Here is a 55,405-nt window from a genome sequence, read left to right as displayed (position 1 = left end):
CACGCGCAGCCCAGCAGCGCGCCGGTCTTGGCCTCGGCCATGGCGAGCACCTCGTCCAGCGTCACCGCGTCCGGAGCGCGCTGCTCCAGGTCGGTGTCCGCGTGCTGCCCCTCGCACAGCTCCACCACGCAGGCCGCGAGGCGGGCCGCGGCCGGGACGGAGGCGGGGTGCGGGTCCTCGGCGAGCAGCCGCAGGGCCAGCGCCTGGAGGGCGTCCCCGGCGAGGATCGCGTCGGTGTCCCCGAACACGGTCCAGGCCGTCGGCCGGTGCCGGCGGGTGGTGTCCCGGTCCATCACGTCGTCGTGCAACAACGTGAAGTTGTGGACCAGTTCGACCGCCGCCGCGGCCCGGACCGCCGCCGCCCGCGCCGCCGGGCCGCCGAGCGCCGCGGCCGCCGCCAGCACGAGCGCCGGCCGGATCGCCTTGCCCGCGTTGCCCGCCGCCGGTGTGCCGTCGGCGTGCTGCCAGCCGAAGTGGTAGAGCCCGATCCGGCGCATGGCACCGGGCAGCGACTCCACGGCCGCGCGCAGCTCCGGGTAGACCAGGGTCCGGGTGCGCTCCAGCTGCGCCAGGGCCTCCTGTCCGTCGAGCGGACCGGGCCCGGTCCCGGTGGTCTCCCGGGGCTCCCCCGCCGCGCCGGAATGCGGCACAGCGGGGGAACGCTCGTCGGTCTCCGTCATGTACTCGGCCATGCCTCCCCCTCGCCAGGTCCGGGCGGTCCGGTGCCACCGGACCGCCCGGACGCGTTCCCCGAGGGCCTACCCCTTGCGGCGGCCGGGAACACGGCCACTACGTGCGGAAACGTCACCTCCACCGGCCGATCTCGACGTTCTCCAGGACACCGAGCGCGTCGGGCACCAGCACGGCGGCCGAGTAGTAGGCCGTCACCAGGTATTTGATGATGGCCTGCTCGTTGATGCCCATGAACCGCACGGACAGGCTCGGTTCGATCTCGTCCGGGATGCCGGACTGCCGCAGACCGATGACGCCCTGCTCGGACTCGCCGGTACGCATGGCGATGATGGAGGTCGTACGGGCCTCGCTGATCGGGATCTTGTTGCAGGGGTAGATCGGCACCCCGCGCCAGGTGGGGATGCGGTTGCCGCCGATGTCGATGGTCTCCGGGACCAGGCCCCGCTTGTTCAGCTCGCGGCCGAACGCGGCGATCGCGCGCGGGTGGGCCAGGAAGAGCTTGGTGCCCCGGCGGCGGCTGAGCAGCTCGTCCATGTCGTCCGGGCTCGGCGCGCCGTCGTGCGGCTGGATCCGCTGGTCGTACTCGCAGTTGCTGAGCAGGCCGAACTCGGGGTTGTTGACCAGCTCGTGTTCCTGACGCTCCTTCAGCGCCTCGACCGTGAGCCGCAGCTGCTGCTCGGTCTGGTTCATCGGCTGGTTGTAGAGGTCGGCCACGCGCGTGTGAATGCGCAGGACGGTCTGGGCGATGCTCAGTTCGTACTCGCGGGGCCGCGGCTCGTAGTCCACGAAGGTGTGCGGGATGTCGGGCTCGCCGGAGTGGCCGGCCGCCAGCTCGACCTCCTTCTCGCCGTACTTGTTGGTCCGCTGCCGGGGGATCGAGCGCAGCCGTTCGAGGTGGGCGCGCAGCGAGTCGGAGCGCTCGGCGACCTGCTGGAAGTCCTGACGGCCGAGCACCAGCACCGTGGTCGCGGTGTCCGCGCGGACGGTGTACTCCCAGATCGCCTCCGGGTCGAGCAGCGCCTGGTCACCGAAGTAGGCGCCGTCGGCCAGGACCCCGAGGACGGCGTCGTCGCCGTAGGGACCCGTGCCGATCTTCTCCACCCGGCCGTGGGCGAGCAGGTACACCTCGTCGGTCCGGTGGCCGAAGTCGGCGATCACCTCGCCGGGCGCTACTTCGCGCTGGCGGCAGCGCCGGGCCAGTTCCGCCAGCACCTCCTCGTCCGCGTACGACCGCAGGGCCGGCAGCTCGCCCAGTTCGTTCGGGATGACCTCCACCTGGTCACCGGTCTTCACAAAGGTGATACGGCCGTCCCCGACGGCGTAGGTGAGCCGTCGGTTCACCCGGTAGGTGCCGCCCTGGACATCGACCCAGGGAAGCGTGCGCAGCAGCCAGCGGGAGCTGATCTCCTGCATCTGCGGAACGGACTTGGTGGTGGTGGCCAAATTGCGCGCCGCCGCCGTCCCGAGGGACTGCTGCGGCGTGTTCTGATCGGTACGGACCTCTTCGCCTACCGACATAAGGAAACGCCCTCCCATGTATGCCCGGTGCCGCAGTGCACCGGGCACCGGTCTCACGTCCGAGCCTCCCAGCACCGACTGTGTCCGCGCCATTACCCGAAAGAGCGGGAATGGATCATCGGATTAGTGGGCAGAGGAAGGGATTTTGTCCAGGTGTGCATGGCATCCGCCCGCTGTCCGGATCGGCTCGCACACCGTACGAACGATGTGTTCCAGGACGTCCGGTTTAGGTAGAAGCAGGCAGGACGTCCGGCCGGTTCGGTGGCCGGGCGGGCACGGCACGAAGGAGTCGGGCATGGCCCCACCCATGTCGGCGAGCGCATTCCTGGCAGCGCTCCGGGACGAGGGCGTCACGGTCGTCGAGGTCGGCGACTGGCAGGACCACAACCGCAATCACAAGGGCCCCTGGGGGCCTGTCCACGGCGTGATGATCCACCACACGGTGACCCGGGGCAGCGAGCGGACGGTGGACCTGTGCCGCGACGGCTACGCGGACCTGCCGGGCCCGCTGTGCCACGGCGTGATCACCAAGGACGGCCGGGTCCACCTGGTCGGCTACGGCCGTGCCAACCACGCCGGGCTCGGCGACGACGAGGTGCTGCGCGCGGTGATCGCCGAGAAGGGGCTGCCGCCGGACAACGAGGCGAACACCGACGGCAACCGGCACTTCTACGGCTTCGAGTGCGAGAACCTCGGCGACGGGGAGGATCCGTGGCCGGACGAGCAGCTGGAGGCGATCGTGCGGGCCGCCGCGGCGCTGTGCCGCCGTCACGGCTGGACGGAGCGATCGGTCATCGGCCACCTGGAGTGGCAGCCGGGGAAGGTGGATCCGCGAGGGGTCTCGATGCGTTCCCTGAGGGAGCGGGTGCGGGAGCGGCTGAAGGACTAGCGCCGGGGCGCGCCGGCCACGGCCCGCGCTGTGGCCGGTCATGCGGTTCCCCGCGTCGCGCTGTGGCTGGTCATGCGGTTCCCCGCGCGCCCCTGGCCGGTCGCGGTCACCGACCGGCCGACGGCCGTGCCCGGACACCCCACCCCGGGCGACAATGGAGCCGTGACCAGCCCCGGACCGCTCGCCCCGCGCCTCCCCTCGCCCCTCCAGGAAGCGCGGGACCCCCGGTTCGAGCGCCACGGGCTGAGGCTGCTGCTCAAGCGTGACGACCTCATCCACCCGCACCTCGTCGGCAACAAGTGGCGCAAGCTGGTGCCGAACATCGCGGCGGCCGGCGGCCGGCCCCTGGTCACCTTCGGCGGGGCCTACTCCAACCACCTGCGGGCCACCGCCGCAGCGGGCCGGCTGCTCGGCCTGCCCACCACGGGCGTGGTGCGCGGCCAGGAGCTGGCCGGCCGCCCGCTCAACCCGTCCCTGGCCCGCTGCGCGGCCGACGGCATGCGGCTGCACTTCGTCGACCGATCGACCTACCGCTACAAGGCCGAGCCGGAGACCCTGGCCCGGATCCTGCGGGCGGCCGGCGCCGAGGGCGCGTATGTCGTCCCGGAGGGCGGCAGCAACGCCGAGGCGGTGCGGGGCTGCCGGGCGCTGGGCGCGGAACTGCGTGGGCACGCCGAGGTCGTCGCGGTCGCCTGCGGAACCGGCGGCACCCTCGCCGGACTCGCCGCCGGTCTCCCGGCGGACGGGCGCGCGCTCGGCATACCGGTCCTGAAGGGCGACTTCCTGGAGGCCGGCATACAGACCCTGCAGGAACGTGCCTTCGGCGCCCGTACCGGCGTCTGGTCCCTGGACGACCGCTTCCACTTCGGCGGGTACGCCCGTACGACTCCCGAGCTGGAGGCGTTCGCACGCGACTTCGAGCAGCGGCACGCACTGCCGGTGGAACGTCTCTATGTCGCCAAGTTGCTCTACGGACTTGTCGCCCTCGCGGAAGAAGGCGCCTTCGCGCGCGGGAGCACGATCGCCGCCGTCGTCACCGGACGGCCGTTCCCGGAGTCCCCGCCGGCCGCCCCGGAGCGCTAACCGGCCTCCCTGAAGGCCGCCGCCTCCTCCAGGTCCAGGCGCCTGAGCAGGGCGCGCAGCATCTCGTCGTCGATGTAGCGGTGATCGCGGAGCCTGACGAAGACCTCGCGTTCGGCGCTGATCATCTCCCGGGACAGCCGGCGGTAGGTGTCGTCCACGGACTCGCCGGTGACCGGGTTGACCTGGCCGAGCCGTTCCCAGACGGCGTTGCGGCGGCGCTCCAGCACGGTGTGCAGCCGGTCGACGAGCGGCGGCGGCAGGGCGTTGCGCTCGTCGGAGAGCAGGTCGTCGAGCCGGGCCTCGGCGGCCCGCGAGGCCTGTGCCTGGGCGTTGGCCTCGGCGAGGGTCTCGGTCTGCCGGTCGCGGCCGGGGAAGCGCAGCAGCCGGATCAGCGGCGGAAGCGTCACGCCCTGCACGACGAGCGTGCCGATGACGGTGGTGAAGGTCAGGAAGAGGATCAGGTTGCGCGGGCCGTCGGCCATGGTCGACGGGATGGCGAAGGCGATGGCCAGGGAGACGACCCCGCGCATGCCGGCCCACGAGGTGACCATCGCGCCCCGCCAGGTGGGGTTCTCCTCGCGCGCGCGGATGCGCTCCGACAGCAGCCGGGGCAGGAAGGTGGCCGGGTAGACCCAGACGAACCGGGCCACCACGACGACCAGGAAGACGGCGGTCGCGTACCAGGCCGCGGCGGGGCCCTGGTACTCCCCGAGCCGTTTGAGGACGATCGGCAGTTGCAGCCCGATCAGGGCGAAGACCGCGGACTCCAGTACGAAGGCGACCATCTTCCACACCGCTTCCTCCTGGAGCCGGGTGGCGAAGTCGACCTCCCACGCGCGGTGGCCGAGGTAGAGGGCGACGACCACGACGGCGAGCACCCCGGAGGCGTGCGACTGCTCGGCGACCCCGTAGGCGACGAACGGGATCAGCAGCGAGAGCGTGTTCTGCAGCAGCGGCTCCTTCAGGTGGGTGCGCAGCCAGTGCAGGGGTGCCATGAGGACCAGGCCGATCCCGACCCCGCCGACCGCGGCGAGCGCGAACTCGCCGATGCCCCCGGCCCAGGTGGCGCCCTCGCCGACGGCGGCGCCGAGCGCCACCTTGTAGGCGGTGATCGCGGTGGCGTCGTTCAGCAGGGACTCGCCCTGGAGGACGGTGGTGATCCGGGCGGGCAGGCCGACCCGGCGCGCGACCGCCGTGGCGGCCACCGCGTCCGGCGGGGCCACGACCGCGCCGAGCACCAGCGCGGCGGGCAGCGGCAGCCCGGGGACGATCACATAGGCGGCCCAGCCGACTACGACGGTCGCGAAGAGGACGTACCCGACCGAGAGCAGCGCCACCGGCCGCAGTTGCGCGCGCAGGTCCAGGTAGGAGCTGTCGCTCGCCGAGGTGTACAGCAGCGGGGGCAGCAGCAGCGGCAGGACCACGTGCGGGTCGAGGGTGTACGACGGCACGCCGGGGATGTAGGAGACCGCCAGGCCCACCGCGACCAGCAGCAGGGGAGCCGGCGCGGGAGTGCGCCGGGCCGCCCCGGCCACCGCCGCACTGCCCGCCACCAGCAACAGCAGCGGCATCACGTCCAAGGTCCTCGCCCACCCTCTTGTTCCGCGCGGTCATCCGCACACCCGTCGTAATCTGGCAATCATGAAACAGTGCACGCACGCCGACGCGCTGCCGCACCCGGAACCGGAGCCGCTCGCCGCGACCTGCCCGGAGTGCCTGCGGGACGGCACGCACCCGGTACAGCTCCGGCTCTGCCTCACCTGCGGTCACGTCGGCTGCTGCGACTCCTCGCCGGGGCGGCACGCGACGGAGCATCACGCGCGGACGGGTCACCCGGTGATGCGGACCTTCGAGCCCGGCGAGGACTGGCGGTGGTGCTTCGTCGACCACGTGCTCGTCTGACTCACGTACGTTCGACCGGGACTTCTCATCCGACCACGTTCTCGTGTGACACTGCTTGTGGCGGCTTCCGCACGACGGTTCGAGCGTCTGACGTCTGGGTACGTCAATCCGGCGCGCGCTCTTCCCATTTGGGCCCGCCCACCCCCTAGACACGGAGCGTATCCGGAGCTTTACTGTGAGTGACGTCAGGGGGTTGGGGTCCCGGGGGACAGGAACGTTCGGGGCGCGATAGCGTCACCGCTTGAACCACGTACGCGTTACCCCGGGGGGCGACCCTCGGCCCCGTAAAGCTTGTACCACCATGGAGGTGAGGGTGTCCCAGATCGCAGGCGAGCCCGCGGCGAACCAGGACTTCGTGGAAGTCCGGCTGCCGGCTGCGGGTGCCTACCTGTCGGTGCTGCGGACGGCCACGGCCGGTCTGGCGGCTCGCTTGGACTTCACCCTGGACGAGATCGAGGATCTGCGCATCGCCGTGGACGAGGCATGCGCGATCCTGCTCCAGCAAGCCGTGCCCGGCTCGGTGCTCAGCTGTGTCTTCCGTCTGGTCGACGACTCGCTGGAAGTGACGGTGTCGGCCCCGACGACGGACGGCCACGCCCCCTCGCGGGACACCTTCGCCTGGACCGTGCTGTCGGCCCTCGCGGGCAAGGTCTCGTCCGCCGTGGACGAGGACAAGACGGTCTCGATCAGCCTCTACAAACAGCGTGGTGTCGGCCCAGGGCCGGCCTGAGGAACGGGGACGGGCCGGTGCGGGACGAAGAGCGCGGCACACGGGAGCTGCCGACCGGGGACGGGGGTGCCTCCTGGTCGGGTGACGCCGAGACCTCCGGGGCGGACCTCCGGGACAGTTCCCGGCGCATGGCGGACGGCATCGACGGCATCCCCGAGCAGGCCAGGCCGCACCCGGAGGACGGCTCCGCGCGGATCGACGGTGACGGTGCCGGACCGGGCACGCCGTCGACGGCGGGCGACGGCGCCGCGTCCGACGTCCGCGCGGGGGCCAGGGCTCGGGGAAGGGCTACGGGCGGGACGATGAGCGAGCACGGGCGAAACGCCGAGGACGACGCGCCGGACACGGAGGCCGCGCAGGCCGTACAGCACGACGTCCAGGACCGCAGCGGGGCGCGGGCGATGTTCGTCGAGCTGCGCTCGCTGCCCGACGGCAGCCCGCAGTACGCGGAGCTGCGCAACCAGCTCGTCCGCATGCATCTGCCGCTCGTGGAGCACCTGGCGCGCCGCTTCCGCAACCGCGGCGAGCCGCTGGACGACCTCACCCAGGTCGCCACGATCGGTCTGATCAAGTCCGTCGACCGGTTCGATCCCGAGCGCGGGGTGGAGTTCTCCACGTACGCCACCCCGACCGTCGTCGGCGAGATCAAGCGGCACTTCCGGGACAAGGGCTGGGCGGTCCGGGTGCCGCGCCGACTCCAGGAGCTGCGGCTCTCGCTGACCACCGCGACGGCCGAGCTGTCCCAGCTGCACGGCCGGTCGCCGACGGTCCACGAGCTGGCCGAGAAGCTGGCCATCTCGGAGGAGGAGGTCCTGGAGGGCCTGGAGTCGGCGAACGCGTACTCCACGCTGTCCCTGGACGTCCCCGACACCGACGACGAGTCGCCGGCGGTCGCCGACACCCTGGGTGCCGAGGACGAGGCACTGGAGGGGGTGGAGTACCGCGAGTCCCTCAAGCCGCTGCTGGAGGACCTGCCGCCGCGCGAGAAGCGGATCCTGCTGCTGCGCTTCTTCGGGAACATGACCCAGTCGCAGATCGCACAGGAGGTCGGCATCTCCCAGATGCACGTCTCCCGGCTGCTGGCCCGCACGCTGGCCCAGCTGCGGGAGAAGCTCCTCGTGGAGGAGTGACGCGCGCCCGCCCGGAGCGACGCGCCCTCCCCGGGCCGGGCGGACCGGACGAGCCACGCGACCGCGCGGGCGGGCGTCCTGCCCGCCGGGCGCTACTCGGCCCGGCCGGGTCCCTTGATGCCGAGGGCGCGGGTCGTCTCGCCGTTGACGAGGAGGACCAGGGTGGCGATGGCGATCGCGGCGAGGACGATGCCGGCCGGGATGGCCATGCTGTCGGCCTGGAGCAGGCTGTAGGCCACCGGCAGCGCCATGAGCTGGGTGATCACCGCGGGACCCCGGCTCCAGCCGCGCCGCAGCAGCAGCCCGCGCGCGGCGAGCAGCGGCAGCAGCGCGAGCACGATCAGCGTGATGCCGAGGGTCACGGCCTGCTGCCGGTCGTCCGGTTCACCGGTGACCCCGCGGACCAGCACCCACAGGCCGCCGGCCACCAGCGCGGCGCCCTCCAGCGCGGCCAGCACCGCCGCGTACGTCAGCCGGCGCGGACGGGGTTCCTCGGGCGTGGCTGTCCCGGCGGTCTCGGGGGCGGGGTTCTGCTGACTGCTCACCCCTGAAGGGTAGCCGTCGCACCCCGATGGCGGCCGGGCACCCGGGGACGCGTCGGCGGAGCGTGTTCAGGCTCACGCCCCCGCCTCTTACCGGATCCCTACCTCGGGCTGGGCCCGATACCCCCCAGTAGGTACGCTGCCATGCATGCGTGCACTTCTCGTGGTCAATCCGGCGGCTACCACCACAAGCGCACGCAGACGCGATGTGCTCATCCACGCGCTGGCGAGCGAGATGAAGCTGGAGGCGGTCACCACCGAGTACCGCGGCCACGCCCGCGACCTCGGCCGGCAGGCGGCGGAGAGCGACGACATCGACCTGGTGGTGGCGCTCGGCGGCGACGGCACGGTCAACGAGGTCGTCAACGGCCTCCTGCACGCCGGCCCGGACCCCGAACACCTCCCCGGTCTGGCCGTCGTCCCGGGTGGGTCCACGAACGTCTTCGCCCGGGCACTGGGCCTGCCCAACGATCCCGTCGAGGCCACCGGCGCGCTGCTGGACGCGTTGCGCGACGGCACCGAGCGGATCGTCGGCCTCGGTCTGACGTCGGGCCCGCCGGGCACCGAGGACGAGGCGGTGCCGGCCCGCTGGTTCACCTTCAACGCCGGGCTCGGCTTCGACGCGGGCGTGGTCGGCCGGGTCGAGCAGCAGCGCGAGCGCGGGAAGAAGTCGACCCACGCGCTCTACGTCCGGCAGGTGGTCCGGCAGTTCCTGGGCGAGCCGAACCGCCGCAACGGCACGATCACCCTGGAACGGCCCGGCGCGGACCCCGTCGAGGATCTTGTCGTCGCCATAGTCTCGAACACGTCCCCGTGGACGTACCTCGGCAATCGTCCCATGTACACGTCACCCAAGGCGTCGTTCGACACCGGCATCGACGTGCTGGGTCTCAGCCGTCTCTCGACGGCCGCGGTTGCCCGGTATGGCACCCAGTTGCTCACTTCGTCCCCCGAGCGCGGGCCGCACGGCAAGCACGCGGTCTCGCTCCATGATCTGGATCAGTTCACCTTGCATTCGAAGGTGCCGCTGCCCCTTCAGATGGACGGTGACCACCTCGGGCTGCGCACGAGCGTGACGTTCACAGGCGTACGCCGTGCACTGCGTGTGATTGTGTGAGCGGAACGGGCAAAAGTCCTTTCACTCGAACGTTTAGGCCAGGATCCACCCCATGGAAGTACGGCTGTGACCTAGTCGACACCGAGGAATCAAAAAAAACTTCCCGGAAGGGGTTGTATCCGCCGCCGAGGTTTGCGAGTCTCTACGTGGCGATCGGGACGGCCCGCAACACCGGCCTCCACTGATCACCGGAACCCCTCTTCAAACCAAGGACCACGCCGGGTGTGAACTCGGCAGTCGGCCCTTCACTTGTTGAGGGATTCGTGAAAGCGTTCACATTCACAAGCAACCTGCACGTAATACCAAGGAGAGGTAGCAGCCATGGACTGGCGTCACAACGCCGTTTGCCGCGAGGAAGACCCCGAGCTCTTCTTCCCCATCGGCAACACCGGTCCTGCGCTGCTGCAGATCGAGGAAGCCAAGGCCGTCTGCCGTCGCTGCCCGGTGATCGAGCAGTGTCTGCAGTGGGCGCTCGAGTCCGGTCAGGACTCCGGCGTCTGGGGTGGTCTCAGCGAGGACGAGCGCCGCGCCATGAAGCGCCGCGCCGCCCGCAACCGGGCCCGTCAGGCCTCCGCCTGACATACCCACCCCTGCTGACAGCCTGAGCTTGGCGGCGCGCACAGCACGTACGCATCTCCCGCCCCCGAGCCGCAGCGCGCAGTTCCCCCGGAGCGCTTAGCGATAAAGCAGAGCAGCAACGAGCATCAGCCTCGGACCAATGGCGGTCCGGGGCTTTTTGCTGTGCCCGAGCACATCGCGGACGGCGCCTTGGGGCGCCTTCTCCGCTAAGCACCCTGGCGGACAACCGAGTTGCCGCCTCCCCCAAGGCGCCACCGCAACGAAGGCGCCTACTTCTGGGCCCGCACCGGGATGTCGAGGATCACCCGGGTCCCGCGCCCGGACGCCGGCACCATGTCGAAGGATCCGCCCAGCTCACCCTCCACCAGCGTCCGTACGATCTGCAGACCGAGGTTGCCCGAGCGGTGCGGATCGAAGCCCTCGGGCAGGCCGATGCCGTCGTCCTGGACGGTGACCAGCAGCCGGGCCTCCTTGGTGGTGCCCCCGCGCACCGCGGAGACCTCGACCGTGCCGGTGTCGCCCTCGCGGAAGCCGTGTTCCAGGGCGTTCTGCAGGATCTCGGTGAGGACCATGGACAGCGGGGTGGCCACTTCGGCGTCGAGTATGCCGAACCGTCCGGTGCGCCGGCCGGTGACCTTGCCCGGCGAGATCTCGGCCACCATGGCCAGCACCCGGTCCGCGATGTCGTCGAACTCGACCCGCTCGTCCAGGTTCTGCGACAGCGTCTCGTGCACGATCGCGATGGAGCCGACCCGGCGGACCGCCTCCTCCAGCGCCTCCCGGCCGCGCTCGGACTCGATGCGCCGGGCCTGGAGCCGGAGCAGGGCCGCGACCGTCTGGAGGTTGTTCTTCACCCGGTGGTGGATCTCCCGGATGGTGGCGTCCTTGGTGATCAACTCCCGCTCCCGCCGCCGCAGTTCCGTCACGTCCCGGAGCAGCACCAGCGAACCGATGCGGGTGCCCTTGGGCTTGAGCGGGATGGCCCGGAACTGGATGACACCGTCGTGCGCCTCGATCTCGAACTCGCGCGGCGCCCAGCCGCTGGCCACCTTCGCCAGCGCCTCGTCCACGGGGCCCCGGGTGGGGGCGAGTTCGGCGGTGGTCTGCCCGAGGTGGTGGCCGACCAGGTCGGCGGCGAGGCCGAGCCGGTGGTAGGCGGACAGGGCGTTCGGGGAGGCGTACTGGACGACGCCGTCCGCGTCCAGCCGGATCAGGCCGTCACCGACGCGCGGGGAGGCGTCCATGTCGACCTGCTGGCCGGGGAACGGGAAGGAACCGGCGGCGATCATCTGGGCCAGGTCGGAGGCGCTCTGGAGGTAGGTCAGCTCCAGGCGGCTCGGGGTGCGCACGGTGAGCAGATTGGTGTTCCGGGCGATCACGCCGAGGACCCGGCCCTCACGCCGCACCGGGATGGACTCGACCCGTACGGGGACCTCTTCACGCCACTCCGGGTCGCCCTCGCGCACGATCCGGCCCTCGTCCAGCGCCACGTCCAGCATCGGCCGCCGGCCGCGCGGGACCAGGTGGCCGACCATGTCGTCCTGGTAGGAGGTCGGGCCGGTGTTGGGGCGCATCTGGGCGACCGAGACGTACCGGGTGCCGTCCCGGGTGGGCACCCAGAGCACCAGGTCGGCGAAGGAGAGGTCGGAGAGCAGCTGCCACTCCGAGACCAGCAGGTGGAGCCACTCGAGGTCGGAGTCGTCCAGGGCGGTGTGCTGGCGTACGAGTTCGTTCATGGAGGGCACGTGTGCGAGCGTACCCGGGGCCTGACGGTGGCCGGAAAAACACCCGCGGGCCGCGGCGCCTGGAAGGGACCCTCAACCCTCCCGGCACCGCAGCCCGGAGCATCAACGGCCGTGGGGTGTGCGGTCCCGGTCGGCCGAAGGTCGAGGAGCCGGAGCAGTCAGGGCAGAGAGCACCGGATCCTCGGTCCGTCCTCCTGTGCGGGGAAGACGGAGGCTTGTTGTTGTTCGATTCTGGACTAGACCACGTCGGCGTGTCCATGGTGCGGAAGCGTCCGCGCCGTGACAGGCACCGCCCCGCGATGCCACGCAGCCTAGCCCGCCCGGGTCAGTCGTGGGGCCAGATGGCCATGGCAATTTCCGCGAGTGCTTCCAGTTCCTCCCGGCGTGCGCCGTCCCGGGCCTGCTGGGACATGCCCTGGATCACGGCGCCGGTGTGCCGGGCGAGGGCGGCGGCGTCGGTGCCGGCCGGCAGCAGCCCGGCCGCGATGTCCGCCCGGATCCGGGCTTCGATACCGGCGATGTTGGCGTTGCGCCGGTCCCGCAGCAACGCCTCGACCTCGGGGTTGGTGCAGTTGATGGCGGCGTGGATGATCATGCAGCCCTGCGGGTGGGACCGGTCGGTGTACTCGGCGGCGGCCTCGCGGAGCATGCGGGCGATGCCCTCGCGGGCCGTGGGTTCCTCTTCCAGGGCGCGCGCGCCGAAGGCGCCGTGGGTGCCGCTGTAGACGCGGACGACCTCGTCGAAGAGGGACTGTTTGTCGCCGAAGGCCGCGTACAGACTGGGGGCGCCGATGCCCATGACGCGGGTCAGGTCGGAGACCGAGGTGGCCTCGTACCCGTGTTGCCAGAAGGCCAGCAGCGCCTTCTCCAGTGCCGTGGCGCGGTCGAAGGAGCGCGGCCTGCCCCGCGTCCGGCCCGCGCCGCCGCTCTTCCCCTGTGTGTCCTGCCCGGTGGCCATGGGCACCATTTTATAGCGACCCCTAGAAAATTGTCGGCAGGGTGGTGTACGGTCTTTCTGTAGCGACCGTTAGACAAATCAGAGGGGGCGGCCATGGGCGCGCTGACAGGGAAGACGGCACTGGTCACGGGTGCGAGCCGGGGCATCGGGCGGGGCATCGCCGAGCGGCTGGGGCGCGACGGCGCCCGCGTGGCGGTGCACTACGGCACCAACGAGAAGGCGGCCGAGGAGACGGTGGCCGCGATCGAGGCGGCGGGCGGCTCCGCGTTCGCGATCGGGGTGGAGCTGGGCACCCCGGGGGACGCCGAGCGGCTGTGGGCGGAGTTCGACCGTCACGCGGACGGCGTGGACATCCTGGTGAACAACGCGGGCATCGGCACCGCGCGGTCCTTCGAGGAGATCGGGCAGGAGGAGTACGACCGGCTGTTCGCGGTGAACGCGAAGGCGCCGTTCTTCGTGACCCGGCTCGGCGTGGACCGGCTGCGCGACGGCGGTCGGGTGGTGAACATATCGTCCGGCCTGGCGCGGACCGCCGTGATGCCCCACCTCCTGGCCTACTCCATGACCAAGGCGGCGCTGGACGTCCTCACCCGGGACCTGTCCAAGGTGCTCGGCCCCCGCGGGATCACGGTGAACTCGGTGGCGCCCGGCATCATCGACACCGACAACACCGCGGAGTTCCTGCACGGCACGGAGGACGGCCAGGCCCAGGCCGCCGCGATCTCCGCGCTGGGACGGGTGGGAACGCCGGCCGACGTCGCGGACGTCGTGGCCTTCCTGGCCTCGGACGACGGCCGCTGGGTGACCGGTCACTGGCTGGACGCGACGGGGGGCTCCCTCACCTGAGAATTTCCCGGGTCTTCCCCGCTTCTTCCCGCGCTCTCGAACGGGGGCTCTGTTAGATTGGTCTAAACCACATAGACGCACAGAGCCCACTTCAGAACGGCAGGCCCAGCGTGGAAGTTGTCATCGTTCCGGACGCCGCGGCGGGCGGCGAGCTCATCGCCGAGGCCATGGCGCAGCTGCTGCGACGCAAGCCCGACGCCCTGCTCGGCGTGGCCACCGGCTCCACCCCGCTGCCCATCTACCAGGCGCTGACCGCCAAGGTGCGCTCCGGCGCCGTGGACGCCTCCCGGGCGCGGATCGCGCAGCTCGACGAGTATGTGGGGCTGCCCGCGGACCACCCCGAGTCCTACCGCTCGGTGCTGCGCCGTGAGGTGCTGGAGCCGCTGGGCATAGGGATGGACGCGTTCATGGGTCCGGACGGCACGGCGCAGGACGTCCAGGCGGCGTGCGAGGCGTACGACCGGGCCCTCGCCGAGGCCGGCGGGGTGGACCTCCAGCTGCTCGGCATCGGCACCGACGGACACATCGGGTTCAACGAGCCGTGCTCCTCGCTCGCCTCGCGCACCCGGATCAAGACGCTGACCGAGCAGACCCGGGTCGACAACGCCCGTTTCTTCGACGGTGACATCGAGCAGGTCCCGCACCACGTCATCACCCAGGGCATCGGGACGATCCTGGAGGCCCGGCACCTGGTGCTGCTGGCGACGGGCGAGGGCAAGGCGGACGCGGTCGCCGCGACGGTCGAGGGCCCGGTGGCGGCGGTCTGCCCCGCCTCCGCGCTCCAGCTCCACCCCCACGCCACGGTGGTGGTCGACGAGGCCGCCGCGTCCAAGCTGAAGCTGGCCGACTACTTCCGCCACACCTACGCCAACAAGCCGCAGTGGCAGGGCCTCTGACGAAGCCCGCCGAGGGCGCCGGCGCCACCGACGGCGGGCCTCGGCACCGGCGGGGGTGACGGAGGCCCACCGCTCCGGCGGCGGTCACGATGGCTCGCCGCTTCGGCGAGGGGTGACGGAGGCCCACCGCTCCGGCGGCGGTCACGATGGCTCGCCGCTTCGGCGAGGGGTGACGGCGGCTCGCCGCACCGGCGGCGGTCACGGCGGCTCGCCGCTCCGCGGAGGCTGCCCGCCCCGGGCCCTCGGCTTGTGCTCTCCCCGGCCCGCTCACCCGCCCGATGGACTAGACCAACAGCGGGTGCGGCGGTATACAGAGGGGATCACGGAGCGTGCGGGTGGAGTGCCGGCACAGCAACCCGTGCCACGATGTGAGCCGTGGCCGATGGGATGTCGGTCGCTTTCGGCATTCGGAGCCGGGAAGGCAGAGCATGAGCACCGACGTCAGCAGTGCGGAGAACGAGGCAGGCACCACCCGTACCGCGCGCGTGCCCAAGTACTACCGCTTGAAGAAGCACCTGCTCGACATGACGGAGACGCAGGCGCCGGGTACGCCGGTCCCGCCCGAGCGCACGCTGGCCGCCGAGTTCGACACCTCCCGCACCACGGTGCGCCAGGCCCTGCAGGAGCTGGTCGTGGAGGGCCGGCTCGAACGCATCCAGGGCAAGGGCACCTTCGTGGCCAAGCCCAAGGTCTCCCAGGCGCTCCAGCTCACCTCCTACACCGAGGACATGCGGGCCCAGGGCCTGGAGCCGACCTCGCAGCTGCTGGACATCGGGTACATCACCGCCGACGACCGGCTCGCCGAGCTGCTCGACATCACCGCCGGGGGCCGGGTGCTGCGCATCGAGCGGCTGCGCATGGCCAACGGCGAGCCGATGGCGATCGAGACCACCCATCTGTCGGCCAAGCGCTTCCCCGCCCTGCGGCGCTCGCTGGTGAAGTACACCTCGCTGTACACCGCGCTCGCCGAGGTCTACGACGTCCACCTCGCCGAGGCCGAGGAGACCATCGAGACCTCCCTGGCCACCCCCCGCGAGGCCGGTCTGCTCGGCACCGACGTGGGCCTGCCGATGCTGATGCTCTCCCGCCACTCGCTGGACCGCGAGGGCAAGCCGGTGGAGTGGGTGCGCTCGGTCTACCGCGGGGACCGCTACAAGTTCGTCGCCCGGTTGAAGCGCCCGGTGGAGTAACGGCCGGATAACGGCTGGACACGTTCGCCGAATCGGCATACCGATATGCGGACGAGGGCTTCCGCTGTCCTGACGCGGTCACCTAGATTTCCTGCTCATTGCACAGGTGATCAGCGAGGGGACGGAGCCGTGGCATGTCCGAAACGCCTGAAGTGAGACCACCGGTGGTGACACCGGGCAGGGTGATCATCGCCCTGTGTCTCGTCGCGCCCTTCGTGGCGATGCTGTGGGTCGGCTCGTACGCCAAGACCGACCCGGCGCTCATCGGGATACCGTTCTTCTACTGGTACCAGATGCTCTGGGTGCCGATCTCCGCCGCGCTCACCATGCTGGCGTACAAGCTCTGGCAGCGTGACCAGCGCGCCCGCAAGGAAGCGAGCGGGGGTGCGGCGAAGTGAAGGACGGCGTCAACGGCGTCGCGCTCGGCGTCTTCATCTTCTTCTTCCTGGCCGTCACGGTCCTGGGCTTCATGGCCGCGCGCTGGCGCAGGGCCGAGAACGAGCACTCCCTGGACGAATGGGGCCTGGGCGGACGGTCCTTCGGCACCTGGATCACCTGGTTCCTGCTCGGCGGCGACCTGTACACGGCGTACACCTTCGTCGCCGTACCGGCGGCGGTCTACGCGGCGGGCGCGTCCGGCTTCTTCGCGGTGCCGTACACGATCCTGATGTACCCGCTGATCTTCACCTTCCTGCCCCGCCTGTGGTCGGTCTCGCACCGCCACGGATACGTCACCACCTCCGACTTCGTGCGCGGCCGGTTCGGTTCCAAGGGCCTGTCGCTGGCGGTGGCGCTGACCGGCATCCTGGCGACGATGCCGTACATCGCGCTCCAGCTGGTCGGCATCCAGGCGGTGCTGGACGTGATGGGCGTCGGCGGCGGCGAGAACACCAACTGGTTCGTCAAGGACCTGCCCCTGCTCATCGCCTTCGGCGTGCTGGCCGCCTACACGTACTCCTCCGGTCTGCGCGCCCCCGCGCTGATCGCGTTCGTCAAGGACACGCTGATCTACATCGTCATCGCGGTGGCGATCATCTACATCCCGATCAAGCTGGGCGGCTTCGACGACGTCTTCGCCAAGGCGGGCCAGGCCCTCGGCCAGGTCAACCCGGCCACCGGCAAACCACGCGGGGCGGTCACGCCACCGGAGGCGGGCCAGTGGACGTATGCCACGCTGGCGGTCGGCTCGGCGCTCGCGCTGTTCATGTACCCGCACTCGATCACCGCGACCCTGTCGTCCCGCAGCCGTGAGGTGATCCGCCGCAACACCACGATCCTGCCGCTGTACTCCCTGATGCTGGGTCTGCTGGCGCTGCTGGGCTTCATGGCGATCGCGGCCGGGGTGAAGGTCTCCAACGGCCAGCTGGCCATCCCGCAGCTGTTCGAGGACATGTTCCCGGACTGGTTCACCGGCGTGGCGTTCGCGGCGATCGGCATCGGCGCCCTGGTCCCGGCGGCGATCATGTCCATCGCGGCGGCCAACCTCTTCACCCGCAACATCTACAAGGACTTCATCAAGCCGGACGCGACGCCCGCGGAGGAGACCAAGGTCTCCAAGCTGGTGTCCCTGCTGGTGAAGGTCGGCGCCCTGGTCTTCGTCCTCACCATGGACAAGACCGTCGCCATCAACTTCCAGTTGCTGGGCGGCATCTGGATCATGCAGACCTTCCCGGCCCTGGTCGGCGGCCTGTTCACCCGCTGGTTCCACCGCTGGGCGCTGCTGGCCGGCTGGGCGGTCGGCATGGTCTACGGCACGGCCGCCGCGTACGGGGTGGCCTCGCCCACGCAGAAGCACTTCGGCGGCTCCGCGAAGGAGATCCCCGGCATCGGCGAGATCGGTTACATCGGCCTGACGGCGTTCGTGCTGAACGTCGTGGTCACCGTGGTCCTGACGGTCGTCCTGAAGGCCCTGAAGGCCCCCGAGGGAATCGACGAGACCAAGCCGGACGACTACACGGCGGACTCCGGCGACCCCGACGTCCAGGTGGAACTGCCGCCGGCCACCGCGGGCAGCGCGCACTGACCCACGCGACATCCGCAGCGGGCCGCCGACAGCAGACGCGTCGGCGGCCCGCTGCCTTCGCCGGTCCGGGCGGGTGACGAGCGGCCCTCCGCGACGGGCCCCGGGAAAACCCACGGCGCCTTGTCGTACCCGTACCGCACACTCGGCCCATGGACATCGTCATCCGGCCCGCCGCCCCTGCCGAGTACGCCGCCCTCGGCGAGATCACCGCCCAGGCCTACCTCGAAGACGGCCTCCTGGACTTCGGCGAGAGCGACGCGTACCTGGACGAGCTGAGGGACGTCGCCAAACGCGCCGCCGCCGCCGAGGTCCTCGTCGCCGTGGCGGACGACCGGCCGCTCGGCGGCGTCACCTTCGTCCCGTCCGGCGGCCCCATGGCGGACATCGCCCGTCCCGGCGAGGCGGAGATCCGCATGCTCGCGGTGGACCACGCGGCCCGCGGCCGGGGCACCGGCGAGGCGCTCGTCCGGGCCTGCGTCGAGCGCGCGAGGGCCACGGCGGGCTGCACGGCCATCGTCCTGTCCACCCAGCGCACCATGCACACCGCCCACCGCATCTACGAACGTCTGGGCTTCGTGCGCACTCCGGAACGGGACTGGAATCCCGTACCGGAGCTGGACGACATCACGCTGCTCACTTACGAGTTGACACTCTGACACCACCCGGACACAACATCTGGGGGTGACACGACAGCCCGGCACAAGATGTATGCTCATGCTCGCTGTCGTCGCAGGGGAATCCGGTGCGAATCCGGAACTGTCCCGCAACGGTGTACTTGTGCGTATCCGCGTACGAGCGTCAGTCCGAGGACCTGCCGACAGCGCACCCGGCCGTCCGGCCGGTGTGCCCGACGTCCGGGCCTCGTGGAGTGGGCCGGCGGACGCGACGCCGTGCGCGCTCGTGGTCGCCCCCTGCCCTCCGCCAGGCCCCGTGCCGAGCGAGGGAGACCCCCACGTGACCATCGCGCCAGCCGACCCGGCTTCGGTCAGCGGACCGGAGACCGACGGCCCCGGTACCGCGCTGCTGCGGACGCTGTCCGAGCTGACGGCCGACCTGCCCGACGCCGACCCCGGGCGGGTCGCCGCCGCCGCGCTGCGCGGCCGGTCCGCGCGGGCCGACGAGGCGGAGCTGCGCGAGCTGGCCACGGAGGCCGCCGCCGGCCTGATCGCCGAGGACCCCGCCTACTCCAAGCTGGCCGCCCGGCTGCTGACCCTCGCGATCCGGGCCGAGGCCGCCTCCCAGGGCGTGACCTCCTTCACCTGGTCGATCGAGGTGGGTCACCGTGAGGGCCTGGTCGCCGACCGCACCGCCGCGTTCGTGCGCACCCACGCCGGCCGGCTGGACGCGCTGGTGGACTCGGCCGTGGCGGAGGGCGCCGACGACCGCTTCGGCTACTTCGGCCTGCGCACCCTGCACAGCCGCTATCTGCTGCGCCACCCGATCACCCGCAAGGTCATCGAGACGCCCCAGCACTTCATGCTGCGCGTCGCGAGCGGCCTGGCCGAGGACGACACGACCCGCTCCCTGGACGAGGTCGCCTCGCTCTACGGCCTGATGAGCCGCCTGGACTACCTGCCCTCCTCCCCCACCCTGTTCAACTCCGGCACCCGCCACCCCCAGATGTCGTCCTGCTATCTGCTGGACTCCCCGCTGGACGAGCTGGACTCCATCTACGGCCGCTACCACCAGGTCGCCCGGCTCTCGAAGCACGCCGGCGGCATCGGGCTGTCGTACTCCCGCATCCGCTCGCGCGGTTCGCTGATCCGGGGGACGAACGGGCACTCCAACGGGATCGTGCCGTTCCTGAAGACCCTGGACGCCTCGGTCGCCGCCGTGAACCAGGGCGGGCGCCGCAAGGGCGCCGCCGCGGTCTACCTGGAGACCTGGCACTCCGACATCGAGGAGTTCCTGGAGCTGCGGGACAACACGGGTGAGGACGCCCGCCGTACGCACAACCTGAACCTCGCCCACTGGATCCCGGACGAGTTCATGCGCCGGGTCAACGCCGACGCCCAGTGGTCCCTGTTCTCCCCCGCCGACGTTCCCGAACTCGTCGACCTGTGGGGCGAGGACTTCGACACCGCCTACCGCGAGGCGGAAGCCGCCGGCCTGGCCAGGAAGACCCTCCCCGCGCGGGAACTGTACGGCCGGATGATGCGCACCCTGGCCCAGACCGGCAACGGCTGGATGACCTTCAAGGACGCCGCCAACCGCACCGCCAACCAGACCGCCGAGCCCGGCAACGTCATCCACTCCTCCAACCTCTGCACCGAGATCCTGGAGGTCACCAACGACGGCGAGACGGCCGTCTGCAACCTCGGCTCGGTCAACCTCGGCGCCTTCGTCCGGGACGGGGACATCGACTGGGACCGCCTGGACGCCACCGTCCGCACCGCAGTCACCTTCCTCGACCGCGTGGTGGACATCAACTTCTACCCCACCGAACAGGCGGGGCGTTCCAACGCCAAGTGGCGGCCGGTCGGCCTCGGGGTGATGGGCCTCCAGGACGTCTTCTTCAAGCTCCGCCTGCCGTTCGACTCGGCCGGGGCCAAGGCGCTGTCCACGCGGATCGCCGAGCGGATCATGCTCGCCGCGTACGAGACCTCCGCCGACCTCGCCGAGCGCAACGGCCCGCTGCCCGCCTGGGAGAAGACCCGTACGGCCCGGGGTGTGCTGCACCCCGACCACTACGACGCCGAGTTCACCTGGCCCGAGCGCTGGGCCGCGCTGCGCGCGCGCATCGCCGAGACGGGCATGCGCAACTCGCTGCTGCTGGCGATCGCGCCGACGGCCACCATCGCGTCGATCGCCGGTGTGTACGAGTGCGTCGAGCCGCAGGTGTCGAACCTGTTCAAGCGCGAGACCCTCTCCGGCGAGTTCCTCCAGGTCAACTCCTACCTGGTGCAGGACCTGAAGGACCTCGGCGTCTGGGACGCCCGCACCCGCGAGGCGCTGCGCGAGGCCAACGGCTCGGTGCAGGACTTCCGGTGGATCCCCGAGGACGTCCGCGCCCTGTACCGCACGGCCTGGGAGATCCCCCAGCGCGGCCTGATCGACATGGCCGCCGCCCGCACCCCGTTCCTGGACCAGGCGCAGTCGCTGAACCTGTTCATGGAGACACCGACCATCGGCAAGCTCTCCTCCATGTACGCCTACGCCTGGAAGTCCGGGCTGAAGACGACGTACTACCTGCGCTCGCGCCCCGCGACGCGCATCGCCCGCGCCGCCCAGGCGCAGCCCGCCGTCCCCGCACAGGTCGCCGCGGACCCCGAAGCGGTCGCCTGTTCCCTGGAAAACCCCGAGTCCTGCGAGGCCTGCCAGTAATGTCCCGTAACACCAACCTGCTCGACCCCGGCTTCGAGCTCACCCTGCGCCCCATGCGCTACCCGGACTTCTACGAACGCTACCGGGACGCCATCAAGAACACCTGGACCGTGGAGGAGGTCGACCTCCACTCCGACGTCGCCGACCTCGCCAAGCTCACCCCCGAGGAACAGCACCTCATCGGCCGGCTCGTCGCCTTCTTCGCGACCGGTGACTCGATCGTCGCGAACAACCTGGTGCTGACGCTGTACAAGCACATCAACTCCCCGGAGGCGCGCCTGTACTTGTCGCGCCAGCTGTTCGAGGAGGCCGTGCACGTCCAGTTCTATCTGACGCTGCTGGACACCTACCTCCCCGACCCGGAGGACAGGGCGGCGGCCTTCGCCGCGGTGGAGAACATCCCGTCCATCCGCGAGAAGGCGCAGTTCTGCTTCACGTGGATGGACTCGGTCGAGAAGCTCGACCGGCTGGAGTCCAAGGCCGACCGCCGCCGCTTCCTGCTCAACCTCATCTGCTTCGCCGCGTGCATCGAGGGCCTGTTCTTCTACGGCGCCTTCGCGTACGTCTACTGGTTCCGCAGCCGGGGTCTGCTGCACGGTCTGGCCACCGGCACCAACTGGGTCTTCCGCGACGAGACGATGCACATGTCGTTCGCCTTCGACGTGGTCGACACCGTCCGCAAGGAGGAGCCCGACCTCTTCGACGACCAGCTTCAGCAGCAGGTCACCGACATGCTCAAGGAGGCCGTCGAGGCCGAGCTGCAGTTCGCGCGCGACCTGTGCGGTGACGGCCTCCCGGGCATGAACACCGACTCGATGCGGCAGTACCTGGAGTGCGTGGCCGACCAGCGGCTGACGCGCCTCGGCTTCGCCCCGGTGTACGGCTCCGAGAACCCCTTCTCCTTCATGGAGCTCCAGGGCGTTCAGGAGCTGACGAACTTCTTCGAGCGCCGCCCCTCCGCGTACCAGGTCGCCGTCGAGGGCACCGTCGACCTCGACGAGGACTTCTGATCCCGCTCCCCGTCCAGGGCCTCCTGGGCCTCCCTGATCTGCCGGTCGATGCGCCTGTCGCGCAGGTGCCCGAGCAGGGAGGGGAGGGCCAGGAGGACCAGGATCCCGAGGGTCAGTCCGATTCCGATCAGGCCTTCGATCTCGTTCTCGTTCATGGACACCACTGTCGCGCCGGTGACTCCTGACCGGCAGGGGCAGGACTGCCGTAGACCCTCGAATTACTGCCACCGCCGAGGCACACTGGCAGCATGCTGAAGAACGTGGCGGCCGTACTGCTGGACGGCGTGCATCCTTTCGAACTGGGCGTCGTCTGCGAGGTGTTCGGCATGGACCGCAGTGATGACGGGCTGCCGGTGTACGACTTCGCCGTGGTGTCGGCGGAGGGGCCCGGCCTCGCCACCCACTGCGGGTTCACGGTGTCCACCCCGCACGGCCTGGAACGGCTGGAGGAGGCCGATCTGATCGCCGTGCCGGCGGGCGAGGCCTTCACCGCGCGGGAGTTCCCGCCGGAGCTGCTGGCGGCGCTGCGCCGGGCGGTCGACCGGGGCACCCGGGTGCTCAGCGTCTGCTCCGGGGTGTTCGTGCTGGCCGCGGCGGGGCTGCTGGACGGTCGGCGGTGCGCGGTGCACTGGCACCACGCCGAGCAGCTCGCCCGGCGCTATCCCCGGCTCATGGTCGAGCCGGACATGCTGTACGTGGACGAGGACCCCGTGATCACCTCCGCCGGCACCGCCGCCGGGATCGACGCCTGTCTGCACCTCGTGCGCAAGGAGCAGGGCCCGGAGGTGGCCAACAAGCTGGCCCGCCGGATGGTGGTGCCCCCGCACCGGGACGGCGGGCAGGCGCAGTTCATCGAGCGGCCCCTGCCCAAGGCTCCGGCCGACACCGTCGGGGAGGTGCTGGCGTGGATGGAGACCCACCTCGACCGGGAGGTCACCGTCGAGCAGCTCGCCGCCCGCGCCCATATGGCGCCGCGCACCTTCGCCCGGCGCTTCCGGCAGGAGACGGGGACCACGCCCTACCGCTGGCTGCTGCGGCAACGCGTGCTGCTGGCACAGGAGTTGCTGGAGGGCACGGACGAGACGATGGACGCGATCGCCTGGCGCACCGGGTTCGGTACGGCCGCCGCGCTGCGCCATCAGTTCCTCCGGGCGCTGGGCACCACCCCGAACGCCTACCGGCGCGCGTTCCGGGGCCCGCAGGCCGCCTGAGCGCGCGCCGGCTCCGGCGGTCTACCAGGGCCTCGCGCGCAGCAGCAGGTTGTGCGGGCGGAGCGTGATGCCCACGCGGGTGGTGTCGTCCGACCCGTCGGCCGGTTCGAAGCGGTACTTCGCCGAGACCGCCGCGGTGATCAGGCTCAGCTGGGTCATGGAGAAGTGGTCGCTGGGGCACTTGCGGTTGCCCACGCTGAACGGGCTCATGGCGTACTTGGGTACGGTCCCGGACCGCTCGGGCAGCCAGCGGTCGGGGTCGAAGTCGAGGTGGCGGTCGTAGGAGCGAGGGTCGCGCTGGATCGCGTACGGGCTGTAGACGATGTCCGCACCGGCCGGAATGCGATAGCCGCCGAGTGCGGTGTCGGTCACCGCGCGCCGCGTCAGAATCCACACGGCGGGCCGCAGCCGCATGGCTTCGACGACGACATTGTTGGTGTGCCTCAGTGAGCGGACATGCTCGAATCCGACCGGTCGGCCACCGGTCACGGATTCGACCTCGGTCCGTACCTTCTCCGCGTGTTCCGGGTGTTCGGCGAGGACCTGGAGCAGCCACATGACGGTGGAGGCCACTGTTTCGCTGCCGGGCGTGAGTATCGCCACGACTTGGTCGTGGATCTCCTGTTCCCCGATGGGGTCGCCATTGTCGTCCTTCGCCTCCAGCAATGCCGTCAGCAAATCGTCCGGCCTTTGCCCGGATGCCCTGCGCTCGGCGACGATCTCGTCCACCAGCAGATGCAAATCGGCCAGCGCCCGGTTGAATTCGCGGTTGGCCGGGAACGGCAGCCGGTACAGCGGCCCGAGCGGGATCACCATCCGGCGGTACATGCCACGGAAGACGGTGGCGAGGTCGGTGCTGAGGCGTTCCGCGCGCTCGTCCATGAAGTCGCCGCGCAGCAGGCAGCGGGCGGCGATGCGGACGGCGACCCGGAAGGACTCGGAGGTGCAGTCGATGGTCTCGCCGGGCCGCCAGCGCTCGGTCAGCGCGTGCGCCTCCTCCTCCATGACGGGGCCGTAGCCCGGGATCGCGTCGAGCCGGAACGCGGGCTGGATGGTGCGCCGCTGCCGGCGGTGCCGGGGCCCGTTCGCGGTGGCCACTCCCTCCTTGCCGAGCAGTCCCTCCAGCGACTCCCACAGCGGGCCGGCGATCGTGAAGCCCGGGTCGAGGGCCAGCGCGCCGGTCAGCTCCGGGGTGGTGACGGCGTACACCGTCTTGGGGCCGAGCCTCAGGCGGACGACATCGCCGTGGTCGCGCAGCGCGGACATGAAGGCGAGCGGGTCGCGGACCAGTCTCGGGCCGTGCCCGAGGACCGGCCACGCCCCTCGGGCCAGAGGCGGTTCGCGCAGTACGGACGTTCCGGGGGTGGCGGGGCTCTGGGGGCGCGCCGACTCGACGGTCATTTCTCACCTGCCGTTTCGTTCGTGACGTACGGGGGCGTGGCGCGGTCGTCCCAGCTGTCGACCCTGTACCGGCCGGACTCGTGGTGGAACCAGTAGACGGAGCTGAACCAGTTGCGCATATTGCCGACACAGGTCCGGACCGCGGCGCTCAGTTCCCGGCCGCGCGCCGTTCCGTCGTCGATCTGCCGGGCCAGTGCGAGGGCGTTGCGCTCGGCCTCGGGGAATTCGCTGACGCATCCCTCGACCCGCCGTCTGATTTCCTCCACCGCTTCTTCGAGGGTCAGCCCGGCATGGGTGATGAGGCTGATGCCGAGATTGTGCACCTCGTCGCCCGCGATTTCCTTCGGCAGCGAGCAGAGGTCGTTGTACCAGGCGGCGAATTCCTGGCTGAGCAGCGCCGCCCGGCGGTACGCGGGATTTCTCCGTACCGTGTCCGGGAGTTCACATCCGGCGCCGGGTTCCAGCAGATCCGTCCATATCCAGTGGGCGAAGGTGAGGCGGCGCAGGGCGAGGTATTCCCCGACGGTGGGAATGCGCCCCTCGGCGCGGTTGTGGAACTCGCGGTCGTACGCCTCGATCACGGCGTGGAAGTGCCGGGCGAACCGCTGGTTCCAGGTGTGCGGCAGGAAGCCGTACAGCCGCAGCACGCTCTCCGCGAAGCCCGCCACGAGGGGGTCGGGGTGGTGCAGGTGGGTCCGGGGTGCGTCCAGGGCCGTGTGCAGCCGGTTCCGCAGCCGCTGCCAGTCGGCGGCCCGGCCGTGCACGATGTCGCGGTCGTGGCGGTCGTCCCAGACGAAGAACCAGGCGCTGTAGTCGGCTATGGCCTGCAGGACCTCGTCCGGGGCGCCCAGGTAGTAGCCCGCCATGAGGTCGGTGTAGCACAGTCCATCGGCATATTCCGCGACCTTGTCCGCCGGCATCAGCCGCTTTTCCAGCAACCACAGCCGCGTCTTCTCCTGAAGCTTTGGCCAATACGGGTGCAGTCGCCGTGGAAAGGAGGACTCGATCACCGGGAGTGCCAGTGAAGGCGGGACTACGACCGCTGTCGCCGTCGCCGTGGTGCTGCGTGGGAAAGCTTGCACAGAACAAACCCCTCTCAGCCGCCAGGAGCGCACACCCCTCCCCTTGCGCGGGGTGTGCGCCGTATGTATCCCCGTACTTACATTCAGCACCACAAGTGACCGTTGTGGGAATGGATTTGCTCCCTTCACTACCCCAACATGTCTGGACACTCCTCTTGTCTGACTGGTTGTGGGTCACCACGGGCGTCGGAGGGGAGGGGCTGTACGGCGGACGGGACCGGTGCACCGGGACAACACGAAGGCGCCCGGCCGGGAGATTCCCGGCCGGGCGCCCCGGCGGACCATGTGGGTCAGTCGTTGGCGACCACGGGGTAGCGCGGCTCGTTCTCGGCCATCTGCCGCAGCGCGTCCTTGCGGTCCCGCTTGGAGAGCCGGTCGATGTACAGGTAGCCGTAGAGGTGGTCGGTCTCGTGCTGGAGGCAGCGCGCGAAGTAGCCGGTGCCCCGGACCTTGATCGGGTTGCCCCGCTCGTCCTGGCCGGTCACCTCGGCGTAGTCGGGGCGCGCGAGCGAGGCGTACGCCGTGGGGACGGACAGGCAGCCCTCGTTGCTGTCGTCGAGCCGGCGCCGGTCGGCGGGCAGGTCGACCAGCTTCGGGTTGCACACCACGCCGACGTGCCGGACGCCCTCGTCGTCCTGGCAGTCGTAGACGAAGACCTTCCGGTCGACACCGATCTGGTTGGCGGCCAGGCCCACGCCCTCGGCGGTGCGCTGGCTGGCGAACATGTCGGCGACCAGCTGCTGGAGCTCCTCGCCGAACTCGGTGACGTCCTGGCACTCCTGGTGCAGGACCGGGTTGCCGACGACCGTGATGGGCCGCGAGGTGCCGCGCTCACGCCAGGCATTCTCGCGCTCCTCGCAGTTCTCCGTGTCGACGACATAGCCCTCGTCGTCGACGGGGAGCACGCCCGCGTGCTGCTGATCGGTGTCCTGCTGCGCCATGACCGACGTACGCCTTCCTCAAAGAACAGGGGGAGATGTTGCGGGTACAGGTTACGTGTACGCGCTCTGAAGGGGCGCGGGGAACCGCACGGCCGGGCCCGGCCTCAGCACACCTCTTCGAGATCCCGCCAGTCCCGCGAATCCGGGCTGTCGGCGACCCAGCCGTCGAGCAGCCCCCGGACCAGCGAGGCCGGCGCCGCCACCCCGCACTCCCGCTCGGGCACCCACAGCTGCCCGTCCGTCCGGTGCCCCAGCGGCCCGGGATGCCCCGGCTCGCTGTGGTCGTGCGGGTCCAGGTGCACCCCCTCCCCCTCGTCGGAGGGCATCCGGGACTCGCTGCACATCCGGCACAGCAGCCGCACCGAGGACGACCAGTCCTCCGCGGCGAACCCCGCGTCGGCGGCCAGCTGCTCCAGCGCGTCCCGGTCGGCCTCGGTGGCCGCCTCCAGCAGGACCACCCAGGTCGGCACGGGGGACGGCGCCCACAACTCGATCTCGTCGAAGACCGGGTAGGAGTGCCCGGTGGAGGTGGTGCGCTCGCCGTGCGGGACGCCGTCGTGCAGCACGACCTCGCCCCAGCGCCGCCCGGACGAGGGAAGCGGGATGGACAGCACCTCCAGCCGGGCCGGGTCCAGCCGGCGGCCCCAGACCACCTCGGCCTCGCCCTCCGGGGAGAGCCGCACGGCCGCGCTGCCCAGCTCCATGCCGAGCGGTTCGGCGGTGGCCGCGGCTGCGCCGGGCACCTTCAGCCCGTACGCCTGCCAGGCGCGGCGGGCCAGCGGCCAGTCCTGGAGGGCGGTGGCGGCGATGCCGACGTTCCACCAGTCGGGCGCCCCGGTGTCCTTGTCGAGCAGGGCGACCGCGCGCAGTCCGGCCGCGCGGGCCTGCTCCCAGTCGTGCCGGAACTTGTGCAGCAGGGCGAGGTTGAACCAGGACTCCGACAGCCAGGGTTCGAGATCGGCGGCGCGTGTCAGCAGTTCGCCCGCGTCCTCGTACCGGCCGTCGCCGATGAGTGTGAACGCGCGGTCGGTGGCCTGCCGCCAGGAGGCGGAGGGCCGGTGCCGTCCCTTGCCGAAGATCCTCACGATTCCCGCCTGCCAGTTCCAGTTCCGCACAGTGGGCTGGCTTGTGCCCCCGGACACCCTCTCCCTCGCATCCAACCACGTACGGCGGGAAAGGCGCTCATTACCCATGGGTTACCCAGTCGGGCGCGGGATCAGACCATCCCGGCCGCCGCACCGGCACGCGTTCCCGCGCCGTCTGGGGCTGGGCCAGCACCCGGGCGAGCGACTCCAGCACCTCGGGGGCGTAGTCCCCGGCGCTGCCGAGCCGCAGTTCCTCCAGCGCGCGCCGGGCGCCCCGCGGGCCGGTGTCCCGGCTCTTCTCCTCGTAGGCGTTGACGGCCCGGACGATACGGGCGGCGAGCGGCTGCTCGGGGTAGGGGTCGGCCTGCCGCTCGACGACGACGGCGACGGCCGGGTCGACCCCGGTCTGCCGGACGACGGCCCCGCCGAGCAGGGCGATGCGCCGCTGCTCCGCCGCGGGCAGGGCGGCGGTGGCACCGGCCGGGACCGGGTCGACCAGGCTGAGCTGTCCGATGTCGTGCATCAGGGCCGCGTACTCCAGCACGGTCAGTTCCGGGCCGGTCAGCCTGAGGTCCCGGCCGACGGCGACGCTGAGCGCGGCCACCCGGCGGGCGTGCCCGGCGGGGGTGCAGCCGGCGATCTCGGTGGCGCGGGCCAGGGAGGCGATGGTCTGCCGGTAGGTGGCGCGGACCGCCGCGTACCGGCGCACGGACAGCTGGACGAGCAGCAGGGGCAGGCAGAAGACGGGCAGCGCCCACAGCCCGGCGACGGCGACCGCGAGCGCCATCACCGCGCCGGTCGCGACGACGGCGGAGCCGATGCCGAGCAGCCCGCGCACCTCCTCGCGCAGCAGCGGGCCGAACGGCCAGCCGGTGCGGCAGTGGGCCAGCGCGGCGGCCAGGACCGTGCCGCACAGGGAGGTCAGGGCGAGCAGGGTGAGCAGCAGCAGGGCGTAGGCGGGGCCGCCCCAGGCGGTGAAGACGCCCTCGTTGTACAGGGGTTGGAAGCACAGGGCGGCGAAGCCGACGGTGAGGATCCGGCGGGCCAGGTGGTCGGCGGTGGGGGCACGGCCGGACCAGATGTGCGGGACGGCGCCGAGCAGCGCGGCGACGAGCACGACGGTGACGACCTGGGCGGCGTCGTGCTGGCTGGGCCGGCCGGCGACGGCGCCCAGCAGGGCGTACGACAGCGAGCCGGCGGCGCCGAGCGGCGCGGCCTGACGGGCCCGGTCGTCGCTCCACCGGGTCAGCTCGCCGACGGTGATGAGCAGGCCGAAGGCGAGCGCGTCGCCCCGGTCGGCGAGGCCGGTCCACAGGGTCTCGGCGACGGCGCCGGCCGCGACGAGGGCGGCGGCGGTGTGGATGAGCCGCAGCACGGTCATCGGTGGGCCCCGGTACGCGGGGCCCGCTCGGCGGGCGCGGTGCCGTACGCGGGTTCGTCGGCGGTGACCGCCGGGCGCCAGCCCTCGCGGCGCAGGGCGCGGACCAGCGCGCGGACCATGCGCGGGTCGAAGTGCGCCCCGGCGGAGCGCTCCAGCTCGGCGATGGCGGCCTCGACCGGGCGGGCCCGGCTGTAGCAGCGGGTGGAGGTCATGGCGTCGAAGGCGTCCGCGACGGCGACGATCCGGGCGCACTCGGGGATCCGGTCGCCGGCCAGGCCGTAGGGGTAGCCGGAGCCGTCGAGCCGTTCGTGGTGGTGGAGGATGGCGGTGCGGGCCTCGCCGAGGAAGGAGATCCCGCGGACCATCTCGTGGCCGTACTCGGGGTGCAGTTCGATGATCCGCCGTTCCTCGGGGGTGAGCGGCCCGTCCTTGCGCAGCAGCCGGGTGGGCACGCCCAGCTTGCCGACGTCGTGCAGGATGCCCGCGAAGCGCAGCACCTCCACCCGGTCGTCGTCCAGGCCGAGTTCGCGGGCGATCAGCACCGAGGCCTGGCCGACGCGTTCGCTGTGGCCGCGGGTGTAGCCGTCCTTGATGTCGACGGCCTGGACGAGGGCTCGGATGGTGGCCTGGTGGGCGGCGCGCTCGCGGTGGTACTGGGCGAAGACCCACCAGGAGACGCACATCGGCAGCAGCACGAGCAGCGCGGACACCGGTCCGTAGGGGCTGCGCCACAGCACGGCCATCATCAGGCCGGCGAGTCCGTGCACCGCGACGGGGGCGAGCGAGCGAGCCAGCAGGCCGCGCCAGGTCCGGCACGGCGGCACCAGACCGGCCGCCGCGCGCAGACCGCCGTCGAGCGCGGTGAGCACCAGGCAGAAGGCGAGCACGGCCGCGCCGGCGGGCAGCAGGGCGTACGGGAAGTCGGCGCCGGCGACGGCGTCCCGGCCGCCGAGCGCCTCGTGCACCCGGGCGGCGGCCCAGACGGCGAGCGCGGGCCGGGCGGCCCGCCATACCCGGCGGGGCAGGGCGGGCCGGTGGCCGAGCGGGCAGAGCAGGGCGGCCGGGACGGGGACGAGCGCGGCGGCCGCCGGGGGCAGCAGGAACGCTCCGGCGAGCAGCACCGGGTAGAAGGTGCCGCCGAAGCGCCGGTGCACGGCGTGCTCACAGGCCGCGTAGAGTGCGGCGAGCAGGGTCGGTGCCAGCCAGGAGCCGGGGGTGCCCGGCGGCCGGGACAGGCACGGGACGGCCAGCAGGGCGACGGCGGCCACATAGCCGTGTGCCCTCGCCGGTACCACGTCCATCACGCCCCTCCCCGACCGCGTCTGTCCAGGCTCGGAGCCTAGGACGGCAATCGGGGGGTGTGGGGCTTATGACCTGAGGATTAGCACGTACGGGTGATTTGACCCGGCGTGTCAGGTCTCCTGGGGCGCGGTCGGCGCCCGGGTCACGTCGTGCTCCGGCACGGTCTGCCCGGAGCGGATCAGCTCGATCCGCCCCATGACCTTGGCCCGCAGGTCGGCCGGCACGTCGTCATGCCCGCAGCACCGCTTGACCAGCTTCTTCACGGCCTGCTCCAGCCCGTACTTCTCCAGGCACGGCGAGCATTCCTCGAAGTGGTGCTGGAACTTGTCGCGATCGATGTCCGGCATCTCGCTGTCGAGGAACTCGTACAGGTGGTCGAGGACCTCACTGCAGTCCGTCTCGTGCGGCTCTCCGCAGCTCATGAGCCCGAGCCTTTCGCTTCGTTCGACTCTCCGGCGCCCGCCGGGACCAGCCCGCGCTCCCGGGCGTAGTCCTCCAGCATGCCGCGCAGCTGACGGCGGCCCCGGTGCAGCCGGGACATCACCGTACCGATGGGTGTCCCCATGATGTCGGCGATCTCCTTGTAGGCAAAGCCCTCCACATCCGCCAGATAGACGGCGATGCGGAACTCCTCGGGGATCGCCTGCAGCGCTTCCTTCACGTCCGAGTCGGGCAGGTGGTCGAGCGCCTGCGACTCGGCGGAGCGCAGACCCGTCGACATGTGCGACTCGGCGCGCGCGAGCTGCCAGTCCTCGATCTCCTCGGCCGCGCTGCGCTGGGGTTCGCGCTGCTTCTTGCGGTACGAGTTGATGAAGGTGTTGGTGAGAATCCGGTACAGCCACGCCTTGAGGTTGGTGCCCTCGCGGAACTGGTGGAACGACGCGTACGCCTTGGCGTAGGTCTCCTGCACCAGATCCTCGGCGTCGGCCGGGTTGCGCGTCATGCGCAGCGCGGCCGAGTACATCTGGTCGAGGAACTCGAGCGCGTCCCGCTCGAAGCGCGCGCTGCGCTCCGCGCTCGTCTCGGACGCGCCGATGCCCTGGCCCTCGGGCAGCTCCGCCTGGCCGTTGTCGGTCCCTGCGTCGGTCCCAGTGACCGGACCCACCTCCTCAAGATCCCGGGCGGGACCGAAACCGATCCCACTCGTTTCGGAGGATAGAACACGACCCGTACCCGCCGCCGCTCGAATAGGAGCCGTCTTGGCCGCGTGCAGCACCGACCAGTCCAGGTCGGAGCGGCTGCTGCGGGCCGGGCAGATGGTCGAACCCATGCGGCGGACTTCCTCTCGTGCTACGACGTCGGTGCCGAAACCGTCGGCACTTCTGATGCCCTCAACAGCGGGCCGCCGCCCGGCATTCCCAAGGTCATCCGAGTGACGCGACCCACTCCCGCACCGCGCCGGTGACGATCTCCAGCGCCCGTTCCCCGGTGATCTTTGCCCGCTTGGGCACGGCGAGGCCGTGATCGGCCTCCGGCACCTCGACCAGAGCGAAATCGCCCGCGGGGAACTCGGCCGGCTTCCCGAAGGGGTCGTTGCCGCCCTGCACCACCAGCGTGGGCACCCCGGCGCCCAGCAGCTCCTCGGCGCGGGACTTCTCCGGCCTGCCCGGCGGGTGCAGCGGGAAGCCGAGAGCGAGCACGGCGTGCGCGCCCAGTCCGGCCGCCGTGCGGCAGGCGACCCGGGCGCCCGCGCTGCGGCCGCCGGAGATCACCGGCAGGCCGGGCCGGGTGAGCGCGGGCCACACCCCGCGCCACCCGGTGTCCAGGGTCTTCGGCGCGGGCGCGACCTTCTTGCCGGCCACCCGCCAGGGCTGCTCGACGAGGGCGACAGTCACGCCGTGCGCGGGCAGCGCGCCGGCGATCGCTTGGAGGTCGCGGGCCTCGATGCCGCCGCCCGCGCCATGGCTCACGGCCAGCACCAGCCGCGCCTTCGCCGCCGGGTGCCAGGTGATGCGGGCGTCCCCGGCCTCCGTACCGACCGTCTCGGTGGTCACGTCGGTCACGTGTGTCACATCCGTCACGTCAGAAGAGTGTGCCCTCTTCCGGCGCCTCCAGCTCCTTCAGCAGCTCCGGGCCGTTGTTGCGGACGTTGCTGACGGCCGTGGAGACCGGGTAGGCGCGCATCAGGCCGGGCGGGGGCGGGGCGAGCAGGTCGCGCAGGGCGTCGGGATCGGTGCGGGCGGGGTCGAGCCAGGCGTCCCAGCGGTCGGGGGTGAGCATCAGCGGCATCCGGGGGTGGATGTCGGCGAGGGAGCGGGGGCCCTCGGCGGGGGCGACGGCCAGCGGGGTCCGCTCGGCCTCGGTGGTGATCACCGAGCAGGTGACCCACCAGGCGCGGGGGTGGTCGTCGGGCAGGGTCCGGTCGCGCCAGAACTCGTACAGTCCGGCCATCGCGAACACCGAGCCGTCGGCGGGCAGCACGAAGTACGGCTGCTTGCGGGGCCGCTTCTTCTTCCCCTCGACCTCCAGCTCGCGCTCCTGCTCGCCGGTGACCCACTCGTAGTAGCCGTCGGCGGGCAGGATGCAGCGGCGGGCGGCGAAGGCGCGGCGGTAGGCGGGCTTCTCGTGCACGGTCTCGGCGCGGGCGTTGATCATCCGGGCGCCGCCCTCGGGGCTCTTGGCCCAGGACGGGACCAGTCCCCATGTCAGCTTGCGCAGCTGGCGAACCGGACGTGGGGATTCCGCGTCTTTCAAGGGGCGGTCCAGCACGGCGTAGACCTCCTTGGTCGGCGCCACGTTGTAGTCCGGCTCCAGAGTCTCCTCGGGCTCCCTCCCCCAAGCTCTCAACTCCGTTCGAGCAGGGGGGACCCCCATCTCGACCCCGAAGACCCCCGCGAGATCCTCGGGTCTACGACTCGATGCATACCGTCCGCACATAAGTGCCACACTGCCAGACGCGTCACGACAACAGGGAGCCGTCACCGGACATGGACAGCCTCGCCGCCACCGCGCTGCCCGACCTCTGGGACCGGCTCACCGGCACCCAGCCCGCCCCGGGACTGTGGGTGGTGGCGGCCACGCTCGCCGCCGCGCTGGCCGTCGTGGTCCCGCACCCGGTGTGGCGGATATCCCGCAACGCGATCACCATCGCGCACGAGGGCGGGCACGGACTGCTCGCCCTGCTCACCGGCCGGCAGCTCACCGGCATCCGGCTGCACTCCGACACCAGCGGGCTCACCGTGAGCCGGGGCAAGCCGTACGGGGCCGGCATGATCCTGACCGCCGCCGCCGGCTACCCGGCCCCTTCCCTGCTGGGCCTCGGCGGGGCCGCGCTGCTGGCGGCCGACCGCGTCACCCTGCTGCTGTGGGCGGCGACCGCGCTGCTGCTGGCGATGCTGGTGATGATCCGCAACGCCTACGGCGTGCTGACCGTGGTCCTCGCCGGCGGGACGTTCCTGCTGGTGTCCTGGCTGGCGCAGCCGCAGGTGCAGGCGGCCTTCGGGTACGCCGTGGTGTGGTTCCTGCTGCTCGGCGGGGTCCGGCCGGCGTTCGAGCTCCAGGCCAGGCGCTCCCGCGGCGGCGCGGGCGACTCGGACGCCGACCAGCTGTCCCGGCTGACGCACGTACCGGCGGGCCTGTGGCTGCTGCTGTTCCACGCGGTGTCGCTGTGCTCGCTGATCGGCGGCGGCCGCTGGCTGCTGGAAGGTTGACCCCGGGCCCTCCTTATAAAGTGGCCTCATGGCCCCGAACACCTCCTCCACCGCCCTCTGGCCCGCCCCGCACGCGAGCGGAGCCGTCGACGCGACGGTCCACGTGCCGGGGTCCAAGTCGGTCACCAACCGCGCCCTGGTCCTCGCCGCCCTGGCCTCCGAGCCGGGCTGGCTGCGCCGCCCGCTGCGGTCCCGCGACACCCTGCTGATGGCCGGCGCGCTGCGGGCCATGGGTGTGGAGATCGAGGAGGGGGTGGGTCCCGACGGCACCGGCGAGGCCTGGCGGGTGCTGCCCACGGGCCTGCGCGGCCCGGCCACGGTGGACGTCGGCAACGCGGGCACGGTGATGCGGTTCCTGCCGCCGGTGGCCGCGCTCGCCGACGGTCCGATCCGGTTCGACGGGGACCCCCGCTCGTACGAGCGTCCCCTGAACGGTGTGATCGACGCGCTGCGGCAGCTGGGCGCCCGCATCGACGACGACGGCCGGGGCGCGCTGCCGCTGACCGTGCACGGCGGCGGGGCCCTGGACGGCGGCCCGGTCTCGGTCGACGCCTCCTCCTCGTCCCAGTTCGTCTCGGCGCTGCTGCTGTCCGGCCCGCGCTTCAACCAGGGCGTGGAGGTCCGCCACACCGGCGCCACCCTGCCCTCGATGCCGCACATCCGGATGACGGTGGACATGCTGCGCGCGGTCGGCGCCCAGGTGGACACCCCGGAGTCGGGCGGCGAGCCGAACGTGTGGCGGGTGACGCCGGGCGCGCTGCTCGGCCGGGACCTGACCATCGAGCCGGACCTGTCCAACGCGCAGCCGTTCCTGGCGGCGGCCCTGGTGACCGGCGGCAAGGTGCTGATCCCGGACTGGCCGGCCCGCACCACCCAGCCGGGTGACCGGCTGCGGGAGATCTTCACCGAGATGGGCGGTTCCTGCGAACTCACCGAGTACGGGCTGGTGTTCACCGGTTCCGGGGCGATCCACGGCATCGACGTGGACCTGGGTGACGTGGGCGAGCTGACCCCGGGCATCGCGGCGGTGGCGGCCCTCGCCGACTCGCCGTCCACCCTGCGGGGCGTGGCCCATCTGCGGCTGCACGAGACGGACCGGCTGGCCGCGCTCACCAAGGAGATCAACGAGCTGGGCGGCGATGTCACGGAGACCGCCGACGGCCTGCACATCCGCCCGCGCCCGCTGCACGGCGGGACGTTCCACACCTATGAGGACCACCGCATGGCCACCGCCGGTGCGATCATCGGCCTGGCGGTGCCGGGCGTAAGGATCGAGAACGTGGCGACGACGGCGAAGACCCTGCCGGACTTCCCCGAGCTGTGGACCGGGATGCTCGGGCAGTAAGGACGTACGCCATGCGCCGCTACGGCAAGCACACCGACGAGGACGACATCCGCAACCGCCCCAACCGCAAGGGCAACCGGCCGCGCACCAACATCCGGCCCAAGCACGAGGACGCCGCCGAGGGCATGGTCCTCACCGTGGACCGGGGCCGGCTGACCTGCCTGGTGGACGACCGGCCCGTGCTGGCGATGAAGGCCCGCGAACTGGGCCGCAAGGCGGCCGTCGTGGGCGACCGGGTGGCCCTGGTCGGCGATCTGTCCGGCAAGAAGGACACCCTCGCCCGGATCGTCCGCATCGAGGAGCGGTCGTCGGTGCTGCGGCGCACGGCCGACGACGACGATCCCTACGAGCGCGTGGTCGTCGCCAACGCCGACCAGCTGGCCATCGTCACCGCCCTGGCCGACCCCGAGCCCCGCCCCCGCCTCGTCGACCGCTGTCTGGTCGCGGCCTACGACGGCGGCCTGACCCCGCTGCTGGTGCTGACCAAGTCGGACCTGGCCCCGCCGGACAAGCTGCTGGAGCTGTACGGCGACCTGGACATCCCGTACGTCGTCACCAGCCGGGAGGAGCTGGAGAGCGGCGACGCGGCGGACCGGGTGCGCACCCACCTGGACGGCAAGATCACGGCGTTCGTGGGGCACTCCGGCGTCGGCAAGACGACCCTGGTCAACGCGCTGGTGCCCGAGGCGCGCCGGCGCACGACGGGGCTGGTCAACGCGGTGACGGGCCGGGGCCGGCACACCACCACCTCGGCGCTCGCGCTGCCGCTGGCCGGTGCGGAGGGCTGGGTGATCGACACCCCGGGCGTCCGGTCGTTCGGGCTCGCCCACATCGACCCGTCCCGGGTGATCCACGCCTTCCCGGACCTCGAACCCGGCACCGAGGGCTGCCCGCGCGCGTGCAGCCACGACGAGCCGGACTGCGCGCTGGACGCGTGGGTGGCGGACGGGCACGCCGATCCGGCGCGGCTGTACTCCCTGCGCCGGCTGCTGGCCGCGCGGGAGCGCCGGGAAGGCGACTGAGTCCCGCGTTGTTTGCCCGAGCATCAGTGCGGTGAGTGCATAATCACACCGAGCCGGAGATCCGGATCCAACGGGAGGACAGCACATGGCGTGGCTGCTGGTCATAGTGGCCGGGATATTGGAGACCGGTTTCGCCGTGTGCCTGAAACTCTCGCACGGGTTCACGCGCCTGTGGCCGACGATCGCGTTCGCGTCGTTCGCACTGGGCAGCTTCGGTCTGCTGACCCTGTCCCTGAGGAAGCTGGACGTCGGCCCGGCGTACGCCGTGTGGACCGGGATCGGCGCGGCGGGCACCGCGATCTACGGCATGGTCTTCCTCGGCGATCTGGTGTCCACCTTGAAGATCGTCTCCATCAGCCTGGTCATCGTCGGGGTGATCGGGCTTCAGCTGTCGGGGTCGGCGCACTAGACGGCCGCGCCGGTCCGCTCAGGTGGCGCGGGAGCACGGCCCGCACCAGCTCCGCGATGCCGCCCTCCCCGGGCGGGGCCGCCACACAGGACAGGGCGAGGCGGACGACCAGCTCGCACGGGAGCAGCAGCTCGGCCGGGGCGGTGCCGGGAGCGGCCAGCGCGGTCGCCGCGCGGTCCCGGACGATCCGTACGAAGTCCCGGGGCGCCGGCAGCGGCCCGTCCGCCCGGCGCTGGGCCGGCACCATGGCGGTGGAGTGCGCGGCGGTGAGCGGCGGGCTCGGCAGCCGCTCGCTCCAGCAGCCGGTGAGCAGGGCCCGCACCAGCACGTTGTCCCGGGCCGCGGCGGCCGTCCACTCGGCGGTCGCGGTGAGCCGGTCGCAGACCTCGGCCGGCCCGGCGAGGGCCCGCTCGACGCCGGCGAGATAGCCGTCGGCCTCCCGCCGCACCAGCGCCCGCGCCAGGCCGTCCTTGCTGCCGAACTCGTTGTACAGGGTCTGCCGGGACACCCCGGCCCGCGCGGCCACGTCGACCATGCGCACCGCGGACCACGGCCGGCGCGCGAGCGCCGCGTAGGCGGCGTCCAACAACGATTCCCGGGCAGCAGGCATCCGCGCCTCCCTGGGCCACAGTGACTTAGCGCCCAGATTTGACGGGCTTGTATGCACTGTCAAGGGTTCGCGGGGGGTATGGGGGGCGTGCGGTGAGGTACGGGGGTGGTGACCGCCGGTCCACGGGCCCCGGGCGGCGGTACGGCCGTGCCCGGCACCTGCCGCCCCCTGTGGCAGCGTGCCGAGCCCGGCGGATACCGTTCGTCACATGCCCGACTACCTCGACGACCTGCGCCTCGCCCACGCCCTCGCGGACGCGGCCGACGCCGCCACCACGGCCCGCTTCCAGGCCCTCGACCTGAAGGTGGAGACCAAGCCGGACATGACCCCGGTGAGCGAAGCGGACAAGGCGGCGGAAGAACTGATCCGCGGCCATCTCCAGCGCGCCCGCCCTCAGGACGCCGTCCTCGGCGAGGAGTACGGCGTCGAGGGCACCGGCCCGCGCCGCTGGGTGGTCGACCCGATCGACGGCACCAAGAACTACGTCCGCGGCGTCCCGGTGTGGGCCACCCTCATCGCCCTGATGGAGGAGGCGGAGGACGGCTACCAGCCGGTGGTCGGCGTCGTCTCCGCCCCCGCCCTCGGGCGCCGCTGGTGGGCGGCGAAGGGCCACGGCGCCTTCACCGGCCGCGACCTGGCCGCCGGCACCCCCCTCCACGTCTCCCGGGTCGGCAGGCTCGCGGACGCCTCCTTCTCGTACTCCTCGCTCTCCGGCTGGGAGGAGCGGGGCCGCCTGGACGGCTTCCTGGACCTGACCCGTCAGGTGTGGCGCACGCGCGCGTACGGCGACTTCTGGCCGTACATGATGGTCGCGGAGGGTGCCGTGGACATCTGCGCCGAGCCGGAGCTGTCGCTGTGGGACATGGCCGCCAACGCGATCATCGTCACGGAGGCGGGCGGCACCTTCACCGGCCTCGACGGCCGCCCGGGCCCGCACAGCGGCGACGCGGCGGCGTCCAACGGCCTGCTGCACGACGAGCTGCTGGGGTATCTCGGCGCGCGCGACTGAGAGCCGCCGGGGCATCCGGCCCCGCGCCACCGAGAGTGGCCGGGGTACCCGGGCCCGCGCCGCTGAGCCCCGGCGTGCCCCGCGCGCGCCGTCGGTGAGCGGCGCGCGCCCTCTTGTTGACCCTTCCTTTGCCTGGCACCCTGAGCCCACCCCCACTTGTGAACAAGTGAATCCCGGGGTTCCACGGGATTCCCAGGAGGTGGCCCCTTCATGCTCGTCCGTGACGCCATGAGCACGGTGATCCTCACCCTCGGCCCCGACCACACCCTCCGCCAGGCAGCCACCCTGATGTCGGCCCGCCGGGTCGGCGCCGCCGTGGTCCTCGACCCGGACGCCGGCGGCATCGGCATCCTCACCGAACGCGACATCCTCGACTCCGTCGGCCTGGGCCAGAACCCGGACGCCGAACCCCTGCACGCCCACACCACCACCGACATCGTCTTCGCCGCCCCGACCTGGACCCTCCAGGAGGCGGCCCGCGCCATGACGCACGGCGGCTTCCGGCACCTGGTCGTGCTCGACCACGGCGAGGTGGCCGGGATCGTCTCGGTCCGCGACATCGTCCGTCGCTGGGTCCCGGCCCGGGAGCCCTCCCCCGCCTCCTGAACGCACGAGGGGCGGGCCACCGGGTCCCCCTCCGGCGGTCCGCCCACTGCCCCGAACGCACGAACGGGCCGGACCCAGAGCACCATGGGTCCGGCCCGCCCAGCCGCGAGGGCGGCCGGCTCAGCCGCGCAGCGCCTGCACCGCGCTCTCCAGCCGCTTGCCGAAGTCGGCGTCGGCGTTGCGGAAGTTGCCGATCGCGCGCTCGGCGATGTCCTGGCGCGTGACCTTGGCGATGAAGCCGGCCAGGTTGGCGACCAGCCGCTCCTTCTCCTCCTCCGACATCAGCCGGTAGAGGTTGCCGGCCTGGACGAAGTCGTTGTCCTCGGCGTGCACCGGCGTCGGGTGGTTGCCGGTGCCGCCGGTGAGGCCGTCGACCGGCTGCCACAGCGGACGCCCGGTCTGCTGCGGCCCGCCGAAGCTGTTCGGCTCGTAGTTCTTCTCCCCGCCGTGCCGGCCGTCGTAGAGGTAGCCGTCACGGGAGTTGGTGCGCGCCTCGGTGGCGTGCGGACGGTTGACCGGCAGGTGGTCGGCGTTGATGCCGACGCGGTAGCGGTGCGCGTCGCCGTAGGCGAACAGCCGGCCCTGGAGCATCTTGTCGGGCGAGGGGCCGATGCCGGGCACGAAGTGCGCCGGGGAGAAGATCGACTGCTCGACCTCGGCGAAGATGTTGCGCGGGTTGCGGTTCAGCTCCAGCTTGCCGATCTCGATGACCGGGTAGTCCGCGTGCGGCCACACCTTGGTCAGGTCGAACGGGTTGAAGCGGTAGGTCGCCGCGTCGGCCGCCGGCATGATCTGCACGCCCACGGTCCAGCTCGGGAACTCCCCGCGCTCGATCGCCTCGCGCAGGTCGCGCTGGTGGGAGTCGGGGTCCTTGCCCGCGAGGAGCTCCGCCTCCTCGGCGGTGAGGTTCTTGATCCCCTGGTCGGTCTTGAAGTGGTACTTGACCCAGAAGACCTCGCCGGCCTCGTTGTTCCACTGGAAGGTGTGCGAGCCGAAGCCGTCCATGTGCCGGTACGACGCCGGGATGCCGCGGTCGCCGAACAGCCAGGTCACCTGGTGCGTGGACTCCGGCGACAGCGACCAGAAGTCCCACACGTTGTCGGCTTCCTGGCTGCCGGTGTACGGGTCGCGCTTCTGGGTGTGGATGAAGTCCGGGAACTTGATCGCGTCCCGGATGAAGAACACCGGGGTGTTGTTGCCGACGAGGTCGTAGTTGCCCTCCTCGGTGTAGAACTTCACCGCGAAGCCCCGCGGGTCACGCACGGCGTCCGCCGCGCCGAGGTTGCCGGCCACGGTCGAGAACCGCAGGAAGACCTCGGTCTGCTTGCCGACCTCCGACAGGAAGGCGGCCCGCGTGTACGGGGTGACGTCCGCGGTCACCGTGAAGGTGCCGTAGGCGCCGGCGCCGCGGGCGTGCACGACCCGCTCCGGGATCCGCTCCCGGTTGAAGTGGGCCAGCTTCTCCAGCAGCAGCTGGTCCTGGACGAGGACCGGCCCGCCGACGCCCGCCGTCTCGCTGTTCTGGTTGTCGGCGACCGGAGCCCCGGCCTCCGTGGTGAGCGGTCCCTGCGTCACATGCGCCTCCTGCGTCATCACTGACTTGTCCTGTCCTGTGGCCAAAGCCGTTCTCGATCCTACAATGGACTTTGTCTAAGTCAAGCGATGATCCAAAGTCACACCTATTCCCGATCTGGGGACTCTTCCTGTTAGGCTGGTGGCCATGAGCGACCTTCTGGAACGGCTGCGTGGACGCGGATGGCGGATGACCGCGCAGCGGCGCGTGGTGGCCGAGGTCCTGAACGGCGAGCACGTGCATCTGACCGCCGACGAGGTCCACGCGCGCGCCGTCGCGAAGCTGCCCGAGATCTCCCGGGCGACCGTCTACAACACCCTGGGCGAGCTGGTCTCGCTCGGCGAGGTGCTGGAAGTCACGACGGACAAGCGCGCCAAGCGGTACGACCCGAACGCGCACCGGCCGCACCACCACCTGGTGTGCGCCCGCTGCGGCGCGATCCGTGACGTCCACCCCCTCGGCAACCCGCTCGCCGACCTCCCCGACACCGAGCGCTTCGGCTTCACGGTGTCGGACGTCGAGGTGACCTACCGGGGGCTGTGCCCGGACTGCGCGGGCGCGTAACCGAGACGCGGCACCAGGGGGCGCAAGCCCCCTTTTTTACTGCCCGGACCGCTTCACTGTCCGGAGCGCGTTCTTACCGCCCGTGCCCGGACCGCGACCCGGCACGGGAACGACCGAGGGCCGGAACCCAATTCTGGATTCCGGCCCTCGGCCTTCAGTAGCGGGGACAGGATTTGAACCTGCGACCTCTGGGTTATGAGCCCAGCGAGCTACCGAGCTGCTCCACCCCGCGTCGATGAACAAGACACTACGTGACTGTTGAGGTGGGATGCAAATCCCTTGGCGGGTGAGTGGCCGGGGTCACGCCGACAGCTCCTCGCGCAGCGCGTCCCGCAGCCGCCCCGCCCGCTCCGCCACCTCCGCCGGACCCAGCTCCACCGCGCGGGCGGCCCAGCGCTGCCCCTCCGCCAGCTCGCCGCGACGCGCGTAGACCAGGGCCAGCCGCAGAGCGGCCCGCCCGTGACCGGCGTCGGCGGCCCGGGTCCACCACACCGCCGCCTCCGGCTCGCTGCCCTCGCGGGCGAGCAGCAGACCGAGGTTGAAGGCGCCGTTGCGCGAGCCGGCCTCGGCCGCCGTCCGGTACCACCGCGCCGCCTCCACCACGTCCCCGCGGGCGGCGGCCAGCATCCCGACCCGGACCTGGGCCCGCCGGTGCCCCTGGGTGGCGGCCCGCTCGTACCACTCCTCGCACTCGGTCTTCTCGTGCACGATCTCCCCCAGCTCGTGCGCGGGCTCCGGCGGCCGGCGGGCGTCGAGCAGGGTGGCCAGCCGGTATGCGCCCTCCGCGCTGCCGCCCCCCGCGGCGCAGCGCAGATGGCGTTCGGCCTCCCGCTCGTCGCCCTCGCGCAGCCGGGCGATCCCGACCTGGAGGGCGGCCTCGGCGTGCCCGGCGGCGGCGGCCCGCTCGTACCAGCGCAGCGCCATCCGCTCCTCGCCGCGTCCGGCGTAGAGGATGCCGAGGTTGAACGCGGCGTCCACGCTTCCGGCCTCGGCGGCCTTGGAGAACCACGGCTCGGCCCCGGTCGTGTCGCCACCCTGGAGCAGCAGGATGGCCAGCGCGTTGGCGGCCTCCCGGTGCCCGGCGTAGGCGGCCCGCCGGTACCACTGCTCGGCCTGCGCGGTGCGGCCCTGCTCGGCGCAGAGCAGCCCGAGGTTGTAGGCGCCGTTGTCGTCACCGGCGTCCAGCGCGGCCCGGTACCAGCGCTCGGCGGTCTGGGTCTCGCCGCGCTCGGCGTGCAGCGCGCCCAGCGCGTTCGCCGCGTTGCCGTCGCCCTCCTGGGCGGCGCGCAGCCACCACACGGCGGCGCTCTCGGTGTCGCCGGCGTCGCGCAGCAGGAAGCCGAGGGCACAGGCGGCCCGCGGCTCGCCGTCCTTGGCGGAGGTCAGGTACCAGCGCCCGGCCTCCCTCAGCTCGCCGCGCCGCTCCAGGATCGCCCCGAGCTGGAGCGCGGCCTTCCGGTGCCCGCGCGCGGCGGCCTGCCGGTACCACTGCTCGGCCTCCGCGACACCGTTGTCCGAGCCGTTCGCCTCCCCGGGCCACTCCTCCCCCTGCCCGGCGGCGCGGTCGAGCGCCCGGGCCAGCCGGTAGGCGGCCTCGCGGTGCCCGCGCTCGGCGGCGGAGCGCATCCAGTGCTCGGCACCGACGTCCCCGCGGTGCTCCAGCAGATCGGCGAGGGCGTAGGCGCCGAGGACATGGCCCTGCTCGGCGGACTGGCGCAGCCAGTACTCGGCGGCCGGCTCGTCGCCGCGCTCGCGGTGGTAGCGGCCGAGGGCGTGCGCCGCGGCGGCGGAGCCGGCCACGGCGGCGATCCGCCACCAGCCGGCCGCCTCCTCGGGGTAGCCGCGCTGGTGCAGCAGGACGCCCAGGTTGTTGGCGGCGGCCCGGTCACCGGCCGCGGTGGCGGCGCGCAGATGGGGTTCGGCCGCGTCCAGCTCGCCGCGGCGCAGCAGCATCGCCCCCAGGACACTGGCCGCCTCGGCGTCCCCGCTCTGCGCGGCGAGCGCGAGACGCGTCTCCTCGGCGGCCTCCCCCATGTCCACCAAATCGTCGCGGGCCGACTCCGTGCCGGAAGACTGCGCAAATCGCCCTGACTCGAACAGAGTTGCCTTCTCCCCCATAACGTCCATCGTCGCACCACCTGCAACCTGGGTACACCCGGTATACCGCAGCAGCCCGTGAGGTCACTTCGGCGTTTTGTCGACATGCCCACAGAGTGACAAGTCAAACACACACCCCCCAACTCCCCACGGCGGCGCGGCCGTCCCTCCCCTCGGTACATGAGTTCGCACACCACGAAGGCCCGGATCCCTTTTCCCGGATCCGGGCCTTCGATGCAGTAGCGGGGACAGGATTTGAACCTGCGACCTCTGGGTTATGAGCCCAGCGAGCTACCGAGCTGCTCCACCCCGCGCCGTTGCGTGTCAACCGTACCACGGCGCGGGAGGATCTTGATCAACTCTTGTTCTCCCCGCTGTCCTTCTCGCCGGTCCCGCCGTTCTTGTCGTCAGTCTTCCCGCCGGTCTTGTCGCCGGGCTTGTCGCCGGCCTCGGACTGGGCCTTCTCGGCCTGCTTCAGCGCGTCCTGGAGTTGCTTCTGCGCCTTGGCGTACGCATCCCAGTCCGGCCCGTCCTGGAGCGCCCGCTGTCCGGCGTCGAAGGCCTTCTGGGCGTCCTGGAGCGCCTGCTTGACCGTCGGGTCGGTGGTGCCGGGCGCGGTCCCGGTGCCGGTCCCCGGCGGCTTGGCGGCCGGACTCCTGGCGCCGAAGATCTTGTCGAGCGCCTCGTCCAGGGTGTTCTCGAACGCGGTGTCGTTCCCGTAGGTGACGAGGACCTTCCGCAGCAGCGGCAGCTTCAGTCCGCCACCGCGGACGTACACGGGCTCCACGTAGAGCAGTCCGCCGTCCAGCGGCACGGTCAGCAGGTTCCCGTACTCGATGTCGGAGTCGCCGCCCCTGAGCAGCTTGATCGTGGAGGCGATCCGTTCGTTGGAGTTGAACTTGCTCTGTACCTGTTTGGGGCCGTCGACCGTCGTCCTGGTCGGCAGTTTCAGGATCCTGATCTTGCCGTAGTCCTTGCTGCCGGCCTCCGCGTCCACGGTCATGAACGCGGCCAGGTTGTCCCGCCCGTTGGGCGTGAACGTCGTCGACAGCGAGAACGCCTGCTGCTTCTGGTCCGGCATCTTCATGCTCAGGTAGTACGGCGGCACCGCGTCACCCGACTTGTTGGTCGGGTCGGCGGGCACCTGCCACACCTCGCTGCCGGTCAGGTAGGTCTCGGCGTCCGTCACGTGGTAGCGGGTGAGCAGTTCACGCTGCACCTTGAACAGGTCCTGCGGATAGCGCAGATGGTCCATCAGGTCGTCGGAGATCGCGCTCCTGGGCTGCACCGTGTCCGGGAACGCCTTCATCCAGGTCTTCAGCACCGGGTCCTGGGTGTCCCACTGGTACAGCTCGACCTCGCCGGTGTAGGCGTCGACCGTCGCCTTCACCGAGTTGCGGATGTAGTTGACCTGGTTCTGCTGGGCCACCACCGCGCGGGAGTCGTTCGTCGCGGTCAGCGAGTCGGCCGTCGTATCACCCAAGGTCGTACGGGAGGAGTACGGGTAGCCGTTGGTGGTCGTGTAGGCGTCGACGATCCACTGGATGCGGCCGCCCACGATCGCCGGGTACGCGTCGCCGTCGATGGTCAGCCAGGGCGCGACCGCCTCCACGCGCTCCTTGGGGGTGCGGTTGTACAGGATCCGCGAACCCTTGCCGATCGCGCCCGAGTACAGGATCTGCGGCTCGTTGAAGGTCAGCGCGTACGCGGCCCGGTTCAGCGGGTTGTCGAGGTTGACGCCGCTGCCGCCCCGGTACCTGGTCGGCTTCTCACCGTCGTTGTCGGAGTAGTCGATCTCCTCCTGGGGACCGCCGACGATCGAGTAGGTGGTGGTCTTCTCGCCGTAGTAGATCCGCTGCTCGTAGCTGCCGAGGTCGCCCTTGGACGGCAGGTCGTACTCGGTGAACACCGGCTCGCCGCCCTTGGCCTCGGTGCCCTTGGCGGCGACCACGCCGAAACCGTGTGTGTAGCGGAAGTGGTCGTTGATCCAGTTGTGCTTCGGAACGCCGGCCAGGTCCAGCTCGCGCAGCCCGATGACCGTGTCCTGTTCCTTGCCGTCCTTGCCGGGGTACCGGTCGACGTCCAGGTTGTCCGGGAAGCCGTAGTAGTTCTTCATCTCCTGGCGCTGCTGGAACGTCGGGGAGACGATGTTCGGGTCGATGATCCGGATGCTCGCCGCGTCGTCGGCCTCACCGCGCAGCGTGCTCTTGTCCTTGGTCTTGGACTCGCCGTTGTACCCGGTGACCTGGGTGTCGTCGATGCCGTACGCCTCGCGGGTGGCCTTCAGGTTCTTCTGGACGTACGGCGCCTCCTTGGCCTGCTCGTTCGGCTGCACCTGGAACTTCTGCACGATGGCCGGGTACAGGCCGCCGATCAGGATCGCCGAGAGCACCATCAGGCCGAAGCCGATGACGGGCAGCTGCCAGGTGCGCCGCCACAGCGTGGCGAAGAACAGCAGCGCGCAGATGACGGCGATGCAGAACAGGATGGTCTTGGCCGGCAGATAGGCGTTGGCGTCGACGTAGCGCAGGCCGGTCCAGTTGTCGGTGGCCTTGAAGTCGCTGGACTTGACCGCGAGGCCGTACCGGTCGAGCCAGTAGGCGACCGCCTTCAGGGCGACGAAGATGCCGAGCAGCACCGACAGGTGGCCGGTCGCGGCGGCGGTGGCCCGGGCGCCCGGGCTGGTGACGCGCAGCCCGCCGTACAGGTAGTGGGTGAGCGCTGCGGCGATCAGGCACAGGATGGTCGCGGCGAAGCCGAAGCCCAGCAGGAACCGGTACCAGGGCAGGTCGAAGGCGTAGAAGGCGACGTCGAGGTGGAACTGCGGGTCCTTCTCGTGGAAGGGCACGCCGTTCACCCACATCAGCCACGTCCGCCACTGGCCCGCCGCCGAGGCGCCCGCGATCAGCCCGACCAGGCAGGTGACGACGAGCAGCAGCCACTTCTTGTACGGCGCGATGCCCATGCGGTAGCGGTCCAGGCTCTGCTGCTCCATGGACATGGCGCTGAGCGGGGGCCGCAGCCGGTGCGCGAGCCAGATGTTGAGGCCGACCACGGCCGCCATCAGCAGGCCGAAGACGAAGAACAGCCCGATCTTCGTGGACAGCGTGGTGGTGAACACGGACGAGTAGTGCACCGACCGGTACCAGAGCCAGTCCGTCCAGAAGCCCGCGAACATGGTGAACACCATGCCCAGGGCGGCGAGGACCCCCAGCGTCACGAGCAGGGCCCGCACCTTCCGGGAGGGGCGGCCCGCCCTGATCCGTGGCCCCGTCGGGCCTCCGCCACGGTCCGGCATCTGGAAAGCCAAGGTGCGCCCCTCGAAGTTCGCTGTCGTTCCGTCAGGCCCTCGGGTTCGCGGGCCCCTCGTGGCCCCCCGTGTTCGCGGGCCCACACCTATGCAACTTACTCACCGTTTACTCGGTTCCCGATTCCGGCCGGGAACGAGGCAGGATTGTGACCATGTCCAACACTCCCATGGCAGCGAGCCCGCTCACCCGGGCCGTACTCGAGATCGACGAGTACGTCTCCGGCCTCGGCTGGGACCAGCCCGCTCGCCTTTTCGCCCTTGTAGACACCGCGCGGCTGCGGACTCAGGAACCTGCGCTCGCGGCCCAGCTGGGCCTCGAGGACGAGTCCGAGACCGCCGGTCTCACCCCGATCGAGCAGGACGAGGTCCCGTCCGGCAAGCCGCTGGACGAGTTCCTCGCCACCATCGCCTGGCCCGACGCGGTCACCGGCTGCGCCCTCACCGTGGAGCGGCTGATGCTGCCGCCGTCCGCCGAGGCCCAGGTGCCCTCCGACCTGGACGAGGCCCGGCTGGCCGAGTGGGTCGCCCGGCACCCCGAGCGCCAGGAGGTCCGCATGACGGTGGCCGTGCTGCGTGACGGCAGCCGCGAGTCGGCGCTGCGGCTGCGCGAGAAGGACACCCCGACGGAGGTCCTGACCGGCCCCGACCTGGTGCCGGGCCTGGCGGACGCGCTGGCGGCCACGTTCGCGGACTGATCCGTCCGGCGCGGTACGACGCCTTCGTACGGCGTCTTGGTACGGCGCTGGGGGCGCCCCTCGTGCAGGGGGCGCCCCCAGCCGTGGCGCGGCCGCTCAGCCCTTGGCGGTGCACTTCGGCAGGGCGGCGACGTCCCCGCCGCGGATGTCCTCGAGCGCGTCGAGCGCGTCGCCGATGGTCTTGACCTTGACCAGGGTGAGCCCGTCCGGGGTGTCCCTGGCCGCCGCCGCGCAGTTGTCGGCCGGGGTGAGGAAGTACCGGGCGCCCTTGTCCCGCGCGCCGACGGTCTTCATCTCGATGCCGCCGATCGGCCCGACCGTGCCGTTGTCGTCGATGGTGCCGGTGCCCGCGACGAACGTGCCGCCGGTGAGGCTGCCCGGGGTGAGCTTGTCGTAGATGCCGAGCGCGAACATCAGGCCGGCGCTGGGCCCGCCGACATCGGCGAGCTTGATGTCGATGGTGAACGGGAAGGTGTGGTCGGTCCCGGCGGAGATGCCCACGATGGCCCGCTCGGCGCCGCCGTCGTCGGCGGCCCGGGTCGTGATCGTGACCTTCCGCGTGCCGCTCGCCTCCTTGTGGGACTTCTCGGCGGCCGCCTGGTCCTTGGCGGGGACGATCGTGAAGACGGCGTCCTGGCCGGGCTTGTGCTTGGTCACCAGCTTGGCGACGTCGGCCGGCTGCTTGACCGCCGTGCCGTCGACGGCCTTGATCACGTCGCCGGCGTGCAGCCGGCCCTCGGCCGGGGAGCCCTTGACGACCGTGGAGACGATCACCCAGGACTTCACCGGAATGTGCAGCTCCTTCAGGGCGGCGACCTTGGCGCTCTCCTGGGACTGGCTGAACTCCTCGGCGTTCTCCTGGCTGGACTGCTCCTCCGTCTTGCCGTCCGGGTAGAGCGTGTCGTGCGGGACGATCTTGCTGTCGTGGGCCAGCCAGCCGTAGACGGCCTCGACGAGGTTCATCCGGTAGTCGGCGCCGGTGACCCGGACGGTGGTCATGTTCAGGTGGCCGTCGGCCGGGTACGTCTTGTGCCCGGAGATCTGCAGCACCGGCTCACCGTCGTGCTCCCCGAGCGTGTTCACCGTCGGGCCGGGGGACATCTCCGCGTACGGCACGGGGATGAGCACTCCCGCGCACAGGAGCGCGATCAGCATCAGGGTCGAGGCGAGCATCGTCACGGTGCGGCGTGGCATGCCCCGACAGTACGGGACGACGCTGTCGGCGCGCCGTCAGGGCACCCCTCTCAGGCGCCGCGCGCGCCCGGCCGGGGCTTCTCCATGGCCTCACGGAACCGGGCGTATCCGTCCAGCTCCGGGCCGTCGCCGCGCACCTTGCGGGTCCGGTTGGCCCAACTGCCCCACAGTCCGCCGCCGACCGCGGCCACCAGCGGAATCAGCAGCCAGACAAGCACCCCCATGCCGACCTCCTACGCCATGAGCGTCCGCAACTGACTGATCAACAGATTAACCATCCGCAGGGACAACGCTCACGCGAGGGTGCCGGTTACGCAACCGGAGAGGGGGGTGTGTCGCGCGGGGAGGGGGGTGCGACGGCGCTACGCGCCGACCCATTCCTCCGTGCCGTCGGAGAACTTCTGGTGCTTCCAGATGGGCACCTCGTGCTTGAGGTCGTCGATCAGCTTGCGGCAGGCGTCGAAGGCCTCCGCGCGGTGCGGGCAGGCCACGGCGACGACCACGGCGAGGTCCCCGACCCGCAGATCACCCACCCGGTGGACGGCGGCCAGCGCCCGCACGGGGTGGTCGGCGACGACCTTCTCGGCGATCCGCCGCATCTCGGCCTCGGCGCTGGGGTGGCAGGAGTAGCCGAGGGCGTCCACGTCGGCGCCGCCGTCGTGGTTGCGCACGGTGCCCACGAACAGCGCGATGCCCCCTGCCGCGGCGTCCCCGACGGCGCGGAAGACCTCGTCCACGGAGAGCGGTGTCTCCCGGACGGCGATCAGCTTGACGGGGTTCTCGGCCGCCCGCTCACCCGGGTGGTCGTTCGTGAGTGCCATGGGCCCATCGTGCCCCACGGGTCCGGCATCGGGGAATACGGCTTTCCGCAGCACGCGCGCGGGGACGGTTTGGAGGCTCCTACAGAGGCTTGCCGCCGGGCCCTGGCGGGCCAGGGGGTCGTCGCCGCGCCTCAGACCCGGCGCCGCGCCTTCCGGGCCCGCCGTACGACGGCCGCCGCGCCCAGCAGGGCGACGGTCGCCCCCGCCGCCCCGGCCGCCGTCGCGTCCTTGCGGCCCAGCCGCCGCCCGGCGACCGTGCGCCGCCCGGTCACCTCCTCCAGCAGCTCGGCCAGCACCTCCTCGTTGGTCCACTTCGGCCGCCAGCCGGCGTCGTGCAGCCTGCTGCCGCTGACCACCCAGGGGTACATCGTGTACGCCAGGTCCCCCGCCGGGGAGGGGGTGAGCCCGATCCGGTGCAGCCGGGCCGCCGCGCCGAGCGCAACCGCCGACGGCAGCTCCATGCGCCGGATCCCGCTGAGCTCCTCGACCTCCTCCTGCTCCAGCCACCCGTCGCAGCCGACGGCGAGTTCCCCGTCGACCTTCTCCAGCACGGCGTACTCCAGGGCGCTGCACAGGTCCTCGACGTGGCAGAACTGCCACGCGGGCCGCGAGCCGGCCACGACCAGCAGCCGCGGCGACTCGAAATACCTGGTCAGCGCGGTATCGGTGCCGCCGACCAGGACGGCCGGCCGGACCACGGTGACGTTCAGCCCGGGATGCGCGCGCGGGGCGCGCCGCGCCAGCCGCTCGATCTCCAGCAGGTCCCCGACCCCGGTCGCCTCGGCGGTGGCGCGCAGCTCGGCGTCCTCCGACAGGGGCAGCTCGTTGTCCGGCAGCGCGCCGTAGACCATCGCCGAGGTGCACAGCACCACCCGGCGCACACCGGCCGCCGCGGCGGCCGTCAGCACCGTCTGGGTTCCGCGCACGTTGTAGGCCGTGCGCGCCGCCGGGTCGGTCTCCAGATCGAGGTCGAGGGCGAGGTGGACGACCACGTCGGTGCCGCGCAGCTTGTCCGCGATCGCCGGGTCGCGCACGTCGAGGATGTGCCACCGGGCCTCGGCGCACTCGCCGCGCCGCTCGTCGATGGCGACGACCTCCCTGATCTCGTCGGAGGCGGCGAGCCGCTCGGTGAGCAGGGCGCCGACCCCGCCGGCCGCGCCGGTCACCGCGACGACGGGCCCGCGCACGGCGGAGGAGGTTGAACGGTTTCGCGCTGCGCGAACCTGCGGATCTGGGGAACTCACCGGGCGTCTCCAGCGGTTGTCTTCAGTACGCGCGCGACTGACGCGTACGTACCAGGTGCATCCATCCTGCCGCAGGCCTTCCGCAGGCGAAGCACCGAGGCCCGATCGGGTCCGGGTGTCTACGCTGGGTGGTGTTGTCGGGCAGCCGCGCCGCCGGAAGAACCGGTGGCCTTACCAGCCGAGGAATCCCGTGAGTGACACCCCATTCGGTTTCGGCCTTCCGCCGGAGGAGCCGGAGGACGGCGACGAGGGCAAGAAGAAGGACCAGCAGAGCGGTGGTGGGCAGGGACCGGCCAATCCGTTCGGTTTCGGCGGCCTGCCGGGAGCCGGCGGCTTTGGCGGCCCCGGCGCAGACAACCCGCTCGCTGCCATGTTCGGCTCCCTGAACCCCAGCGACCTGGGTGCGGCCTTCCAGCAGCTCGGCCAGATGCTCTCGTACGAGGGCGGGCCGGTGAACTGGGACATGGCCAAGCAGATCGCCCGCCAGACGGTCGCCCAGGGCGCGCCGAACGGCACCAAGGACGCCAGTGTCGGCGCGGCCGAGCGCCGGGCCGTGGAGGAGGCCGTCCGCCTGGCCGACCTGTGGCTGGACGACGCGACGTCCCTGCCGTCGGGTTCCGCCTCGGCGGTGGCCTGGTCGCGGGCGGAGTGGGTCGAGGCGACCCTGCCCGCCTGGCAGGAGCTGGTCGACCCGGTCGCCGAGCGGGTCGGCGCGGCGATGGGCGACGTGCTGCCGGAGGAGATGCAGGCCATGGCGGGCCCGCTGATCGGCATGATGCGGTCGATGGGCGGTGCCATGTTCGGCACGCAGATCGGGCAGGCCGTGGGCGTGCTCGCGGGCGAGGTCGTCGGCTCCACCGACATCGGTCTGCCGCTGGGCCCGGCCCGCAAGGCCGCGCTGCTCCCGGCCAACGTGGAGGCGTTCGGCAAGGACCTGGGCGTGCCGCAGGAGGAGGTGCGGCTGTATCTCGCCCTGCGCGAGGCCGCCCACCAGCGGCTCTTCGCGCACGTTCCGTGGCTGCGCTCGCACCTGTTCGGCGCGGTCGACGGCTATGCGCGCGGCATCAAGGTCGACACGGCCAAGCTGGAGGACGTGGTCGGCCAGTTCGACCCGCAGAACCCCGAGCAGCTGCAGGACGCGCTCCAGCAGGGCATGTTCCAGCCGGAGGACACGCCCGAGCAGAAGGCGGCCCTGGCCCGTCTGGAGACCGCTCTGGCGCTCGTGGAGGGCTGGGTGGACGCGGTGGTGCACGCCGCCGCGAAGCCGCGCCTGGGGTCCGCCGACGCGCTGCGCGAGACGCTGCGCCGCCGGCGCGCGACCGGCGGCCCGGCGGAGCAGACGTTCGCCACGCTGATCGGCCTGGAGCTGCGTCCGCGCCGGCTGCGGGACGCCTCCCGGCTGTGGGCCTCGCTCACGGACGCGCGCGGGGTCGACGGCCGGGACGGCCTGTGGGCCCACCCGGACATGCTGCCGACCGCGACCGACCTGGACGACCCGGACGGTTTCGTGCACCGCGAGCAGCTGGACTTCTCCGAGCTGGACAAGATGCTCGGGGAGGCGGCGGGCGGCGGCCACGGCAAGCCCGACCTGCGCAAGAAGGACGACGACGAGACCGAGGGCGACGACACCGAGTGAGCCTGTACGACGACGCGGTCCTGGTCCTGAAGGGGTACGAGGGCCAGGAGGAGCTGCGCCGGTCGTACCTGGACCACCTGGCGGCCCGTCCGGACGGCATGTGGAAGGCCTGTGACGCCGGTCACGTCACGGCCAGTGCCCTGGTCGTCGACCCCGGGCGCGGCCGGGTGCTGCTCACGCTGCACCGGAAGCTGCGGATGTGGCTCCAGATGGGCGGTCACTGCGAGCCGGGCGACCCGACGCTTCGGGCGGCGGCCCTGCGGGAGGCGACGGAGGAGTCCGGGATCGCGGGACTGACCCTGCTGCCCGGCGGCCCGGTGCGGCTGGACCGGCATCCGATCCCGGCGCCCTGCAACTGGCACTTCGACGTGCAGTACGCGGTCCTGGCCCCGCCCGGCGCGGTGCACGAGATCAGCGAGGAGTCCCTGGACCTGCGCTGGTTCGGCTACGACGAGGTGGCCGGGGTGGCCGACGAGTCGGTCGTGCGTCTGCTGGAGGCCACGCGCGCCCGGCTCTGACGGGTGCCCGACGGGTGCCCGGCGAGTTGTAAGGGGCGTCCGCCTTGGCGGTCGCCCCTTACTCGTGTCCGGCTCGGCTCCAGACGTCCTCGTGTCCGGCTCGGCTCCGGACGTCCGTGTCCGGCTCAGCTCCAGACGTTGCCCTGGTTCTGGCCGCGCGCCCCCTGCTGACCCATGCCGAACTGGGCGGCGAGGCCCTGCCCGATCACGGCGTTCTGCGGCGGCAGCAGCTCGCTGGGCTGGACGAGCGCGAACCCGGAGCCCATGAAGCTCAGCTCCCAGCCCTCACCGGTGCTGCCACGCCGGCGCCACACGCCCGAGGAGTGCGTCTGGGCCTGCATCTGCACGCGCAGCCCGGTGGACCAGGCCACGATCGCGTCGGCGTCGCAGTTGACGTACTTGTCGGGCGTGACCCGCATCAGCAGCGGGGCGCCCGAGGTCATCAGGGCGACCCTGCCGCGCCCGGTGATGTTGAGCTGGTACTTCCCGGAGCCGGAGATGCCGTACAGGCTGTCGACGGCGACGACCTCGTAGTGCAGCGAGGAGTCCATGGCGAGGACGTAGGAGCTGTCGACGGTCAGCCCGTCCTGCTCGATGTCCATGATGTGCACGTGCTGGGCGAGGTTGGCGAGGTAGACCGTGCCCTGGCCGTGGCAGCGCATCAGGTCCAGGCCCTCGCCGGTGTGCGCACGCGCGCGTGCCTGCCGGTTTCCCTGGAATTCGGCGTCGAACTCGACCAGACCCTGGTAGGCGACCATGGTGCCCTTGCGGGCGAGGAGGTCGTCGTGGCCGTCCAGGGTGATCCGGAGCATCTGCGCGTTCTGCAGGCTCCAGCGCTCCTGCGTCTGGAGGTCGTTGTGCGCGAAAAGCGGACTCTGCATGGTGTTCTGGCTCCCCCTCAGCCCCGGACCCGGAGACGGTCGGTGCTGTCCTCGCTGGGCTGGACGACGACGATGCCCTGTCCGGAGAAGGCCATCTGGTAGGCCTCGCCGCTGCCCCGGCCGATCAGCGACTGCGCCTTGAAGCTGCGCTTGCCCTTCACCTTCAGGTTCGGCGACCAGGCGACGAGCGCGTCCGGGTCGACGTACGTCTCGTCCTCACCGCCTCCGCAGTCCACGACGATCGGCGTGCCCCGGGAGGTCAGCGCGACCCAGCCCTGCCCGGAGATCCGCGTGTTCCACAGGCCCTGCCCGGCGAACTTCGCGAGCCCCTTCACCCGCTCCACACCCCAGCTGAGGTGGGCGTCGAAGGCGAGCAGGTTGGTGGCGTTGACGGAGATGCCGTCGCCATTGAGGTTGATCACGACGACGTCGGCACCGTAGTCGGCGAGGTAGAGCAGGCCGTCACCGGAGCACTTCATCAGCGGCGCGCCCTCGCCGGTGGCCCAGTCGCGGGCGATCTGGCGGACGGCCGGCGGGTTGGGCTCGTACTGGATGAAGCCCTCGTAGGCGACCATCGACCCCACGCGCGCGAGGAGGTCGTTCCCGGTCTGGAGGGCGACCTTCAGCATGTGGCTGCCGTGGTTCTCCATGCGGGCGGTGACGGGTGCGGGGGCGAAGCCCGCGAGCGGCTGGTTCATGACGGGCTCCCCTTAGACCTCGTACGGCTGGACGACGATGAAGTTGCCGGGCGCGCCCCGGAACTGGAGATTGACGCTCTCACCGGTGTCGCCCGGGTAGGCGTTGCGGCGCATGCGGACCTGGCTGGAGACGATCACCTGGGAGCCGGCCGACCAGGCGACGACGGCGTTGCAGTCGGCGAACGTGGTCGGCGTGACCGGCAGCACCACGGGCGTGCCGTGCGTCTTGACGACGATCGTGCCGGTGCCCTGGAACTGCATCGTGAACAGCGCGCCGCCGGGGATGCCGTGGCCCTCGATCCGGCGGACCTCGTAGCTCAGGCTCTCGTCGAAGGCGAGGACGTTCTCCGCGGACACGCAGATCGCGTCGCCCTGGAGCTCGACCGGGTGCAGGTGGGCGGAGTTCTCGGCGAGGAAGACCTGGCCCTGGCCGGAACAGCGCATGAGCTGCATCTCCTGGCCGGTGGCGTTGCCCACGACGCGGCCCATGAAACCGGCGCCCTTGTAGCCGAAGTCGACCTTGCCCTGGTAGAGCACCATGCTGCCCTGCCGGGCCAGTACCGGCTGTCCGCCGATGCCGAGGTCGACGCGGACGAGCGCCTTGTTCTGCTGCGTCCAGCGCAGGCCGGTCGGGGTCTCCTTGAACCCCTGGAGCGCGGCCGTCACCCCGGCACCGCCCTGGGGCGCGCCCTGCGGCACCTCGTAGGCGGCGGTTTGGCCGGGCGCCTGCCCGTAGCCCGGAGGCATGGGCGGGGCGGGCTGGCCGGCGCCGTAGGGGGCGGGCTGCCCGTACCCGGGGGGCATCGGCGCGCTCGGCTGGCCGCCGTACGACGGCTGCTGGGGCGGCTGGCCGTAGGGCGCGGGAGCCGTGGGGGCGGGGGTCACGGGCGCGGCCGGCGGGGGGATGGTGCCGCCGGGCGGGGTCAGGGGGGCGACGACCGTGGG

Annotated in this window: 54 protein-coding genes, 2 tRNA genes and 1 riboswitch (1 of these 57 cut by a window edge); of the genes, 26 read left to right on the top strand and 30 right to left on the bottom strand. The window is 71.6% G+C overall.

All coding sequences use genetic code 11. The annotated features are described in order from the left end of the window. Positions 1–692: the 5' portion of a family 2 encapsulin nanocompartment cargo protein polyprenyl transferase gene (locus IH25_RS0116335; protein WP_030609843.1), read on the bottom strand. The gene continues 451 nt to the left of window position 1, outside the view; 692 of the gene's 1,143 nt are visible here — the first part of the coding sequence; its start codon is at positions 690–692; its stop codon lies off the left edge, out of view. A 112-nt stretch (positions 693–804) separates the two neighbouring features. Next, positions 805–2,211 carry a family 2B encapsulin nanocompartment shell protein gene (locus IH25_RS0116330; RefSeq protein WP_030609840.1) on the bottom strand — a complete coding sequence of 469 codons (1,407 nt, stop codon included), beginning with the start codon at positions 2,209–2,211 and terminating at the stop codon, positions 805–807. 295 nt (positions 2,212–2,506) lie between these two features. Between IH25_RS0116330 and IH25_RS0116325 the strand changes: the two genes are divergently transcribed. Then, entirely contained in the window at positions 2,507–3,100 is a 594-nt protein-coding gene (locus tag IH25_RS0116325; RefSeq protein WP_030609837.1) for an N-acetylmuramoyl-L-alanine amidase, read from the top strand. Positions 3,101–3,262: 162 nt separating this feature from the next. Continuing rightward, on the top strand, positions 3,263–4,183 hold the full coding sequence (locus IH25_RS0116320) for a 1-aminocyclopropane-1-carboxylate deaminase/D-cysteine desulfhydrase (protein ID WP_030609834.1): 921 nt from the start codon (positions 3,263–3,265) through the stop codon (positions 4,181–4,183). On the opposite strand, the gene IH25_RS0116315 is transcribed toward IH25_RS0116320, so the two are convergent. Then, a complete protein-coding gene (locus IH25_RS0116315) occupies positions 4,180–5,763 on the bottom strand; it encodes a Na+/H+ antiporter (protein ID WP_030609831.1) in 1,584 nt (527 codons plus the stop codon). The genes IH25_RS0116320 and IH25_RS0116315 overlap by 4 nt on opposite strands. 61 nt (positions 5,764–5,824) lie before the next feature. Between IH25_RS0116315 and IH25_RS0116310 the strand changes: the two genes are divergently transcribed. The 3 genes from IH25_RS0116310 to IH25_RS0116300 all read left to right on the top strand — a co-directional run bounded on the left by IH25_RS0116310 (position 5,825) and on the right by IH25_RS0116300 (position 7,945). Then, positions 5,825–6,085 carry a UBP-type zinc finger domain-containing protein gene (locus IH25_RS0116310; RefSeq protein WP_030609828.1) on the top strand — a complete coding sequence of 87 codons (261 nt, stop codon included), beginning with the start codon at positions 5,825–5,827 and terminating at the stop codon, positions 6,083–6,085. Between the two features lie 313 nt (positions 6,086–6,398). After that, positions 6,399–6,815: an ATP-binding protein gene (locus IH25_RS0116305; protein ID WP_030609825.1), complete on the top strand. Its 417-nt coding sequence runs from the start codon at positions 6,399–6,401 to the stop codon at positions 6,813–6,815. 17 nt (positions 6,816–6,832) lie between these two features. Continuing rightward, on the top strand, positions 6,833–7,945 hold the full coding sequence (locus IH25_RS0116300; RefSeq protein ID WP_209445323.1) for an RNA polymerase sigma factor SigF: 1,113 nt from the start codon (positions 6,833–6,835) through the stop codon (positions 7,943–7,945). A 92-nt stretch (positions 7,946–8,037) separates the two neighbouring features. Here the strand turns inward: IH25_RS0116300 and IH25_RS0116295 are convergent, their stop codons facing one another. After that, positions 8,038–8,490, bottom strand: coding sequence for a hypothetical protein (locus IH25_RS0116295; protein WP_030609819.1), 453 nt, complete (start codon positions 8,488–8,490; stop codon positions 8,038–8,040). Between the two features lie 145 nt (positions 8,491–8,635). Between IH25_RS0116295 and IH25_RS0116290 the strand changes: the two genes are divergently transcribed. Continuing rightward, the gene (locus IH25_RS0116290; protein WP_030609816.1) at positions 8,636–9,604 is read left to right on the top strand and encodes a diacylglycerol/lipid kinase family protein; all 969 of its coding nucleotides are present in this window, start codon (positions 8,636–8,638) and stop codon (positions 9,602–9,604) included. A gap of 321 nt (positions 9,605–9,925) precedes the next feature. Then, positions 9,926–10,183: a WhiB family transcriptional regulator gene (locus IH25_RS0116285; protein ID WP_003992873.1), complete on the top strand. Its 258-nt coding sequence runs from the start codon at positions 9,926–9,928 to the stop codon at positions 10,181–10,183. 269 nt (positions 10,184–10,452) lie between these two features. Here the strand turns inward: IH25_RS0116285 and IH25_RS0116280 are convergent, their stop codons facing one another. Both IH25_RS0116280 and IH25_RS0116275 read right to left on the bottom strand, forming a co-directional pair. Next, positions 10,453–11,928, bottom strand: a complete 1,476-nt coding sequence (locus IH25_RS0116280; protein ID WP_078844271.1) for a sensor histidine kinase — start codon at positions 11,926–11,928, stop codon at positions 10,453–10,455. Between the two features lie 325 nt (positions 11,929–12,253). Continuing rightward, a complete protein-coding gene (locus IH25_RS0116275; protein WP_037655047.1) occupies positions 12,254–12,886 on the bottom strand; it encodes a TetR/AcrR family transcriptional regulator in 633 nt (210 codons plus the stop codon). 93 nt (positions 12,887–12,979) lie between these two features. On the opposite strand from IH25_RS0116275, the gene IH25_RS0116270 reads away from it, so the two are divergent. The 8 genes from IH25_RS0116270 (at position 12,980) to IH25_RS0116235 (ending at position 22,175) form a co-directional block, all read left to right on the top strand. Then, on the top strand, positions 12,980–13,732 hold the full coding sequence (locus IH25_RS0116270; RefSeq protein WP_030609807.1) for an SDR family oxidoreductase: 753 nt from the start codon (positions 12,980–12,982) through the stop codon (positions 13,730–13,732). Positions 13,733–13,842: 110 nt separating this feature from the next. Further along, positions 13,843–14,628 (top strand): glucosamine-6-phosphate deaminase, encoded by a 786-nt coding sequence (gene nagB / locus IH25_RS0116265; RefSeq protein ID WP_030609805.1) that lies wholly within the window; start codon positions 13,843–13,845, stop codon positions 14,626–14,628. A 428-nt stretch (positions 14,629–15,056) separates the two neighbouring features. Then, on the top strand, positions 15,057–15,818 hold the full coding sequence (locus IH25_RS0116260) for a GntR family transcriptional regulator (RefSeq protein WP_030609802.1): 762 nt from the start codon (positions 15,057–15,059) through the stop codon (positions 15,816–15,818). A 134-nt stretch (positions 15,819–15,952) separates the two neighbouring features. After that, positions 15,953–16,216 carry a DUF3311 domain-containing protein gene (locus IH25_RS0116255; RefSeq protein WP_030609799.1) on the top strand — a complete coding sequence of 88 codons (264 nt, stop codon included), beginning with the start codon at positions 15,953–15,955 and terminating at the stop codon, positions 16,214–16,216. After that, on the top strand, positions 16,213–17,841 hold the full coding sequence (gene mctP, locus IH25_RS0116250; RefSeq protein WP_030609796.1) for a monocarboxylate uptake permease MctP: 1,629 nt from the start codon (positions 16,213–16,215) through the stop codon (positions 17,839–17,841). The genes IH25_RS0116255 and mctP overlap by 4 nt, the downstream gene beginning before the upstream one ends. 149 nt (positions 17,842–17,990) lie before the next feature. Next, on the top strand, positions 17,991–18,497 hold the full coding sequence (locus IH25_RS0116245) for a GNAT family N-acetyltransferase (RefSeq protein WP_030609793.1): 507 nt from the start codon (positions 17,991–17,993) through the stop codon (positions 18,495–18,497). A gap of 52 nt (positions 18,498–18,549) precedes the next feature. Further along, positions 18,550–18,674, top strand: a riboswitch (cobalamin riboswitch). Between the two features lie 121 nt (positions 18,675–18,795). Then, a complete protein-coding gene (locus tag IH25_RS0116240; RefSeq protein WP_030609790.1) occupies positions 18,796–21,165 on the top strand; it encodes a ribonucleoside-diphosphate reductase subunit alpha in 2,370 nt (789 codons plus the stop codon). Next, positions 21,165–22,175 carry a ribonucleotide-diphosphate reductase subunit beta gene (locus IH25_RS0116235; RefSeq protein WP_030609788.1) on the top strand — a complete coding sequence of 337 codons (1,011 nt, stop codon included), beginning with the start codon at positions 21,165–21,167 and terminating at the stop codon, positions 22,173–22,175. Before IH25_RS0116240 ends, IH25_RS0116235 begins: the two co-directional genes overlap by 1 nt. On the opposite strand, the gene IH25_RS41660 is transcribed toward IH25_RS0116235, so the two are convergent. Beyond that, positions 22,088–22,330, bottom strand: a complete 243-nt coding sequence (locus IH25_RS41660; RefSeq protein ID WP_167346026.1) for a hypothetical protein — start codon at positions 22,328–22,330, stop codon at positions 22,088–22,090. The two genes, IH25_RS0116235 and IH25_RS41660, sit on opposite strands and share 88 nt — an antisense overlap. Before the next feature lie 93 nt (positions 22,331–22,423). On the opposite strand from IH25_RS41660, the gene IH25_RS0116225 reads away from it, so the two are divergent. Beyond that, positions 22,424–23,386 carry a GlxA family transcriptional regulator gene (locus IH25_RS0116225; protein ID WP_030609782.1) on the top strand — a complete coding sequence of 321 codons (963 nt, stop codon included), beginning with the start codon at positions 22,424–22,426 and terminating at the stop codon, positions 23,384–23,386. Between the two features lie 21 nt (positions 23,387–23,407). On the opposite strand, the gene IH25_RS0116220 is transcribed toward IH25_RS0116225, so the two are convergent. The 10 genes from IH25_RS0116220 to IH25_RS0116175 all read right to left on the bottom strand — a co-directional run bounded on the left by IH25_RS0116220 (position 23,408) and on the right by IH25_RS0116175 (position 33,455). Continuing rightward, positions 23,408–24,787 carry a bifunctional albaflavenone monooxygenase/terpene synthase gene (locus tag IH25_RS0116220; protein ID WP_030609779.1) on the bottom strand — a complete coding sequence of 460 codons (1,380 nt, stop codon included), beginning with the start codon at positions 24,785–24,787 and terminating at the stop codon, positions 23,408–23,410. Continuing rightward, positions 24,784–25,869, bottom strand: a complete 1,086-nt coding sequence (gene cyc1, locus IH25_RS0116215; RefSeq protein ID WP_107058387.1) for an epi-isozizaene synthase — start codon at positions 25,867–25,869, stop codon at positions 24,784–24,786. Before cyc1 ends, IH25_RS0116220 begins: the two co-directional genes overlap by 4 nt. A gap of 290 nt (positions 25,870–26,159) precedes the next feature. Further along, positions 26,160–26,810, bottom strand: coding sequence for a peptide deformylase (gene def / locus IH25_RS0116210; protein WP_030609771.1), 651 nt, complete (start codon positions 26,808–26,810; stop codon positions 26,160–26,162). A 104-nt stretch (positions 26,811–26,914) separates the two neighbouring features. Further along, positions 26,915–27,895: a hypothetical protein gene (locus tag IH25_RS0116205; protein WP_030609768.1), complete on the bottom strand. Its 981-nt coding sequence runs from the start codon at positions 27,893–27,895 to the stop codon at positions 26,915–26,917. Between the two features lie 100 nt (positions 27,896–27,995). After that, entirely contained in the window at positions 27,996–29,276 is a 1,281-nt protein-coding gene (locus IH25_RS0116200; RefSeq protein WP_030609765.1) for an HD-GYP domain-containing protein, read from the bottom strand. Then, complete coding sequence (locus tag IH25_RS0116195) at positions 29,273–30,577, bottom strand: HD-GYP domain-containing protein (RefSeq protein WP_030609762.1); 1,305 nt, start codon at positions 30,575–30,577, stop codon at positions 29,273–29,275. Before IH25_RS0116195 ends, IH25_RS0116200 begins: the two co-directional genes overlap by 4 nt. Positions 30,578–30,688: 111 nt before the next feature. Next, positions 30,689–31,000, bottom strand: coding sequence for a mycothiol system anti-sigma-R factor (gene rsrA, locus IH25_RS0116190; protein ID WP_030609759.1), 312 nt, complete (start codon positions 30,998–31,000; stop codon positions 30,689–30,691). Next, on the bottom strand, positions 30,997–31,683 hold the full coding sequence (sigR, locus tag IH25_RS0116185; RefSeq protein ID WP_030609756.1) for an RNA polymerase sigma factor SigR: 687 nt from the start codon (positions 31,681–31,683) through the stop codon (positions 30,997–30,999). Before sigR ends, rsrA begins: the two co-directional genes overlap by 4 nt. Positions 31,684–31,942: 259 nt before the next feature. Then, positions 31,943–32,590 carry an alpha/beta hydrolase family protein gene (locus IH25_RS0116180; RefSeq protein WP_030609754.1) on the bottom strand — a complete coding sequence of 216 codons (648 nt, stop codon included), beginning with the start codon at positions 32,588–32,590 and terminating at the stop codon, positions 31,943–31,945. Positions 32,591–32,600: 10 nt separating this feature from the next. After that, positions 32,601–33,455 carry an SOS response-associated peptidase gene (locus IH25_RS0116175; RefSeq protein ID WP_030609751.1) on the bottom strand — a complete coding sequence of 285 codons (855 nt, stop codon included), beginning with the start codon at positions 33,453–33,455 and terminating at the stop codon, positions 32,601–32,603. Between the two features lie 50 nt (positions 33,456–33,505). On the opposite strand from IH25_RS0116175, the gene IH25_RS0116170 reads away from it, so the two are divergent. The 4 genes from IH25_RS0116170 to IH25_RS0116155 all read left to right on the top strand — a co-directional run bounded on the left by IH25_RS0116170 (position 33,506) and on the right by IH25_RS0116155 (position 37,004). Continuing rightward, entirely contained in the window at positions 33,506–34,228 is a 723-nt protein-coding gene (locus tag IH25_RS0116170; RefSeq protein ID WP_030609749.1) for a M50 family metallopeptidase, read from the top strand. A gap of 28 nt (positions 34,229–34,256) precedes the next feature. After that, positions 34,257–35,573, top strand: coding sequence for a 3-phosphoshikimate 1-carboxyvinyltransferase (gene aroA / locus IH25_RS0116165; protein ID WP_030609746.1), 1,317 nt, complete (start codon positions 34,257–34,259; stop codon positions 35,571–35,573). A gap of 11 nt (positions 35,574–35,584) precedes the next feature. Further along, complete coding sequence (gene rsgA / locus IH25_RS0116160; RefSeq protein ID WP_030609745.1) at positions 35,585–36,595, top strand: ribosome small subunit-dependent GTPase A; 1,011 nt, start codon at positions 35,585–35,587, stop codon at positions 36,593–36,595. A gap of 85 nt (positions 36,596–36,680) precedes the next feature. Then, the gene (locus tag IH25_RS0116155) at positions 36,681–37,004 is read left to right on the top strand and encodes a DMT family transporter (protein WP_014674883.1); all 324 of its coding nucleotides are present in this window, start codon (positions 36,681–36,683) and stop codon (positions 37,002–37,004) included. On the opposite strand, the gene IH25_RS0116150 is transcribed toward IH25_RS0116155, so the two are convergent. Continuing rightward, positions 36,958–37,614, bottom strand: coding sequence for a TetR/AcrR family transcriptional regulator (locus IH25_RS0116150; protein ID WP_051753962.1), 657 nt, complete (start codon positions 37,612–37,614; stop codon positions 36,958–36,960). The genes IH25_RS0116155 and IH25_RS0116150 overlap by 47 nt on opposite strands. Positions 37,615–37,822: 208 nt before the next feature. On the opposite strand from IH25_RS0116150, the gene hisN reads away from it, so the two are divergent. Both hisN and IH25_RS0116140 read left to right on the top strand, forming a co-directional pair. After that, complete coding sequence (hisN, locus tag IH25_RS0116145) at positions 37,823–38,623, top strand: histidinol-phosphatase (RefSeq protein WP_030609737.1); 801 nt, start codon at positions 37,823–37,825, stop codon at positions 38,621–38,623. A 210-nt stretch (positions 38,624–38,833) separates the two neighbouring features. Next, entirely contained in the window at positions 38,834–39,229 is a 396-nt protein-coding gene (locus tag IH25_RS0116140) for a CBS domain-containing protein (protein WP_030609734.1), read from the top strand. Between the two features lie 120 nt (positions 39,230–39,349). Here the strand turns inward: IH25_RS0116140 and IH25_RS0116135 are convergent, their stop codons facing one another. Beyond that, complete coding sequence (locus IH25_RS0116135) at positions 39,350–40,804, bottom strand: catalase (RefSeq protein ID WP_030609731.1); 1,455 nt, start codon at positions 40,802–40,804, stop codon at positions 39,350–39,352. Between the two features lie 145 nt (positions 40,805–40,949). On the opposite strand from IH25_RS0116135, the gene IH25_RS0116130 reads away from it, so the two are divergent. Then, positions 40,950–41,366, top strand: a complete 417-nt coding sequence (locus tag IH25_RS0116130; RefSeq protein WP_030609729.1) for a Fur family transcriptional regulator — start codon at positions 40,950–40,952, stop codon at positions 41,364–41,366. Positions 41,367–41,524: 158 nt separating this feature from the next. Here the strand turns inward: IH25_RS0116130 and IH25_RS0116125 are convergent. The 4 genes from IH25_RS0116125 to IH25_RS0116110 all read right to left on the bottom strand — a co-directional run bounded on the left by IH25_RS0116125 (position 41,525) and on the right by IH25_RS0116110 (position 46,761). Continuing rightward, positions 41,525–41,598, bottom strand: a tRNA-Met gene (locus IH25_RS0116125). 68 nt (positions 41,599–41,666) lie between these two features. Continuing rightward, a complete protein-coding gene (locus IH25_RS0116120; protein WP_030609725.1) occupies positions 41,667–43,493 on the bottom strand; it encodes a tetratricopeptide repeat protein in 1,827 nt (608 codons plus the stop codon). Positions 43,494–43,703: 210 nt separating this feature from the next. Continuing rightward, positions 43,704–43,777 (bottom strand) — tRNA-Met (locus IH25_RS0116115). A 41-nt stretch (positions 43,778–43,818) separates the two neighbouring features. Then, positions 43,819–46,761 carry a UPF0182 family membrane protein gene (locus IH25_RS0116110; protein WP_209445324.1) on the bottom strand — a complete coding sequence of 981 codons (2,943 nt, stop codon included), beginning with the start codon at positions 46,759–46,761 and terminating at the stop codon, positions 43,819–43,821. A gap of 164 nt (positions 46,762–46,925) precedes the next feature. Here IH25_RS0116110 and IH25_RS0116105 point away from each other — a divergent pair, with 164 nt between their 5' ends. After that, a complete protein-coding gene (locus IH25_RS0116105; protein WP_030609718.1) occupies positions 46,926–47,468 on the top strand; it encodes a PPA1309 family protein in 543 nt (180 codons plus the stop codon). Between the two features lie 96 nt (positions 47,469–47,564). Here IH25_RS0116105 and IH25_RS0116100 read toward each other — a convergent pair whose 3' ends face one another. The 4 genes from IH25_RS0116100 to IH25_RS0116085 all read right to left on the bottom strand — a co-directional run bounded on the left by IH25_RS0116100 (position 47,565) and on the right by IH25_RS0116085 (position 50,727). Further along, on the bottom strand, positions 47,565–48,662 hold the full coding sequence (locus IH25_RS0116100; protein ID WP_030609714.1) for a YlbL family protein: 1,098 nt from the start codon (positions 48,660–48,662) through the stop codon (positions 47,565–47,567). Positions 48,663–48,712: 50 nt separating this feature from the next. After that, positions 48,713–48,886: a hypothetical protein gene (locus IH25_RS41655; protein ID WP_167345758.1), complete on the bottom strand. Its 174-nt coding sequence runs from the start codon at positions 48,884–48,886 to the stop codon at positions 48,713–48,715. A 138-nt stretch (positions 48,887–49,024) separates the two neighbouring features. After that, positions 49,025–49,483 (bottom strand): molybdenum cofactor biosynthesis protein MoaE, encoded by a 459-nt coding sequence (locus IH25_RS0116090; RefSeq protein ID WP_030609711.1) that lies wholly within the window; start codon positions 49,481–49,483, stop codon positions 49,025–49,027. 131 nt (positions 49,484–49,614) lie between these two features. After that, positions 49,615–50,727 carry an SDR family oxidoreductase gene (locus IH25_RS0116085; protein WP_030609709.1) on the bottom strand — a complete coding sequence of 371 codons (1,113 nt, stop codon included), beginning with the start codon at positions 50,725–50,727 and terminating at the stop codon, positions 49,615–49,617. A 190-nt stretch (positions 50,728–50,917) separates the two neighbouring features. On the opposite strand from IH25_RS0116085, the gene IH25_RS0116080 reads away from it, so the two are divergent. Continuing rightward, positions 50,918–52,363 (top strand): zinc-dependent metalloprotease, encoded by a 1,446-nt coding sequence (locus tag IH25_RS0116080; RefSeq protein ID WP_030609706.1) that lies wholly within the window; start codon positions 50,918–50,920, stop codon positions 52,361–52,363. Continuing rightward, a complete protein-coding gene (locus IH25_RS0116075; protein ID WP_030609703.1) occupies positions 52,360–52,881 on the top strand; it encodes an NUDIX hydrolase in 522 nt (173 codons plus the stop codon). Before IH25_RS0116080 ends, IH25_RS0116075 begins: the two co-directional genes overlap by 4 nt. Before the next feature lie 125 nt (positions 52,882–53,006). Here the strand turns inward: IH25_RS0116075 and IH25_RS0116070 are convergent, their stop codons facing one another. From IH25_RS0116070 to IH25_RS0116060, 3 genes are all read right to left on the bottom strand, one after another. Beyond that, positions 53,007–53,762, bottom strand: coding sequence for an AIM24 family protein (locus IH25_RS0116070; RefSeq protein ID WP_030609700.1), 756 nt, complete (start codon positions 53,760–53,762; stop codon positions 53,007–53,009). 17 nt (positions 53,763–53,779) lie between these two features. Continuing rightward, the gene (locus IH25_RS0116065) at positions 53,780–54,460 is read right to left on the bottom strand and encodes an AIM24 family protein (RefSeq protein ID WP_030609697.1); all 681 of its coding nucleotides are present in this window, start codon (positions 54,458–54,460) and stop codon (positions 53,780–53,782) included. Between the two features lie 12 nt (positions 54,461–54,472). Then, positions 54,473–55,405 (bottom strand): AIM24 family protein (locus tag IH25_RS0116060; protein WP_030609694.1); only part of this gene is annotated, 933 nt, incomplete at its 5' end.

It is taken from the genome of Streptomyces achromogenes subsp. achromogenes (assembly GCF_000720835.1).
In the GTDB taxonomy this organism is placed as follows: domain Bacteria; phylum Actinomycetota; class Actinomycetes; order Streptomycetales; family Streptomycetaceae; genus Streptomyces; species Streptomyces achromogenes.
Note: the sequence above shows the minus strand (reverse complement) of the source record. Positions and strands in the feature narration are given on the sequence as shown.

Excerpts from the sequence above, each read along its gene's own strand:
- IH25_RS0116330 (WP_030609840.1), bottom strand. The coding sequence starts at position 2,211 with ATGTCGGTAGGCGAAGAGGTCCGTACCGATCAGAACACGCCGCAGCAG.
- IH25_RS0116325 (WP_030609837.1), top strand. The coding sequence starts at position 2,507 with ATGGCCCCACCCATGTCGGCGAGCGCATTCCTGGCAGCGCTCCGGGAC.
- IH25_RS0116310 (WP_030609828.1), top strand. The coding sequence starts at position 5,825 with ATGAAACAGTGCACGCACGCCGACGCGCTGCCGCACCCGGAACCGGAG.
- IH25_RS0116290 (WP_030609816.1), top strand. The coding sequence starts at position 8,636 with ATGCGTGCACTTCTCGTGGTCAATCCGGCGGCTACCACCACAAGCGCA.
- IH25_RS0116285 (WP_003992873.1), top strand. The coding sequence starts at position 9,926 with ATGGACTGGCGTCACAACGCCGTTTGCCGCGAGGAAGACCCCGAGCTC.
- IH25_RS0116275 (WP_037655047.1), bottom strand. The coding sequence starts at position 12,886 with ATGGCCACCGGGCAGGACACACAGGGGAAGAGCGGCGGCGCGGGCCGG.
- IH25_RS0116270 (WP_030609807.1), top strand. The coding sequence starts at position 12,980 with ATGGGCGCGCTGACAGGGAAGACGGCACTGGTCACGGGTGCGAGCCGG.
- IH25_RS0116260 (WP_030609802.1), top strand. The coding sequence starts at position 15,057 with ATGAGCACCGACGTCAGCAGTGCGGAGAACGAGGCAGGCACCACCCGT.
- IH25_RS0116255 (WP_030609799.1), top strand. The coding sequence starts at position 15,953 with ATGTCCGAAACGCCTGAAGTGAGACCACCGGTGGTGACACCGGGCAGG.
- IH25_RS0116245 (WP_030609793.1), top strand. The coding sequence starts at position 17,991 with ATGGACATCGTCATCCGGCCCGCCGCCCCTGCCGAGTACGCCGCCCTC.
- IH25_RS0116235 (WP_030609788.1), top strand. The coding sequence starts at position 21,165 with ATGTCCCGTAACACCAACCTGCTCGACCCCGGCTTCGAGCTCACCCTG.
- IH25_RS41660 (WP_167346026.1), bottom strand. The coding sequence starts at position 22,330 with ATGAACGAGAACGAGATCGAAGGCCTGATCGGAATCGGACTGACCCTC.
- IH25_RS0116225 (WP_030609782.1), top strand. The coding sequence starts at position 22,424 with ATGCTGAAGAACGTGGCGGCCGTACTGCTGGACGGCGTGCATCCTTTC.
- IH25_RS0116220 (WP_030609779.1), bottom strand. The coding sequence starts at position 24,787 with ATGACCGTCGAGTCGGCGCGCCCCCAGAGCCCCGCCACCCCCGGAACG.
- def (WP_030609771.1), bottom strand. The coding sequence starts at position 26,810 with ATGGCGCAGCAGGACACCGATCAGCAGCACGCGGGCGTGCTCCCCGTC.
- IH25_RS0116200 (WP_030609765.1), bottom strand. The coding sequence starts at position 29,276 with ATGACCGTGCTGCGGCTCATCCACACCGCCGCCGCCCTCGTCGCGGCC.
- IH25_RS0116195 (WP_030609762.1), bottom strand. The coding sequence starts at position 30,577 with ATGGACGTGGTACCGGCGAGGGCACACGGCTATGTGGCCGCCGTCGCC.
- rsrA (WP_030609759.1), bottom strand. The coding sequence starts at position 31,000 with ATGAGCTGCGGAGAGCCGCACGAGACGGACTGCAGTGAGGTCCTCGAC.
- IH25_RS0116175 (WP_030609751.1), bottom strand. The coding sequence starts at position 33,455 with ATGTGCGGACGGTATGCATCGAGTCGTAGACCCGAGGATCTCGCGGGG.
- IH25_RS0116170 (WP_030609749.1), top strand. The coding sequence starts at position 33,506 with ATGGACAGCCTCGCCGCCACCGCGCTGCCCGACCTCTGGGACCGGCTC.
- aroA (WP_030609746.1), top strand. The coding sequence starts at position 34,257 with ATGGCCCCGAACACCTCCTCCACCGCCCTCTGGCCCGCCCCGCACGCG.
- rsgA (WP_030609745.1), top strand. The coding sequence starts at position 35,585 with ATGCGCCGCTACGGCAAGCACACCGACGAGGACGACATCCGCAACCGC.
- IH25_RS0116155 (WP_014674883.1), top strand. The coding sequence starts at position 36,681 with ATGGCGTGGCTGCTGGTCATAGTGGCCGGGATATTGGAGACCGGTTTC.
- IH25_RS0116150 (WP_051753962.1), bottom strand. The coding sequence starts at position 37,614 with ATGCCTGCTGCCCGGGAATCGTTGTTGGACGCCGCCTACGCGGCGCTC.
- hisN (WP_030609737.1), top strand. The coding sequence starts at position 37,823 with ATGCCCGACTACCTCGACGACCTGCGCCTCGCCCACGCCCTCGCGGAC.
- IH25_RS0116140 (WP_030609734.1), top strand. The coding sequence starts at position 38,834 with ATGCTCGTCCGTGACGCCATGAGCACGGTGATCCTCACCCTCGGCCCC.
- IH25_RS0116130 (WP_030609729.1), top strand. The coding sequence starts at position 40,950 with ATGAGCGACCTTCTGGAACGGCTGCGTGGACGCGGATGGCGGATGACC.
- IH25_RS0116120 (WP_030609725.1), bottom strand. The coding sequence starts at position 43,493 with ATGGACGTTATGGGGGAGAAGGCAACTCTGTTCGAGTCAGGGCGATTT.
- IH25_RS0116110 (WP_209445324.1), bottom strand. The coding sequence starts at position 46,761 with ATGCCGGACCGTGGCGGAGGCCCGACGGGGCCACGGATCAGGGCGGGC.
- IH25_RS0116105 (WP_030609718.1), top strand. The coding sequence starts at position 46,926 with ATGTCCAACACTCCCATGGCAGCGAGCCCGCTCACCCGGGCCGTACTC.
- IH25_RS0116100 (WP_030609714.1), bottom strand. The coding sequence starts at position 48,662 with ATGCCACGCCGCACCGTGACGATGCTCGCCTCGACCCTGATGCTGATC.
- IH25_RS41655 (WP_167345758.1), bottom strand. The coding sequence starts at position 48,886 with ATGGGGGTGCTTGTCTGGCTGCTGATTCCGCTGGTGGCCGCGGTCGGC.
- IH25_RS0116090 (WP_030609711.1), bottom strand. The coding sequence starts at position 49,483 with ATGGCACTCACGAACGACCACCCGGGTGAGCGGGCGGCCGAGAACCCC.
- IH25_RS0116070 (WP_030609700.1), bottom strand. The coding sequence starts at position 53,762 with ATGCAGAGTCCGCTTTTCGCGCACAACGACCTCCAGACGCAGGAGCGC.
- IH25_RS0116065 (WP_030609697.1), bottom strand. The coding sequence starts at position 54,460 with ATGAACCAGCCGCTCGCGGGCTTCGCCCCCGCACCCGTCACCGCCCGC.